The following is a 51891-nucleotide window of genomic DNA, read 5'->3' as shown; positions in this document are numbered from 1 at the left end:
ACCTTAAAATACAAAAAAGAAAACCCCGAAAAAAGCTGGGAACAGCCAAATTCGGGGTTTTTGTGTTATGTTTTTGTTAATTATTTTACTGATTATCAGTTAGTTAATAATTAAGCAAGAAGCCCTAATCAATCAGTAATCTCTTATGTGAATGATATACTTTTTCTAGTATTGTACGGATATACATAATTATAAATCTGATTATACGCTTTTTTGCCAGTAACTTCAATCCATTGGCTCAATCGGTTGTTAATGGTCAATATCCATAAGTATCCAATATCAATTTATATCGGAAGTTAGATAAATCGGAATTTTGTAATGTTATTGGCAAATTTCGTATATCCATAATTATAAATTAGCCATTCTTAATCACAAAGAGTGGCTTATTTATGAAATATGACATTTTCTTGGATATATTTTGAGAGAAAATCTGATCAAACCATGATTTCTTTTTGCTCATAGTAACTAATATATCACCTTTTGCTGTGATGAGATAATTTTCTAGACCAAGTCCAACTCCATCTCTATATGCTTTGAAAACATAATTGACTTTGTGATATTTTATAAAAGGTTTAATTTCCTCGACCATTGTCAAGTGCAAAAACTTTTCAATTGATTTTGCATTGGTGCTAACATGTAGAACATCTACTTCAGACTCAAAAAAACTAGCTAATTTGGTCACTTTCTGAATAGCAATTTTGTCCTCCTCTATATAATTAGTGGCGTAGACAATCTTTCGAGGAATTTTAAAATATACCTTTCTGGGGATTAACATTAAATCAATAGAAGTGTAGTCCATCAATTTGGAAGACCTTGTGCCTATAAAATTATTTTTAAAATCATTGACTCCTTCCGTCCCCATTATGATCAAGTCAGCCTTCTGGTCAATAGAATAAGCATGAATGGTCTCTACAATTTTTCCTTCCTTGATTGCCGCCGAGCAGGACCTTAATCCTTTTGAAAGACTCTCCTCTTTTACTGCCACAAGAAGGCTATGGAGCTTTTTTTCAATAAAACTCAATTGATCTATCTTCTGATCCTCCTTATTGGTCAATTTCCTGTAATCTTCCAAATTAGGAACATGCAAAAGGATCAAATCAGCATTGTACTTTTCGCCCAGTTTAGCAGCATATTCAATTGCATTCAAAGAACATTCAGAAAAATCAGTTGGACAAATAATCTTAAAATTGGTTTCCATTTTTATTGAGGTTAGTACCCTCTCGCTCTATCTATTTGATTGGTGAGAGGTTGTTGGTTTAGTATATTGTGGTAATTATTAACTATTTGTGGTACAGCGGCCTTTGGGTTTGTGACACTTGCGATATGAGGTGTGACTTGAATTTTATCATGCCTCCAGAAAGGATGCTGCTGAGGCAAAGGCTCTTCCAAAAAAACATCCAAAAGAGCTCCAGATAACTGCCCTTGATCTAAGGCGTCGATTAAATCAGCCTCAACTAGGTGCTTACCTCTTGCCACATTTATCAAATAGGTTCCTTTCTTGCATTTCAGAAAAAAATCTTTGTTCAAAAACTTTTCTGTATCAGGAGTCAATGGTAAAAGGCAAACGATCACATTAATTTGATCCAAAAAATCCTGTAATTGTCCTCCATGATAATAAGGATAAGAAAGCCCTTCTTTGACAGAATTACCATATCCAGCCACTTTCAAATCTAGCGCTTGTAGCTTTCTGATCAAATCACCTCCCAATTCTCCAACTCCTAAAACACCAATATGAATAGGTATCTCTGGTTGAGACATATCCCACTTCTGCTCAACTTGTTGTTTTTGGTATCTTGGCCATTGGCGGTGATAGTTAAGTACCCCCATGATCACGAAATTACTCATTGAAAATGTTAGTTTTGGATCGACAATTCTAGTAATAGGTAAATTATCAGAAATTGTATCATCGGCTAATATATGATCAACACCCGCTCCCATTGAGCATATTAGCTTGAGATTTGGGAACTTTGACAAAAGTCCTGTAGGATGATTCCACAATAAGGCTACTGACACATCCTCATATCTTTCAATATTTGGAAATACCTGAATATCTATATTGGGATCAATTTTTCTAATTTCGCTTTCCCAAACATCGGTACTCCTATTTGGAGAGATGATTACAATTCCCATTAGAATCTAGTTTTTTTAATATAGTGAACAATGATTAATTCCATTAAATTAGCAAATTCATCTCAGCTCAAAATATGTTTTCAAGAAACTTTGCTGATCAATTTTAGTGAACAAATTACCTACCAATAATTACATATCGGACTTCAATTTTTGAATAAGCACAATACGCTTTCGCATATTTCTTCTCAACAAACAAAATTTGAGCTACAGTAATAAATTAATAATTTACTTGTAATTATTTATGCAATATTGATCCATACATTGCGGTTATTAAGAAGAAAATTACTTCAAATTGCATAAATTGCTTTGTCAAATATACAAGAATTATCTCTCTTTAACAGGAAGAAGAGGTAAAGTTTGCGTATTAAATATAAGTAACTAAATAAATCAACAATAATATCATGACCAAATTGAATATTACAAGTAAAATATCTACTATCGTATGCTTTCTATTGTTTGTAGCAACTGTAAATGGCCAGCAAATTGATATGCCACAAGCTAGTCCAGCTGCATCAATCTCTCAGAAAATCGGTCTAACAGATGTCAAAATTGAATATAGCAGACCTAGCACCAAAGGAAGAAAAATCTTTGGAGAACTAGTTCCCTATGGACAAGTATGGAGAGCAGGGGCAAATGCGGCCACAGTAATCGATTTTTCAACTCCAGTGAAAATTGAAGGCAACAAAGTCCCAGCTGGAAGCTATGCTATATATGCAATCCCAGATAGAAATGAATGGACATTTATTTTATCAAAAAACACAAAGTTATGGGGTGCGGTAGGTTATAGCCAAGAGGATGATTTTCTAAGATTTAAAGTAAAAACAGCAAAAACAGGTCAAAAATATGAGACCATGGAGATCGGATTCACAGACATGACAGATACTGGTGCAAACATTGTCTTCAAATGGGAATCTGTAAAAGCTGGATTTAGAATAGAGACAGAAGTAGATGAGATAGTGATGGCTCAAATCAAAAAGCTGGTCATAGATCAAGAACCAACTAATCCAGGTCTATACTATCAAGCTGCCAACTACTATTTTACCAATAAAAAAGACATGTCAAAAGCGCTAGAGTGGATCAACAAATCAGTAGAATCTGATCCTAAATACTGGACTGCACATCTTAAAGCAAAGATTGAACTAGAGCTTGGGAAGAAGAAAGAGGCATTGGAAACTGCAAAAATGTCAATGGAAATGGCAAAAGAAGCAAAAAATCCAGATTATGTTGGCCTAAATGAGAGATTGATTAAATCGATCAAATAAAAACCAAGCATTGTTTCTCAGAACAAATTCATTTGAAATAAAATCGTCGACCGAAAAACATCGACGATTTTTTTTAGTTTTTGACCCAAAAGTATAGACCTCTTTCTAGGCCTATTTTAAAATTTATCTGGAAGGAAATTAAAATTGACTTTAAGAAGATCCGAAAATATCCCAGATCTGACCCTCTCAAGATTGAAGCAATAATTGATACTTTCACCAAAAAGGCAGATTAGATCCTCTCAGGCCAAGTTGTAAATGTATAAAGATCCTAAAGCAAGTGCTTCATTGACTAAAAATTCTTTCTATTAAGTGAACATAACTTATCATCATGGTTATTATTTTAAAATCTGATTATACGCTTTTTGTCAGTAACTTAAATTCATTGGCTCAACAGGTTGCTAATGGTCAATATCCATAAGTATTCAATATCAATTTATATCGGAAGTTAGATAAATCGGAATTTTGTAATGTCATTGGCAAAGTTCCGTACATCCATATTTTAAAAAACTCAAAAATAATTTAAAAGCAAATTCTACCCTATTTTTTATTACAATCGATTTCGAATCTTCTGTAGAATTGACATAGAAAGTATTTTTTCTAATTAAAGTGTTTAATTTTTAAGAATATCCTAATTTTGAGAACAAATCATTAATAAACTATTACAAAATGCCCAATAACACAAAATTCATCATCGATTTTGACAGTACGTTTACACAAGTAGAAGCTTTGGATGTTTTGGGGGAAATCAGCCTAAAAGAAGATCCAAAACGTGATGAAAAACTGAAAGCTATAAAAGATATTACTGATTTGGGAATGGAGGGAGTTCTAAACTTCAGAGAAAGTCTCGAAAGGCGACTAGATATCCTAGAAGCTAACAAATCTCAAATATCTGAATTGATAGAAGCTTTGAAGTCAAAAGTCTCAAAATCATTTCATAGAAACAAAGAGTTTTTAGAAGAAAATGCCAATGATATCATTATCATTTCGAATGGTTTCAAGGACTTTATCACGCCTATAGTTGGGCAATATGGAATCAAATCAGAAAATGTATATGCCAATGAGTTCATTTATGATGAATCTGGTAAAATTATTGATTTCAACAGAGACAACATTCTTTCCAAAAATGGCGGAAAACCTGAGACGATAAAATCTTTAAATTTGGAGGGTGATATATATGTGATAGGTGATGGATATACAGATTACGAAATAAAGGAGTCTGGATTAGCCAATAAATTCTACGCTTTTACAGAGAATGTAGCCAGGCCTAAAGTAACTTCAAAAGCTGACCACATCGCTCCTAGTTTGGATGAGATTCTATATGTAAACAAAATGAATAAAAAATTTTCCTACCCAAAAAGCCGTATCAATGTACTGCTGCTAGAAAATGTTCACCCAATTGGAGTGGAACTTATGCAGCAAGAAGGATATAATGTGGAAGTAATATCTTCTGCACTTTCAGAAGATGAACTTGCCGAAAAAATCAAGGATGTAAGTGTCCTAGGTATCAGGTCTAAGACAAACGTTACCAAAAAGGTATTGGATAATGCTAACAGGCTGATCTCCATAGGTGCCTTTTGTATAGGGACGAATCAAATTGACCTAGATACTTGTACAAAAAAAGGAATTGCGGTCTTCAATGCACCATTTAGCAATACCCGCTCTGTAGTCGAAATGGCAATAGCAGAAATCATATTCTTGATGCGTAATTTCCATGACAAATCTCTGGGTATGCATAAAGGGATATGGGACAAATCAGCCACAGGTAGTTTTGAAATCAGAGGTAAAAAACTCGGAATAATCGGATACGGAAATATCGGCGCACAACTTTCTGTTTTGGCAGAAAATATGGGCATGGATGTGTACTATTATGACGTGATCGAAAAGCTCGCTTTAGGAAATGCAACCAAAATTGATTCACTTGATGACTTATTGGCGCATTGCGATGTAATTTCTCTTCATGTAGACGGAAGAAAAGATAATAAGAACATACTTGACGAAGCAAAAATCTCAAAAATGAAAAAGGGATCATACCTTGTCAATTTGAGTAGAGGTCATGTAGTCGACATCCCTGCACTTAAAAGAGCATTGGATTCTGGACATTTGGCTGGTGCTGCTGTGGACGTATTTCCAGAAGAACCGAAAAACAATGATGAACCATTTGTTTCAGAATTAATTGGTTGCAAAAATGTGGTGCTTACTCCGCATATAGGGGGATCTACTTCAGAAGCGCAGGTAAACATCGCAAGATTTGTACCTGGTAAAATCATGGAGTATATCAATACAGGCAATACTTACAATTCTGTAAACTTCCCTAATATTCAATTGCCATTTTTGCAAAACGCACATAGATTGATTCATATCCATCAAAATGAACCTGGAGTCTTGGCAAAAATCAACCGGACACTGGCTGATTATGAAATCAACATAGTAGGGCAATATTTGAAAACCAACGAAAAGATTGGATATGTTATAACAGATATTGATAAAGCCTATTCTCCAGAAGTGATCGATAAAATGAAAGAAATCCCAGGCACCATTAGGTTTAGGGTATTGTATTAGGATGGCAGATTTCTTAAATGCAAGTTCTAGTATGAATACCTAGACGAAAAACTAATATTTCAAAGCGTTTGAGATCTCTTTCCAAATCAAAAAATCCATTCACGCAACTTCAAAAATCATAAAAAAAGGTGACTTTGAGAAAGTCACCTTTTTTATTTAAGATTAGCATTTTACTTTATATCAAATCTATCGAGGTTCATTACTTTGTCCCAAGCTTTGACAAAGTCTTTGACAAATTTTTCTTTGGCATCATCTTGTGCATATACCTCTGAGATAGCTCTAAGCTGAGAGTTTGATCCAAAAATCAAATCTACCCGAGTACCAGACCATCTTACTTCACCAGTCTTTCTATCATGCGCTTCAAACACATCCTCTTCTTTTCTGGAAGGTGCCCAAGCAACACTCATGTCGGTGATGTTCACAAAGAAGTCATTCGTCAACTTACCAGGCGTATGTGTCAAAACACCATGCTTACTTTGCTTATAATTTGCATCTAAAACTCGCATCCCTCCTACTAAAACCGCCATTTCTGGAGCACTTAAAGTGAGAAGCTGGGCTTTGTCTACAAGCATTTCCTCATCCGAAACGGTAAATTTTGTTCTTCTGTAATTTCTGAAACCATCAGCTTCCGGCTTAAGTGCTTCAAAAGAATCTGCATCAGTCTGATCCGCAGTAGCATCAGCCCTACCTGGTGTAAAAGGCACGGTGATAGCGAATCCTGCATCTCGTGCTGATTTCTCCACAGCTGCACATCCACCAAGCACAATCATATCTGCCATAGATACAGATTTACCATATGCCACTTTGACTTGCTCAAGGGTATCCAGAACCTTCTTAAGCTGATCTGGTTGATTGACTTCCCACCCTATCTGTGGCTCAAGCATGATCCTAGCACCATTGGCACCACCTCTTAGGTCAGACCCTCTGAAAGTCGAAGCTGAGGACCAAGCAGTGTAGACCAATTCTGAAATACTAAGACCTGATTCAAGAATTTTACCTTTCAGTGCTGACACATCTGCATCATTGATCAATTCATAGGCAATCGGAGGAATAGGATCTTGCCAAATCAAATCTTCCTCTGGAACTTCTGGACCAAGATACCTAGATTTAGGCCCCATATCTCTATGAGTAAGCTTAAACCAAGCCCTTGCAAATGCTTCTGCAAACTCCTTAGGGTTCTTATGAAAATGTTGCGAAATCTTCCTGTACTCAGGGTCTTCTCGCATGGCCATGTCGGCCGTTGACATCATGATTTTCACTTTGATACTGCTATCCTCAGCATCTGGTGCATGATCTTCAGGTTTAAGATTCTTTGCTTCCCAAATATGCGCACCTGCTGGACTTTTGCTCAATTCCCACTCATATCCAAACAGTACGTCGAAATAAGACATATCCCACTGGGTAGGTGTAGGTGTCCAAGCTCCCTCAAGACCAGAAGTAATGGTATCCCTTCCTTTTCCACTCTTGAAACTACTCTTCCATCCGAATCCCATTTGCTCAATCTCTGCACCTTCTGGCTCTACTCCTACTAGACTAGCATCACCTGCACCGTGAGTTTTCCCAAAAGTATGTCCACCAGCAGTCAAAGCTACCGTCTCATAATCATTCATCGCCATCCTGGCAAATGTCTCTCTAATATCTCTCGCAGATGCAAGCGGATCTGGATTTCCATCAGGGCCTTCAGGATTGACATAGATCAAGCCCATTTGAACAGCAGCCAAAGGATTTTCTAAGTCTCTTTCCCCAGAATACCTTTTGTTACCTAGCCATGTATCTTCTGCTCCCCAATAAATATCCTCCTCAGGCTGGAAGATATCCTTTCTACCACCTGCAAACCCAAATGTCTTCAGACCCATCGATTCTAATGAGACATTTCCCGTCAAAATAAATAAATCAGCCCAAGACAGTTTATTACCATATTTTTGTTTGATGGGCCAAAGTAATCTTCTTGCTTTGTCCAAATTACCATTGTCTGGCCAACTGTTCAAAGGAGCGAATCTTTGATTTCCAGTGGAGGCACCTCCTCTTCCATCACCTATCCTGTAAGTGCCTGCACTATGCCATGCCATTCTTATCATAAAAGGACCATAATGACCATAATCTGCTGGCCACCAATCCACTGAAGTTGTTAGCACTTTTTCAATATCTTGTTTTACCGCAGCCAGATCAAGCTGTTTGAAAGCCTCAGCATAATCAAAGTCTTCTCCTAATGGATTGGATTTCGGTGCATGTTGATGAAGTATACCGATATTAAGTTGATTGGGCCACCAATCCTTATTCATCGACCCATTTCCACCCAATCTTGTGTTTCCTCCATGCATTACAGGGCATTTTCCTCCGCTGTGATCTGGGTACTTGTTAGACTCACTATTGATATCTGCCATAATAAAATATGTTGTTAAGGGTTTAGTAAATTCTTCTAATTATTTATGCTAATGTAATCAAGTATTTTGACATGAAATATTAAAATCGATTGATAAAACCTATCGATAATTTACTCAATCTATCAATCCATTGGGAAACAAATTATACCTTGCATCGATTTCATGAACTGGATTAATAAAATGATCATAAGACCTAAAATTCGCAGACTTTTTAGGTTTTTATTGATTACCAATCAGTTATTAGAAATAATCGAGTGAAACCTGAAAGGTCTATTATCGCTATAAATCAGTCTGTTATAACATTCTCTTGCGGATTCTAGGTAAGAAATAAATGTAAATTTTATCGAAAGGCTGAACATTCGCCACTCATTAACACTTTTGACCCTATTACTGAAGTTGTGAGCATTTCAAATATCAAATCAAACTGCAATTATTTAAATATTAATTGCAGTTTATCAATTTCAGACGAAATAGGGTCTTAGCATTATTGAATATAATCTTTTAAATTTAAATTCTCTTTCATTGAAAGTAACATTATGAAAAAAATCTTGTTCATCTTTTTAGGTGTTTTCTTTATCCTTATAGTAGGATTACAAATTTTGAATTATCATTTTTCACCAAAGTATTCTGGTGAAATTGATCTGGAGAAATTAAACTCTGATACAGATATATTTTTTGATGATTTTGGCATACCTCATATATATGCACAAAATGCAGAGGATGCATATTTCTCCCTAGGTTACATCCATGCACAAGAAAGGCTCTTTCAAATGGAAATGATGCGTAGGGTGGGAACAGGTACATTAGCTGAGATTTTGGGGGAAGACTTGGTAGAAGTTGATAAATTTTTCAGAACACTAGGAATACCCAAGCATGCCAAATGGAGCGATGCAGTATGGGCCAATAATAAGAAATCTCCTTGGAAAGCAGCGACCAATGCTTACTTATCGGGAATTAACAGCTATATAGAAAATGGGAAATTACCCATAGAATATACTTTGCTAGGAACAAAGCCTCGACTATTTACAACTGAAGACATTCATGGCATTATTGGATACATGTCTTTTACATTTGCGATGGCTATGAAAACAGATCCCTTGGTCACAAAAATGGCACGTACGCTAACTCCAGCACATATGGAAGTCTTATCAATCCATACACTTCCTAGCCACCATGTCATCCCATTGAACTATCCCAAAAGAACAGATGAAAATGCAATCATGAGCGATAATCTCATGAGCATGTTGGACAAAATACCAGTACCACTATTGGAAGGAAGCAATGCCTGGGTGATCAGTCCTCAAAAAACTGCCTCTGGAGAAGTCCTCTTTCTCAACGACACCCACATTGGCTTTTCCCAACCATCTGTCTGGTTTGAAGCTCACATAGAATACCCTGGATACAGCTATTATGGCAATCACCTGGCAGGCGTACCATTTGGCCTAGTTGGACATACTAGAACGCATAGTTATGGATTGACGATGTTCGAAAATGACGATCAAGACTTCTATGAAGAGCAAGTAGACCCATTGAAGCCAAATCATACTATCTTTAATAATGGATACATTCCCATAAGAAATCGAACAGAAAAAATAGCTGTAAAAGGTCAATCTACCATAGAATTTGAAATAAATGAATCCTACCATGGGCCGATTATGAATGAAGTAATTCCAGAAATTGGAAAATTGACTTCAAATCCTGTAGCTTCTTGGTGGGTATATCTGCTAGAGCCCACAAAGGCTTTGGAAGCTACCTATAAGCTTGCTCATGCTGCTGATATTCATGAAGTCGAACACGCAGTAAGACTTATACACGCTCCAGGATTGAATGTAATGTATGGAGATAAAAAAGGCAACATCGCCTGGTGGGCAGCAGCAAAATTACCTAATAGACCAAAGCATGTGAATAGCAAGATATTTCTGAATGGAAGCACTGACAAAGATGAGCCCAAAGGGTGGCTACCTTTTGAAGAAAATCCAATGTCTATCAACCCAGCATCTGGCTTTGTGGCTACAGCAAACAATCAGCCCGACACACTTTCTAATGGAGTATTTTTTCCTGGGTATTACTATCCAGGAGACAGATGGGATAGAATTGCCAAAGTAATAAATTCTAGAAATGATTGGACTCAAGAAGATATAAAAAACCTTCAATTAGAGTCCATAAATGAAAAACACCCTATCAATGCCAAAAGCATGATTGATGCTGTAAACCCAAATCTTTTTGAAGGATTTGAAACCATCAAATTAGCTTTGAGCAAATGGAATGGAGATCATAAATTATCAAATACCGCACCCACTCTGTATTACAAATGGTTGTATCATACCTTGAAACTAATGATGTCAGATGAATTAGGAAATGAAGATTTTGAAAATTTTCTAAGTACATTTCTATATATCAGAAGTGTCCCGAACCTTATCAGTACCGAAAATTCTCCATGGTGGAACAATGTGAATACTAGTCAAGTAGAAAGCCGAAATGAAATCATCGAGAAAGCATTGACCATAAGTCTAAAAGAACTTAGTAATCAATTTGGAAGCAACTGCGAAGATTGGACTTGGGAAAAAGCTGTAGTCCTGGTACACGAGCATCCGCTAGGTGCTAAAAAGCCCTTAGATAGAATATTCAATGTAAAATCAAGTGCAGTTCCCGCAAATGAGGAGGCAGTAAATAAACTAGCTTTCAAACTGAATGGGAGTGGAATTTATCATGTAAAATCTGGTGCTGCAATGAGAATAATTATTGATTTTGCAAATGTAGAATCATCAGAGTCTATCATTCCAACAGGTCAAAGTGGAAATGTATTTAGTAAACACTACAAAGATCAATCTGAGATGTATGCAAATGGACAATATAGACCGCAACTTATGAATGAATCTTTTATAAAATCAAATTCCAAGAATCATCTTAAGCTAAGAGCTAAAATTAAAATCCAAGAGTCATCCAACACCACCAAATAAGCAAGCCATGAGTAATAAGGAATATGAAATCCAAAAAAATGAAGAGGAGTGGAAAAGTGAGTTAGACGAATTAAGTTATCACGTTTTGAGAAAAAAAGGTACTGAGAGACCAAATAGCGGTGCGTATTATTTGAATAAAGAAACAGGAATCTATGAATGCAAGGGATGTGGGAATCCAATTTTTCATTCCAAGGCAAAGTATGATTCAGGTTGTGGATGGCCAGCTTTTACTGAACCAGTGAATGAATATGCTATAGATGTTGAGATGGATTATTCCCATTTTATGATCAGAGAAGAAATCTTATGTGCCAAATGCGGTAGCCATCTGGGGCATAGATTTCCTGACGGACCAACTGACAAAGGTGGTATCAGGTATTGTATCAACTCTGTATCGATGGATTTTAAAAAGGAAGTTTAAAATGTTTCTTTTCTATAAAGGAGTTGCAAAACAAAAAGACCAGCAAAATTTCTGGTCTTTTTGTTTTAGTTTTCTAGCTGATTTAATCATTAGTGATTTTTATGCTGCCACTACTCGCTCTTCCTTTGATGACATGACTGCTACCGTTATTGATTTCAAGTCTTTTAGATGACTTATCCTCTCCTACTCTAACGGAGCCAGAATTTGCCACCAGATCATAGTCAAATAGTTTCAAGTCTGTAAGTGTTTGAATTTTTATACTTCCTGAACTGGATTTCAATTGGGTAAATTCGCTCAATCCTGATTCGGTAGCAGATACCCCGCCAGAGCTTACTGATAGATCCCCTATATACTTCACCTGATCAAGTTTAATCGATCCTGAGTTCACCTTAGCATTAACCAATCCTTCTACATCATCCAATCTGACACTTCCTGAGGAGGCCTTTACATCCACATTTCCTTTGATTTCATTCATCCTGATTGATCCAGAATTCACTTGCGCATTGACATCACCTACTGCGCTTTCAAGCTTGATACTTCCAGAGCTTGCCTTCAATAGGATATTATTGACTTCTAATGCCAAAGCTTTTATAGATCCTGAATTAACCTTGAGCTCAATCTCATCATGCTGAACATACTTTATATCAATCGCTCCCGAACTATTGAATACATTAAGCTTAATATTCTCTGGTCCTGAAAGATTTATGAATCCCTTCTTCTGTCCTCCAAAGGTGAAGAAGTTTATATTGGAAGACTCTCCTTTTACTTCCACTATCAGTTTAGAGCCTGATTGCCTATATTTTATCTCAATATCGCTACCTTCTGGCACTTCGGTATAGCCATCTAGTTCTACGATAGTGGCATTTTCATTTCCTTCATAACTGACCTCAAGAAATCTACCATTCACTTCTATTTCTTTTATGCCCTCAAAAGATTCTTCATAATACCTAGGGACACCCTCTTGATCCATTTCACAAGCCCAAGTAAAACTACCAATAAGGAATAATGCCAGAAATTGATTGAATTTAATTCCCATTTTGCTCTGGGTTTTGGTTTATATTATAACTAGCATTAGACATCATTGCCAAAGTCTCATGAGCTACTTTCACATTGAACTCATATGCCAAACTTTTGTAATTGATCAAATCGACAATGGTACCAATGAAACACAAACCAGCTGTAAGCAAATAAAGTATACCTAGACCAATTTGACCTATGATAAATCTATGCAAGCCAGCAAATCCGAAAAATCCTAGCAAACATAAAATTAGAATCATTTGATTGTCCTTTCTTCTTGCGCGATATACTTGCGCAAACATGTTTGCTTGATCCTCATCCATGTTTTTCAAAATACCTTGGATATAACCCAATTCCATACCTTCAAGCTCAGGAAGGTGTTTTAATACATTAGCCATTGTGTTGTGTTGTTTTAAAGTTTCTAATCAATTCATAAATTCTAAAGATAATCACTGCAAATGCAAACATCGCTAACGGATGCATAGACCATGATGCATGAAAATCGCCCTTGGATAACAAGCTCATTGATCTTCCTAATCCACAGCCTGGACACCATGTGAATCCTAGGCTATCCAATGGGCAAAGGCTGAAGTGATCACCACTGTAGGGGTCTATCCTCAAGATCCCAATCAGTGCGCCGATCCAAAAGATCAATTCAAAGGGCAATTTTCGAAATGTAGTGATAACCTTTCTCATTTGATGTCTAAAGTACGAAAAGGATGCCAATGCAAAAAATCGCTAATTTTACGCAAATTTAACAGTTTTTAAGATCAACACAGGTTATAATCGGACAAAAAGTGTACGATTATGAACGAATTAACGCAGGGATATTTAAAGAAACATCCTTCCCAAAATTGTTTCGTGTTTGAATTTGAAAATCCCGCCTAATGCGATGATAGCTGGGCTTCAATCCAGACTGCCTAAAGAAACTAAACTGCAGTATAAAATTATAGAGTGGTTTTGGGAATTCAGCGTACTGCTTGATGCCTAATGTAGATGACACTTTTTCCCCAACAAAATAAGCAATAATTGTCTCTGAAAGGTTTGCAAGACTACTATCAGGTATGGAAAATTTATAAAAATTGATCAATGAAGACACTAAAAAATGACCAGCTTCTGAAGATTTCAAATGTCTTTTTCTGATCAACTTTTCTAACTCATACGCTTCTTTAGCCGAGTCAGGCCAATATTGAGTTTCAATACCCATAAAGTGACCTACTATTTTCCAGTAATGTAAAACTGCCTCGAGTATTTTTTTACCTGGGAAAACCCCTAATTTTTCAAAACCTCTAATTACCAAAAGACTAAAAGCCAAATTGGTACCTAACATATCCTCCTGATTGATCGGAACGCCCCAATTCTGATCCCAATCTTTGGATTTCAATTTTATAAAATACCTACTATAAGCATGAATCAACCTTACTTTAGCTATTGTCCAAAGGCCGTCAGCATGCTGTAAAAAATTACCGGGCATAAATACATCCATTACAAATAATGTAGTCTCCGCAAGTCTCATCCCAATATCTTCAGTAATTCTGCGTGACCTGTATAGCACTTGAGCTCCATCAGCAAATGCATAGCAATAAGGTAAAGAATAAAAGCCTAGCATACTCAAGTAATAATTAGCATTTCGATCAAAAAAATCATGCGCAATTTTTACTTTTTCTACATTTATCCATGATGGTAAATCATTAAAAGATTCAAAATATAACTTTAGGTCTACCGGGAGCGTCTCGATTTGGGATACATCGGGAAACATATCCAATAAGTTTAGCTTTGAAACAAGTTCTGGTCTAGACAATAAAGTCAAAACAGCTGATTCAGCAAGCTCATCCCCTTGATTTCGGAGAGAGTTCAAATTATCTTGATTATAAAGTTTCAGCTTTTCCACTTCAATCTAACCTTAGTTTTGTAATTTAGTTTTTGAAAAATAAATGAATAATGATAAAATATGTTTTGCTTGGCATTGTACTCACTTTGCTGTCGAGAAATCATTTGAACGCTCAAGGGAACAGTGACTTGATTTCTATAGATGTAAAAAAATCAGGAAAAAAGATTGAATTGGGACAAGTCTCAAAAATCACCGATAGAAAAGGTTATGATAATCAGCCCAGCTTTATAAATGATACCCAGATGGCATTTTCTTCAGCTGATGATACTGGGAATTTTGATATTATCATTTATAATTTTAAGACAGGTAAATTCACCAACTTGACAAAGACCAACAATCAAAATGAATACTCTCCAAGACTTACAGATTGTGGCTTGTACGTATCTGCTGTGACTGTCGAAGAAAGTGGCAAGCAAAGGCTTTGGCTATATCCAACCAACTTTGGAGAACCTGAGTTACTCTATGATGACATAGAGCCAGTAGGCTATTATGATTGGTATGATAATAAAGCTGCAATGTTTGTATTGGGACAACCCAATACACTCATCTATCCCTATAGCAAAGACGATAAGCTGACTATAAGTGAAAATGTAGGTAGAACAATTCGCAGACAGCCTAAAACGAGTGTAATAAGCTATATTGATAAAAATGATGAGGTAGAAATTAAGGGTGAGCAGACCTTCAAAATCATTGGATTTGATATAAAGGGCAGATCCTATACCCACTTTGGTAATACGCTAGGTTCAAATGAAGACTTTGTCTGGCTAGACAAATATCATCTCATGAGTGCAAAAGGCAATACAATATATGTCAAAAAGCTTAACGAAGAAAACTGGACAAAAATTGGTGAAGTAGATATAACTGGTTACAAAAATGTATCTAGAATGGCTTATTCTAAAAAGTTAAAAAAGTTAATATTAGTGATGGATAGGATTGATTGAAGACTATAGGATCTTCTACCTATTTCTTAAAAAACGAAAAATCCTGCAAAAACCTATGATGTTTATGCAGGATTTTCTTATTTAAATATTTAGAAAACAAACTATTACTTTCTTGCAATTGCTGCTTTAGCTGCTTTCACGATGTTTTCAGCATTTAAACCATATTTTTCCATTAGCTCTGTAGGAGTTCCTGATTCGCCAAAGCTATCATTCACACCCACATATTCTAAAGGAGCTGGGTTATTTCTTATCAAAGTCTGAGCTATGCTATCTCCAAGGCCACCATTGAGTTGATGCTCTTCAGCAGACACTGCACAACCTGTTTTTTTCACAGATTCTAAAATTGCTTCTTCATCCAGAGGCTTGATTGTATGAATATTGATCACTTCTGCCGAGATACCTTCTTCTCTAAGCATGGCTTCTGCCACTACTGCTTCCCATACAAGATGTCCAGTGGCAAAGATTGTCACATCTTTACCTTCGATCATTTTCCAAGCTTTTCCAATCTCGAATTTCTGATCTGCTGGAGTAAATATAGGCCAGCTAGGACGTCCAAATCTCAAGTAAACAGGCCCTTCGTATTCAGCGATGGCCATAGTAGCTGCTTTTGTCTGATTATAATCACAAGGGTTGATCACAGTCATATGAGGGAGCATTTTCATCATCCCCACATCTTCTAGAATCTGGTGAGTAGCGCCATCTTCACCTAAGGTCAGGCCCGCATGAGAAGCACAAATCTTCACATTCTTGTCAGAATAAGCAACAGATTGTCTGATTTGATCATAAACTCTCCCTGTAGAGAAGTTTGCGAAAGTCCCAGTAAATGGAATCTTTCCGTTGATCGTCATACCTGCTGCTAAACCTATCATGTTGGCCTCAGCAATACCCACTTGGAAAAAACGCTCTGGAAACTCCTTTTGGAATGCACCCATTTTCAAAGAACCAATCAAATCCGCACAAAGTCCAACCACATTTGGGTTTTTGCGGCCAGCTTCAAGCAAACCATCTCCAAATCCAGATCTGGTATCTTTTTTCTCTGTATATGTAAATTTTAAATCTAATGTCTTGTCCATCTTTGTCTTTGATTAATAGTCTCCTAAAGTTTCTTCCAATTGACCCAAAGCATTGGCTAATTGCTCATCACTTGGGGCGATTCCATGCCATTTGTGTGTACCTACCATGAAATCCACTCCGAAGCCCATTTCTGTATGAAGTAAGTTCAATACGGGTTTGCCTTTACCTGTCAAGGCTTTCGCTTTTTCCAATCCTTCTAGTACTGCTGCCATGTCGTTGCCTTGCTTGGTCTCGATCACTTCCCAACCAAATGCCTCCCACTTTGCTTTCAGATCTTTTAGATCCATCACTTCTTTGGTAGGTCCATCGATTTGTTGTCTATTGAAATCAATGGTAGCGATCAAATTATCCACTTTGTGGTGAGCTGCATACATCGCTGCTTCCCATACTTGACCTTCTTGCTGCTCTCCATCTCCCATCAAGACATAAACAGTACGGTCATCACCATCGATTTTTTTTGCTTGAGCAGCTCCAGTGGCTACAGAAAGTCCTTGCCCCAAAGATCCTGAGGCTATTCTGATACCTGGCAAGCCTTCTTCAGTGGCAGGGTGTCCTTGGAGCCTACTATCAAGCTTTCTAAAAGTTGTCATCTCCTCTGGAGAGAAGTAGCCGCTTCTAGCCAACACGGCATACCATACAGGTGAAATGTGCCCATTTGATAGAAAGAATAGATCTTCATTGGCACCATCCATGTTAAACTTGTTGTCGTGCTTCATCTGATTGAAATACAGGGCTACGAAAAATTCCGTACATCCTAATGAAGCGCCTGGGTGACCTGACTGTACCGCATGTACCATGCGAAGGATGTCACGTCTTACTTGGCTTGAGATTTTTGTGAGTTGTTCTAAAGGTTGTTTTTCCATTGGTTTGGAATATTGTTATTTGAGAATTTGTTTCGTGTGTTCTTTGGTTTTGACTTTATCGATAATCTCCTCGATTTTGCCTTCTTCATCTATTACAAATGTAGTACGAGCAGTGCCCATATATTTTCTTCCATACATAGCTTTTTCTACCCAAGTACCATAGGCTTCATGCACAGACTTATCTTCGTCAGCAATCAACGAAAATGGTAAAGATTGCTTTTCTATAAATTTTTGGTGAGACTTTGCTGAATCAGAGCTGATTCCTAGCACTACATAGCCTGCTTTTTGCAATGCTTCATAGTTATCTCTCAAATCGCAAGCTTGCGCTGTACAACCCGGAGTATTATCTTTTGGATAAAAATACAAAATCACCTTTTTCCCTTTAAAATCAGAGAGTTTGATTGGATTACCATCTTGATCAATAGATTCAAAATTTGGTGCTAAATTTCCTACTTCTAGTGACATTTTCAAATTGTTTTAAGGTTAAGTTTATTGAATATTACCAGTCCAGGTGGATTCATTACCAGCCATGTCTCGCACTTTCAATAAAACCTCTCCTTTGAAAGGTTGTTTATTTAATTTTTCAGACCAAATTACAGCTTGTTTGTGCTCATATTTCATCAGCACCCATTCTCCATTCACAAAAGCTTCAAAATCTTTTACACCAGATTTATCATCACTTATTCTAAATCGAATTTCTTGCGCTGTAATCTTGACTGGATTGATGCGAGGAGGTTCCTCATCATAATCGAGTACAAAAGTACCAAAATTTCTGGTTTTAAACTTGATATCCTCTCCTTCCCAAGTACCTCCTACAAAAGATTTCCTTCCGTTACCCGCAACGGAATATACGTGAAGTTGATCTTTTTTTGAATTAGTTGTAGCTCCGTGTAGAATCACTTCTACAGCTTGCTGAAGATAATCTCCTGACGAATTGATCATTACAGAAAGTCCACTGGCTTCAGTCTTGGTTTGCAATCGTAAAAAGAGATCATCTAGAAGGGAATTTTCACTGAACCTTAAGCTAACATTTTCATTCCTGAAATTTAATTCTTTTCCAAAGGGAATCTTTTGAATCACATTGGGTTTGATCACCTCAGTGCATAGATCTATGCTGTCTGGGATAGCATAGTTCATATCCCAAACATACGTTCTTCTGCCTTTTTCGACATAGGCAGGAGCAATCTCCATATATTTGCTTCCCACATAGACTTTGGCTAAGTTACCTTCTTGTGACAACTTAGTGTCTACCACCAGCACTTCCCTTTCATATCTCAGTTTCGTCTTACTTTCATCAGAAACTGATGAACCAAACTGAACGACCGGCATCTCTCCCTCCACGAGTACTTCTAAAGCTCTTCGATTACCGAAAACATCGCTCATTTGAACAAGCAATTTCTTTGATTGACCTTCCATAGCCATCACCAAGCCTTCATTTATGGAATCCTTTTCATACAATCTCATAGGATTGTTTGGGTAAGGATAGAGTCTTGTAAATTTATTTTGGTAAGTATGTGTCAACAAAAATCGACCAATATTGAAATCTATATGGTCTACATTGATTTTATATATTAATCTATCATCTTCCCACAACTCATATTTGGGGATTCCAAAAATATTATGTACGTCATCCTTTTTGTCTACTGCATAGACCTCTAATCCTACTTTTCCTGTAATTTTCACAGGTTGGGGCAGTACATATTTCCCTCCTTCTAAAATGGGAGTAAACTCTTGTCTTTCAAAAACTCCGTTGACTCTGGATTCATAAGTCAATGGCTTTAGTGCCACTTTGTATAGGATAGGCGGAGTGTTATCCTTCACTTCTTTTGAGAAACCAAAAGTCAATGGATCAATTGCCCGATCTAAGCTATCTCTTATTTCAAAATGTAAATGAGGGCCACCCGAACTTCCTGTATTCCCTCCATTCCCGATCACTTCACCTCTCTTGACAATCAAATCTTCTGGAGAGGGAAATGCCTCGTGTTCATTTTCTCTAGCAGCGTACATTTGATTGTGCATCCATTGAGCAATTTTCGGACTGAATTTTTGCAAATGCGCATATACTGAGGATGAGCCATCATCATGTTTAATATAAAGCACATTCCCATAGCCAAAGGAGGACACTTTTAGCCTGTAGACATACCCATCGGCAATTGCCAAAATGGGCTCGCCGTCTACACCTCCAATTTTCACGTCTATACCACTATGAAAATGATTTGGACGTATTTCTGCAAAATTTCCTGATAAGTAGTTTCTCTGACCAGGCTTGACAGGAAATAAGTAGTCTTGAGCTTGTAGGCTAAAGCTAAAAAGACAAAGAATGATAAGGACTAGCTTATTTAACTTCAAAATCCAATAGCTTTTTGTCTTCAATAAATGCTTCAAGTCTATCACCAATGGATACTTTGCCTACTCCTGAAGGTGTTCCAGTAAATATAAGATCTCCCTTTTTTAAAGTAAAAAATTGTGAAACATAAGCAATAATTACCGAGAAATCGAACAACATCATCTTGGTACTTCCTTTTTGTCTTAGTTCCCCATTGATGTTTAGGTGGAAATTTATATCATTGAGTGCTTTGAATTCACCTACTGGAAGAAACTCCCCTACAGGAGCAGAACCATTAAATCCCTTTGCAATCTCCCATGGTAAGCCTTTTGCTTTACATTTGTCTTGAAGATCTCTGGCCGTAAAGTCTATACCTATTCCGATTTCATCAAAGTACCTATGAGCAAATTCAGGCTGGATATATTTACCTTCTTTGTTGATCTTTAACACCAATTCTACCTCATGATGAATATTTTTTGAAAAATCAGGATGATAAAAAGGCATGTTATTTTTCAACACTGCTGTGTCAGGCTTTAGAAAAACCACTGGTTCGGAAGGTCTCTCATTATTCAATTCCTCTATATGCTCTGTATAGTTCCTACCTATTGCTATTATTTTCATTTGTAATAATTTTCTAAGTTATTCATATTTCCTTACTTACATAAGCCGCAATGAGATGCTCGGCACATCGCTCTCCATCCATAGCAGCCGAGACAATTCCTCCTGCATATCCTGCACCCTCGGCACAAGGATATAATCGCTTGATAACAGGATGCTCATATGTTTCTTTGACTCTCGGAATTCTGACCGGAGATGAAGTTCTACTTTCTACACCGATCAACTGAGATTCATTGGTATAGTAGCCCTTCATTTTCTTTCCAAAAGCTTGGAATGCGTCAGCAAGTCGATTGGAGATAAATGGAGGCAATACATCATGCATATTGATAGATTTCAATCCTGGCTGATAAGAAGTATCTAGCAGAGAAGTACTGACTTTTCTATTGGCAAAATCGACCATACGCTGGGCGGGAGCAACTTGAGACTGACCGCCCAATAACCAAGCTTTCTTTTCTATTTCTGCTTGAAATTCCATAGCTGCGAGTGGACCATATTTTTGATAAGATGGTAAATCTTCTAACTCAACTGCAACTACAATTCCTGAGTTTGCAAACTGACTATCTCTCCTACTTGGACTCATCCCGTTCACCACCAATTCCCCTGGAGAAGTAGCTGCTGGCACTATAAATCCTCCTGGGCACATACAGAAAGAAAAGACTCCTCTTTGCTTCTGTTCAAAATAGGTCTGATGAACCAAAGCATAACTCGAAGCAGGTAAATAAGGTCCCCTATCTATTTCGCAATTGTATTGGATTTGATCAATTAAATTTTGACTGTGCTCTATTCTAACTCCAAGTGCAAAAGGCTTTGACTCAATCAATATCTTTTTTCGATGTAGCAATTGAAATATATCTCTTGCAGAATGTCCAGTAGCAAGTATCACCCCTACTCCATGTATCTTCTCTCCATCCTGAGTAATCACACCTTTCATTTCATTATTATCGAGAATAAAATCCACCACTTTGGTATCAAACAAGACTTCACCTCCTGCTTGAATGATAGATTCTCTTAGTTCAGTAACTATTTTGGGTAGCTTGTTGGTGCCAATATGTGGGTGTGCATCTACCAAAATCTGTTCTGTAGCTCCATGAGCTACAAAAATCTCCATGATTCTCCTAATATCACCCCTCTTCTTTGACCTAGTATAAAGCTTTCCATCTGAATATGTTCCAGCTCCTCCTTCACCAAAACAATAATTTGATTCTGGGTTGACAATATGTTCTTTGTTGATAGCTGCAAGGTCTCTTCTCCTTGACCTTACATCTTTCCCTCTTTCGATTAAGATGGGCTTCACTCCCAGTTCTATCGCTCTCAAAGCTGCAAAAAGACCCGCAGGCCCTGCACCAACAATGATGATAGGATCTGCAAGACTTACATCTTTATACGCTTTGGAAGTATGAAGAAGCGGGGTAGCTGGTTCATCAATAAAAGCCTCTACCGAGACATTCACCTTAACCTGTCTACCTCTAGCATCTATGGATCTTTTTACTTGTCTTGCTTCAAATTGCTGTTCTCGAAGATTCAGACCCAGTTTTTTCGCTACTACTTCTTGAAACACAACATCATCGTAAGCTTCTTTCGGACTGAGTTGTAAATTAATTTCTTTCTTCATGTAAGGTATTTATCCTTAAACAAGTTAAATTCTTGAATATCAACACAATATAATTAAAGAATCTTATCAACATGTATTCTCGTATTAGAGTATCAGTTGATAGATTCAACCTCTTTGTCATAAATTACTAAGGCGCTTTTGCCAATTCCATGAATCTCTGAGGGATTCTTCTAAGCTGTATTTTGCATTCCAACCTAGTACTTTATTGACTTTATCAGTATTTGCCCACACTTTTTCTATATCACCCGGTCTTCTTGGTCCTAATTCATATTTGAGTTTTCTTGCTGATACCTTTTCAAAAGCCTGTATTACCTCGAGTACAGTATTACCATTTCCAGTACCCACATTGAAAGTGTCGATAAAATTGTCTTCTTGATTATCTAGGTATTCTAAAGATTTAACGTGAGCATCTGCTAAATCCAAAACATGTATATAATCTCTCACGCATGTACCATCCTTGGTGTTGTAATCATCCCCAAATACTGTTAATTTTTCTCTCAAACCTGCTGCTGTTTGAGTCACAAAAGGAATCAAGTTAGCAGGTACTCCCAAAGGTAACTCGCCTATCTCTGAACTGGGATGTGCACCAATAGGATTAAAATACCTTAATGATACGATCTTGGCACCGGACTTACTTTTAACATGATCATGAAGTATGTCTTCACAGATTTTTTTTGTATTGCCATAAGGACTTTCAGCATCCTTTCTAGGTGTACTTTCCAATACAGGCAACTCATCTGGCTGACCATAAACTGTACAGGATGAAGAAAAGACTATATTTTTTACATCGAACTTTCTCATCGTTTCAAGCATCACTAGCAAGGAGCCGATATTGTTTGCATAATATTTCAAAGGAATTTGAGTGCTTTCTCCTACCGCTTTACTTGCAGCAAAATGTATTACACCAGAAATTTCGTTTTCGCTAAAAATTTTTTCAACTAATGCATGGTCACTGCAATCACCAATGTATGTTTTCACTTCTAGGTTCAAAATTTTTTTCAATCCTTCAAGTGCACTTTTTTCTGAATTCGAAAAATCGTCAATGATGATTGGTGTATAGCCAGACTCTACTAGTGCCACTGCTGTGTGAGAACCAATGTAGCCTGCACCCCCGGTGATTAAGATTTGCTTCATTTGAATGTTTTGGTTTAAAAGGTAATTGAATACAATATTAAAAATATCTGTAGATAAGTTCACAAGGATTTATAAAAACTATCTTACCAAAATGAAGCTTCCAGCAGTTTGTCCTGTTTTGGCCTCCCCATTCAGGATATAATTATAAGTCAATACAAATGTATATGATCCAATAGGTGCCGCATTGCCATTGATCTGACCATCCCACCCAGTATTATTTTTGTAGATCAACTCTCCCCATCTGCTATAGATCAAAAGATCATATGATATCTCACAATTAGAAACCCCTTCTAGTATTCCATCTCTTGGATCAAAGCCAGTTGGCATTCTTACTATAGGATCCGATTCTATCATTTGTCCTGTACCATATCCAATACAATCTCTACTATCGTATACAGTGACTTCATACTCCCCTCTAGAGATATCAAAAATTTGCTCGCCTTGGGAATTATCCCAGCTCCAAAAGTATCTAAATGGCCCCACTCCACCCAAAGGAAACGCACTAAGAATTCCATTGGATTCTCCTGGACATGCAAATTTTTCTACTCTCACATCTACAGCCAAAGGTTCTGGAGAGTCGATTGTGAAAGTTACTGGCAAGACACACCCCTCAGCATCCACTACTTCAAGCTCATACAACCTCCCTTCTAAGTCCCTAAGGACAAAAACATTATCTTCCTGCATCTGATGTGGGTGGTTTATGATATAAGGTAAACTCCCTCCCATTACAGTGAGGATGGCTTCACCATCACTTCTTCCATAACAACTTGTTTCAGTGAGGGAAATATCCATAACCTCCAATATATCAGGCTGTGTAACTTCAACATTTCTAATGATTCTTTCACACCCACTTTGATCCGTAACTTTTACCTCATAGATACCAGCAGCCAATCCTGTAGCCAACGTAGAATTAAAACTGCTATCATGATTCCACTCCAATTGATAAGGTCCTATACCTCCTTGAATCTGAATGGTAATTTCTCCAGAACTCTCTCCATAGCAAGTAACATGAACAATATCTTCTACACCTACTAAAAATAATTGACCTACATTCACTTCAAGGGCCTCTGAGATCCCCTCACAATCATCATTGATTAAGCTATATTCTCTATACCAAACAGATCCTTGAGAATTTTCTTCTATCCAATTGATCTGTACTTCAGGTCCAAGATTTGATCCGATAATTTCTCCATTTGTGGCAAACCATTCATACCCTCTACCATTAAGGGGATTTGATGCAGTGTAGGTGTGAGCAGTAATCCCATCAAAACAAATATCGTCTTCACCGAGAACTGTTCCTGAATCTATTTGATTATTTATCCTTACATCATATTCAATTTGATTTCCAGGACAGCCTTCTAAGTTATATGCTCTAGCAAAAAGTTTAGCAGCTGTATTTGCAGCACCCCACCTGACAATCGCTTTGTTGTCAATAGTTTCAATTATTTCTCCACCTTCTACTTCCCACTCCACTTTGGATATTTCTTTCTCTATCAGAAACTCATACTCAATTTCCTCAATATCAGGACATACGCTGATAGGTCCTGATATCTCACCCTCAAAACCCTCTACCCTTACTTCAAACCTTATTTCTTCCTGACCATCACAACTCTCAGGACTCAAAGAAGCAATTATCAATACTTCGTATACTCCCTCATTCAAAAAGGTGTGAGCTACTTCTTGACCTTCCACTTGATCTGAACCATCACCAAAATCCCAGACAAAATATTCAAACAATTCATTTTCTGGAACAATCTTCCACAATCCCTCATAGTCTAAACATGCCACTTGCTCCCCCTCGACCTCAAAGCCATAATCTGCACTCACTGCAAAATTTAAATTGTCCAAACTCGCCCCTACTGCATAGCCGTAAGACTCCATCTCTCCAAAGCCATATACATATCCAATAAAGCCATCTTCGTTCACCAAGTTATGAACCCCTTGATTGATATTTACTTGAGCATAGGAATAGTTTGGATTGTTTGGAAAAGCGGTAAATTGACCACCGATACCTTGTCCATCCAAGAAAGTCTTGCCTACAGAGCCAGACCCAACAATGATATTTACATAATGGGATGCAATAACAGGTAGATTTATGGCGTTAAAAGTAACTTGACGTAAGAGTTGCTGATTTGGGCTATAAGTTAGCATGAAGGGGTCTCCCATACCCGAATTGAACCCGGGGAGATTACAATCCATACTTTTAGCAAAACTTGTCACAGAAATCGGTTTGTTTGCCGTAATGGCTGCAGTCTCTGTATGTGAGAAATTCCTTGCAATAAATTGACCAGTTCCTATTGTTCCCGCTACGTTTCCATTGATTGTCACCACTGTGTTTGGCTCTGACGCGATGATTTTCAGCAATTCTCCTGATGTCCTTCCTGTAAATGGTACATGAAGAAACTCAGACCCCCATGTATTGATAGGGTAAGATTGCTGAAATAGGTGATCCCCTGCAAGTCCACAATTACCTATACAAGTATATTTATTCCCTTCAAAAACAGCAATATTTTTACAGTCATTTACATTTGCCCCTATTACTTTTACTCGTGTTCCTGTTAGGTCTTGATTTGCTTTCAACTGGTAAGATTGTCCCGAATTCAAGGTAATCTCGAAAGGTACTCCTTGGATTTGTCCTGAGGTAGTATTGGCTGTTGGGATGATTTCTACTCTCGTATTGTTTTCCACTGCCACAACAAGCATGGTAGACTCATAGCTGTCAATTACAGTCCCCAATAGGTTCGGATAATTGACATTTGTGATTCTCGTGTCACTTACTTCAAAATAGGATGTGATTATATAATCTTTGCCTAATGCATTTGCAGGTAATACTACTGTACCATCTGCACTTCTTATTCTCTCATTGAAAGCATAAACAGAAATTTTACCTGAAGATTGAATAAAAACTCCTTTTTGCTCAACTACGCCAGAGGTCCTATGCAAAATATCCACATTCGTTATACGATGAATAAATTGTTCACCAGAGCGGATATTAAAATTGACAGACCTTCCTGAATAGGAAATGACGCCCACTGCATCTTCTGAGGCAGTTATGACTATCATTCCAATATCTAAAGCATTTCCAGATCCATGATTTTCCATAAATCCGACCCAAAACTCTTTACCTACAGTACTTATCTGAGCATTACAAAAGTGGGTAAACGCTAGACAATGGAACATTAAAATAAGAATTATATACCTGTAGAATGCCATTGATTTAGCGTGATTATTTTATTTTAATTGAAAATATAAGGTTTTATGAGACATTTATCTAATCTTCTAATACAAAAAAATGAAATTGGCCTTAATCGGTAAAATTTTTCTTCAAAAAGAAAAAAATGTTAATTTTGATCATAAGAAAATATAAATTCAATAAAAGTCATTGTAGAAGCGTTGATTTTTAGAAGCTTTTATAGGATAAGAATTATTTAAAATTTAAAAATATCTATACGGTGCCCTATAAAGAAAGAGATATAGAGAAAAAGTATTTTTCAATAGGTGAGGTTGCTGCTATTTTTAAGGTAGCTCCTTCATTGATCAGGTATTGGGAAGGGGAGTTTGAAATGATCAACCCCAAAAAGGATAAAAAAGGCAACCGTAGATTTACAAAAGAGGATATTGAAAAAATCAGGTACATCTATCAATTGGTAAAAGTAAAAGGGTTTACTTTACAAGGTGCACAAGAAGCGATCAAAAAAGATCAATCGAAAGTTTTTGATAAAGTGCAGATGATAGACAAGCTACATCAAATAAAGAAATTTTTAGTAAATATCAGGGATACCATGCATGTCAAACCCGAGTGAAAATCTAAAGTATGAACTGGCATTAAGTCTGGTCCCAAAAATAGGCCCTGCTGTATTTAGAAGCATTCTTGCGCACGCAGGAAGTGCTAAAGGTTTTCTTGATATTACAAAAGGAAAAGCTTCAAAGATCAGTAGGATAAGTTCGTCTATCATTGAGATAAGAAAGCAGTTTGAGGACAACCTTCCTAAAGCTGATCAAATCATTAGTCAATGTATCAAAAAGGATATAGGAATCATTTCTTTCTCAAGTGATGATTATCCTCTGAGGTTAAAAAATATTGATGATTTTCCGCTTATAATGTTCAAAAAAGGCAAATGCGACCTCAATCCCACTCGAAGTGTAGGAATAGTGGGGACTAGAACTTGCACAGAATATGGAAAATCAGTCACCAGAAAGATCATTGAAGATCTAGCACCCTATAAACCTACCATTATCAGTGGTCTAGCATATGGTATAGATATCGAAGCTCATAGAGCAGCACTTCAGCTTGATTTGCCTACTATAGCTTTCATGGGGTCTTCAGTAGACAAAATCTATCCATCTGCTCATGCCAGTATTGCTAAAGAAATGTGTCATTCTGGCGGGCTAGCAAGTGAGTATTTGCCGGGATCTACGATGCACCCCAGTAACTTCCCTCAAAGAAACCGGCTTATTGCTGGACTATCTGATGCGATTGTGGTAGTAGAAGCTGCCATCAAAGGAGGTGCATTGATCACAGCTGAAATAGCTTATGGGTACAACAAAGAAGTGTTTGCAGTACCTGGCAACCTCCAATCTCCACATAGTGAAGGATGCAATAAATTGATCAGCAAAATGAAAGCAAGCATCTACACGGGGGTATCTGATATAGAGGAGGCACTCTCTTGGTCAAAAGAAGACCCACAGACAAGCAAATTCACTAAAGAAAAGGCCTGGTCACAACTGCCCAAAGAAGATCAACTTATACTGAATATATTAAAAGAAAAAGGAGAACTCGATATAGACCAACTGTCTCTTCAGACTGAACTAAACATCTCAGAATTAGCCTCCAAACTATTAAGTTTAGAATTTGAAGGATTGATCAGAGCAAAACCGGGCAAAAGGTATGGATTGGGATAAGAAAGTTGATGAAGCCTGTGTTTTACTTCAGCTTAAAATAAATTGTATTTTTTGATATGTACATTCACAAATATCCAAGTAAACAAAATTTCTTAGGGAGTTTTCAAGATTCAGATATTAATTGATATTAGATATTAAAGGATATTAATGCAGTAGTTTACTTTTGTTTGAATAAATACTTACTCTGGAGTAAATGTAGAAAATCACTTTTTCGGATTTTACTTTTTAGAAAACATTTGTGATAAAAGTAAAATAATCTCTAGTTTGAAAAATTCATCAAAAAAGGCTGTTACTTTTTCGTAACAGCCTTTTTTTCTTATAAAAGAAAATTGCTAAATAGCTTACCTTCTGCCCATCTTAGGCATGATGTTACCCAATGCCTTTTGTGCCCCTCCCATTTTATTCATTTGCTTCATTAGCTTTCGCATATCTCCAAATTGCTTCAAAAGATTGTTGACTTCAGTGATAGATCTACCACTTCCATTGGCCAATCTTTTTCTGCGGCTTCCATCAATAACATCGGGATTTTCACGCTCATATGGTGTCATACTTCTGATAATCGCTTCTATTGGTTTGAATGAATCATCATCAATATCCAATCCCTTCATGGCTTTGCCCATACCAGGAATCATCCCCATAAGATCTTTGATATTTCCCATCTTCTTGATCTGCTCAAGTTGAGAGAGAAAATCATCGAAATTGAACTGATTTTTACGGATTTTAGCGTTGATTCTTTTGGCTTCATCTTCATCAAATGTCTGCTGTGCTCGCTCCACCAATGAGATCACATCACCCATTCCGAGAATTCTCTGTGCCATCCTATCTGGGTGAAAAACATCCAAATTCTCCATTTTTTCTCCTGTGGAGATAAATTTAATTGGCTTGTTGACAACGTGACGAATAGAGATTGCAGCACCACCTCTTGTATCACCATCTAACTTAGTCAATACAACTCCATCAAAATTCAATCTTTCATCGAAAGTCTTTGCGGTGTTCACAGCGTCTTGTCCAGTCATGGAATCTACCACAAACAGGGTCTCTGAAGGATTTAGAGCCTTTTTCAAAGCCTCTATTTCTTTCATCATCTGCTCATCTACTGCAAGTCGACCAGCTGTATCGACGATTACAGTCTTTTTACCAGTCTTCTTAGCATAAGCTATCGCATTGTCAGCAATTTGAAGTGCATTTTTATTCTCTGGCTCTGCATACACCTCTACCCCTATCTGCTCTCCCAATACCTTCAATTGGTCTATCGCAGCGGGGCGATATATATCACATGCCACAAGCAATACTTGACGACCTTGTTTCTTAAGATAGCTAGCAAACTTGCCCGAAAAAGTCGTCTTACCTGATCCTTGCAAACCAGAAATCAAAACTACTGCTGGATCTCCTTTGATGTTGACATCTACTTTGGTCCCTCCCATCAATTTGGTCAACTCATCCTGCGTGATTTTGACCAACAATTGACCCGGTGATACTGATATCAGTACATCCTTACCAAGAGCTTCTTCCTTGATGGTGTCTGTGACTTCTTTTGCAACTTTATAGTTGACGTCAGCATCGATCAAAGCTCTTCTGATTTCCTTGACCGTAGTAGCTACGTTGATCTCCGTAATTTTCCCAGTACCCTTTAGGGTCTTAAAAGCTTTATCTAATTTTAAACTAAGATTATCAAACATGCTGTCTATTCTATTTTGTGCAAAAATAGGAATTTATTTGTGAAAAGGGTAGACAGTTCCAAGCTTTTGAATGTCAGAATAAAAAGAGCAGTCCAACTGATTGCTTTTCAGTATATCTACATTTTTAGCCCGAACAATGCTTTTATTTGTTTATTTTGCAGAGATTATCAGAAATGTAACAGAAAGAAATGTCAAACAACCTGAAAAAAAATATTCTGCCTCACCTGATCAGCATAGCTGTATTTTATCTCATCACCCTTTTTTATTTTTCTCCAGCAGTATTTGAAGGGAAAATTATCTTTCAGAACGACATCCTCCAATGGGAAGGTGGTGCAAAAGAAATCTTAGATCATCGTGCACAAACAGGGGAGGAAGCATTGTGGTCAAATAGCATGTTTGGTGGGATGCCTGCATATTTGGTGAGTTTTGAAATAGCTGGTGACATCACCAACTATATCCTCAAAGTTTTGACATTGGGACTTCCCCACCCTATCAATTCCATATTTTTCGGAATGGTGGCTATGTATATCCTTCTTTTGAGTTTCAAAGTTCGGCCTGAATTTTCGATCATTGGTGCCATTGCATTTGCTTTCAATTCTTTCCATATCATCAGCATAGATGCGGGACACAATGCCAAAATCTGGGCGATTTGTTTAATCCCACTTATTCTTGCAGGGATACACTTGGCATTTCACAACAAAAAACTATTAGGTCTTGGAATTTTCACCCTTGGACTTTTGCTACAGTTGAAATTCAATCATATTCAAATCACCTATTATACGGTGATCATCGTTGTAGTTTATTTGATAGCAGTGCTTTATCAATACATTAAAGCCAAAGCTTTACCAGATTTTGCAAAAGTTGCAGCTATTTTGGTCTTAGGAACTGTTATCGCAGTGGGTGGCAACATCAGTAGATTTTTAAGCGTCTATGAATACGGCCAATATTCGACAAGAGGACCTTCTAATTTGAATAACTCCACCGATGGAGCCAAGGGATTGGACAAAGAGTATGCTTTCAATTGGTCGCAAGGAAAGGGAGAAACTTTTACCCTCCTGATTCCATATTTCTATGGTGGTGGAAGCAGAGAAGCACTGGGTAAGGATTCAAATACTGAAAAAGCTCTAAGAGCAAATGGTGTTGACAATGCTCAAATCAGAGGATTTGTAGAAGGTGCGCCTACTTATTGGGGAGATCAGCCTGGTACAGGAGGACCTATCTATGGAGGAGCTATTATGATTTTTCTTTTTGTTCTAGGGCTGATTTATGCACCAAAACATTACAAGTATGCATTCTTGAGTCTAACTGTGATCTCATTAATTCTAGCATGGGGAAAAAACTTGGAATGGTTGAACTATGCAATATTTGATTACCTTCCTGGTTACAATAAATTCAGGGCTGTATCTATGGCATTGTGCATAGCCCTATTTTCTATTCCTTTGCTCGGAACGTTAGGATTAGAACAGCTTTTTACCAATCCATCAAATAATAAAACTATCAAAAATCTCCTCATTGCACTTGGTTGTACTGCTGGAGTGGCTTTACTCTTTGCCTTGGTTGCTGGTATTTTTGGATTTCGTTCACCTGCTGACACAAATCTTCCGGATTGGCTTATTGGATCCATTCAAGATGACCGTAAAGCTATGCTTAGGGGAAGTGCTTTCAAAAGTTTTATTTTCATCACCTTATCAGGTGCTTTGATTTGGGCAGCATTGAAAGAGAAACTTTCCATTCCTGTAGTGGGACTAGGAATATCTTTATTATTGACTTTGGACCTTTGGCTGATCAATAAGCGATATTTGAATGCCGATGCATTCGAATACAACCCATCGGCTCAATTCTTTTCACCAAGCCCAGCTGATAAGGTGATCCTCAAAGATCAAGGTTATTTCAGAGTTTTAAACTTAGGAAACCCGTTCAATGATGCCAGAACATCTTATTTCTTCAATAGCATTGGTGGATACCATGGTGCAAAAATGCGCAGGTATCAGGAACTGATTGAAAACGTTATCCATCCAGAAATGAGCCAATTTATTCAGAAAGCTCAAGAAGGCAACTTTGATTTTGAAAGTATTCCAGCACTAAACATGCTCAATACAAAATACATCATGGCTGGCCAATCTGAAAATGCTGTTTTTGAAAACCCAATGGCAAATGGCTATGCATGGATGCCACTCTCCATTAGGAATGTCTCCTCAAACAATGAGGAAATAAGCCTCATCAAAGAACTCAATACACTTGCTGAAGCAACAATCAATTCAGAAGAATTTGGAAGTATTACAGCGGGCGCTGGAGAAGTAAAACTAACACACCAAAGTCCAAACATTCTACGCTATGAAGTCGATGCCGATAAAGGCGGCTTGGTTGTATTTTCTGAAATTTACTACCCTGCTGGCTGGAAAGCGTATGTGAATGATCAGGAAACTGATATCGTCCGCACCAATTATCTATTGAGAGGAATTGAAGTTCCAACTGGAAACAGTAAGGTAGAAATGCGTTTTGAACCGGATAGTTATTACAAGACCAAGCCTATCAATGTTGCTGCTCAATATATTTGGCTTTTGATTTTCATAGGAGGCATTGCATTCGAATTCAAAAAGAAAAAATCATGAGCACCAGTAAAGAAAAAGTAGAAGGCTTCTATGATCAATTTGCAGAGAAGCAAGAAAAAACTGGTGTGAATTCACGACATCTGAGTATCATTCATAAACTGATAAAAGCTGGACTTCAATCACATCACAAAGTGCTCGAAGTTGGTTGCGGAATAGGTACAGTTAGTCAATTGATTGCCTCAAGGCTTAAGTCTGGCCATGTACTTTCTGTAGATATCAGCAAAATCAGCATAGAAAAAGCAAAAAAACTGTGGTCGACTCAAAAGAACCTCAGTTTTGAAGTATCAGACATGTCTGATTTTGAAAAGAATGGCAAGTCTTTCGACTTCTTTGTTTTTCCTGATGTTTTGGAACATATTCCTGTAGATCAGCATGAAAATTTATTTGCCAATATTGCGAAACATGCACATGAAAACTCAGTCATTTTCGTTCACATCCCCTCACCTAGGTTCCTAGAATGGATGATTAAAAATGAGCCTGAAAAACTTCAAGTTATAGATCAGCCACTAGATACTTCCAAGCTAATCGGTGTACTCCAACAATTCGGATTCTACTTGGAAGAAATGAAAACATACAGTGTTTTTTACGAAGAAAAAGATTACCAATATTTCATATTCAGAAAAAACAAAGCGATAGAAAAAACAACATTGAGGAAAAAAATGGATGTTTTTCTCGAAAGATTAGCCATCAAGTTGAGTGTTTGACAGAAAGAAAAACCCTAATGCTTTTATACATCTATCCAGTTGAAACTGCTTTCACCCAAAGAGATGTAGCAATGCTACATGAATCTTATAAGGTGAAATGTTTGAAATTCACTCAATCACCAGTTTTGCTTCCATTTTTTTTCCTTTTACAATTCTTTCAATTGTTGCTATTCTTACCATTTACCAACAAGTACTTGTGCTTTTTTGGGGGCTACCACAGCATATTACCTGTCTGGTTTGGCCAAAAGTTTGGAATCAAAACATATATCCAATCAGGTGGTACAGATGCTACCAATATGCCTGTTATACAATATGGAAACTTTAGAAAAAAATGGCTAAGAAAAGCCACGGTCTATAGTTTTCAAAACTGTACTAAGATACTCCCTGTAGCTGATTCTTTGGTTGGATATGATTATAAATATGATGAAAACATTCCCACGAAGCAAGGGCTTAAGAACCTTATTCCATCTCTTCAAACGCCAATTGAAGTGATTTATAATGGATTTGATCATGAATTCTGGAAGGACTTAGGCCAAGAAAGAACTTCAAATTCATTTATCACCATCGCCAAAGGAATATCCCATCCTACAAGGGCACTGATCAAAGGAATTGACCTGATTGAATTCCTAGCTGGGAGTTTTCCTGACTGCACATTCACCATCGTAGGTGATCAAAACTATCCTAGCAAATCAAAAAATATACACCTTATAGGAGAGCTAAATGCCGATTCTCTCAAATCAGAACTTAACAAACACCGATTTTACCTTCAGCTTTCCATGTCTGAAGGATTTCCAAATGCCTTGGCAGAGGCCATGCTTTGTGGTTGTATACCCATAGGATCGGCAGTGGGTGATATTCCCACAATCATTGGGAAAACAGGTCTCATACTACCCAAAAAAGATGTAAACTTGTTAAAATTTAAACTTAAGGATTTCTTGTCCATTGCCAATCAAAACCTGCTGAGATCATGTGCAAGAAACCGAATTGTTGACAATTTCACTTTTGAAAAAAGAAAACGAGCTTTACTAAAAGTATTGAGTGAATAATAAACAGCATCGACAATTTACATTTTGTCAATCCTAGCATACTGATGAAACAAATCGCCAAGCAAAGTATCCTTACCACACTTTCATCATACCTTGGGGTACTGATTGGCTATTTTAACGTACTCTGGCTACTTCCCTATGCGTTACAACCTGAGCAAATTGGGATTTTTCGCACCATACAAGACATGGGGCTACTATTCGTCCCCTTTGCGCAACTCGGTGTAGGCAATGGAATTACAAGGTTCTATCCAAAAGTAAAAGAAAATCAATTCTCTTTTTTCACTTTGAGTTTAGTGATCGCCATTATTGGCTTTGTGGTAGTGATGGCGATTTTCTTTCTATTCAAAGATTTGATCATAGATACATTTGCAAAAAACTCTCCTGAGGTCATTGATTTTCTGGCTGTTGTGATTTTGATCACCTTATTTGCAGTATTGAACAGTATCTTGGATTCTTTCTGTAGATCTTTTCTTAAGGTAGCTGTGCCTGCATTTTTCAGAGAAGTCGTACTTAGGTTATTAAGTGCTGTTTTGATACTTATCTATTTGATAAAATGGATTGATTTCAACCAAATGATGTGGGGCTTGGCAGGGATTTATTTTTTGGCATTGTTAGGTATGATTGTTTATATGATTCAGGAAAAAATTTTTCAGCTACGATTTAGATTCAAAGCATTCCCAAGTGGCTTATTGTCAGATTTCATGAAGTTCAGCTTGATTACCCTGCTTGCAACAACAGGCAGCATGTTGATCATGAAAATAGACAGCCTCATGGTTACTGCAATGATTGGGTTGGATGCCAATGCGATCTACACCATAGCTTTTTCGATTGCCGTGGTAATAGAAATGCCCCGGAGAGCCATTTCGCAAGTTGTGATGCCTATTGTATCAGAGCATTTTGAAAAAGGTGAAATTTCCAAAATAGACAAACTCTACAAAGAAGTCGCAGTTCATCAGCTACTACTTTGTTCATTTATTTTTTTCGCTATATGGATGAATATAGACAGCCTCTATCATTATGTCCCCAACAATGCAGTATATGAAATGGGAAAATGGGTAGTCCTTTGGATTGGCTTGGGAAAACTCACAGATGTCCTTTTTTCAATCAATAGCGAGATTATTGTCTTTTCGAAGCATTATGTATTCAACATCACCGCTACACTGATCATGAGTATTGCCGTTATTGTTTTGAACATGCTTTTGATACCTATTTTTGGAATCAATGGTGCCGCGATGGCTTCTTTTATGGCAATGATTATTTTTAATCTAGTCAAGTTTCTTTACATTCGACAGAGACTTCAGCTAAACCCTTTTTCAATCGATATTTTAAAAATTCTTGGATTAAGTGGGCTGTTATGGATCATGCATTATTTCAGTGCTGGATTGATGCCAAATGGCTTTTGGAGCATTGTTGTAAATATCCTTTTGCTTACAGCAATGTATGTAGGTGGGATTTTCTTACTTGATATTGCAAAACCAAATAGAGATCGGTTGATGAAAAAAATAAAAGAAGTCAGGTCTTAGAGTGTTACAAACCTCTTTATAGACAAGATTTGAGCTGCCTTAGAATCGCAAACTTCCACTGTTATCCTGCCTCCGAAGAGACGAGGTTCCGTCCCGATAGCTATCGGGAGGAATGAGGCCTGTTTTTGAAAGAGGCTTCACTCGGTATTTTTGTTAATTGTGAAGTTTGAACATGTCGGCGACCCGACTTCCTTGTGCAAATATACGCAAATATGTAAGGGGAGTTTAATTTCAGAGCATATCCTTTTCAGAAAACTAAAGGAATTTCCTCATTCCTCAGGAAAATAGTGCATAATTGTAATTTTCACCTTCTAATCAGCTAAAGTGAATTTAAATTTAGTAAATGCAAAAGATTTCGGATACTCTGGTTTAGGTCATGAAATCGAGCAAAGTGAATCCATTAAAAACGAAATAATATTTTTCAAACCTGGAGATTTCATCAATTAATTCGATAATTTTGCATGATCATATTTTCGTTTGTCATGTATCAAATCAAAAAACTCATAGTTTGCCTAGATCAAAGTGCTTTGGACGATACGCTAGTTCGTTTTGCCTCATTTGTTGCACAAGTAAATCAGACAAAAAAAATCTACTTTACCAACGTGATTAGGAACATGAATATTCCTAAAGAAGTATTGGAGGAATTCCCCAATTTGATTCAGAATATGGTGGATGAGCGCAAAGGAAAAATGAAAGATTTGGTAGCCAAACATTTTGGCAAACAAGACGGAATTGAGTTTTCATTTGTAGTCAAAGAAGGACAGCTTTCTAAGAAAATATTGAAACTAGCGCATGAAAAGTCGGCTGACATGATCATGGTAGGTAGAAAAGTACAATTGCCTGGCACAGGCGTGCTTTCTCAGAGGCTCGCTAGAAGAGCAAGCTGTAGCCTTTTGATTATCCCCGAACATGCAGTTCCTAAGATTGATAAACTTCTCGTTCCAAGTGATTTTTCGGATTATTCTAAAGATGCCATGGAAGAAGCTATCATGATTGCAGAAAAATATGGCGGCAAAGCTAAGATTTACTGTCAAAATGTATTTTCTATCCCGTCAGGGTACCATTTTACAGGAAAATCTTATGAAGAATTTGCATCTATCATGGAAATGCATGCAGAAATCAACTATAAAAAATTCATCAGAAAAATAGATGTCAAAGGAATCAATATCAAACCCTTGTACACAAAAGATGAAGACGATGATCCTGTGGAAGATATACTAAGTAAGGCATCTGAAATAAACGCCGACGGTATCATCATTGGCGCCAAAGGAAGAACAGCGGCCACTGCTCTTTTTATCGGTAGTTTGGCTGAGAGATTGATCCAAATGAATGATAGCATCCCACTTTTAGTCACAAGGCCTAAGGGAAAAAATGCTGGGATTTTGGATTATATTTTGGAGATTTGATAGTAGTCCCGATAGCTATCAGGATTAGATTTTGGGTTTTAGAATTATGGATAGAAATCGGAATTAGATTATAGATTTGATTGTCCATTTTTGACCTGCTAGGTTTATGATCAGATTGCAAATGTGCGAATTAATCACACTTTCCCAATACTTAGAAAAAAACCTAGCAGTTCTTATGAGTTTAAGTAAATGCATTTTTTTCTGATTATGCGCTTTTTTGCCAGTAACTTCAATTCATTGGCTCAACAGGTTGTTAATGGTCAATATCCATAAGTATCCAATATCAATTTATATCGGAAGTTAGATAAATCGGAATTTTGTAATGTTATTGGCAAAGTTCCGTATATCCATATTTTTTTTAATTGAGTGGAAATAGATTAATTTCATTTCAATTAATATCCATCTCACCAGGAATACAAAAACTATGTGCCTATGCGGCAAAAATTGACATCGTTATCATAACTACTTATTTCAAGCCCTATTTGAGTGAGTAATTACATTTTTTCACAAGCATTTTTAAACTTATTGGTAACTTGGCTGTCTAACTACCAATGATGTCACTTAGCGATCTCACCATCCTTAACATGATCAAAGACCCCAATCAACGTGAAAAGGGGTATCGAACATTGGTGGAAACCTACCAAAGACGAGTTTACAGCATCATTCGGAAGATGGTCATCATACATGAGGATGCAGATGATATCTTGCAAAACACCTTTATAAAAGCGTTTCGGAACATCAATTCTTTTCAAAGCAATTCCTCTCTTTATACTTGGTTATACAGGATTGCTGTTAACGAGAGTTTGAATTTTCTTGAAAAGAAAAAAAAGAAATATTTCTTTCCTGTAGAAAATCATGAAGAAACGATGAAGAGCTATATCGACCAATCACCCTTGATCGATGGAGATGAAATTCAGAGGATCTTGCAAAAGTCGTTGCTAAAGTTACCCGAGAAGCAAAGGTTGGTCTTCAATTTAAAATATTACGAAGACTTGAGTTATGAAGAAATCAGTAAAATCACAGATACATCTATAGGTGCACTCAAAGCAAGCTACCATCATGCAGTAAAAAAAATTGAAAGTGATTTGAAAACAGAATAAACCATTGAACAAATACTTTGTCTAAAGCAAATATGATAAATAACATTCCCAAAGAAAACATCTATAAGGTCCCTGAGTCTTACTTTGATAAACTCTCTGAAGATATACTAGCAAAAAACAAGGAGAGAAATACAAAGATGATATGGATGAGAAGCATGGCTGCTTCAGTGGCAATCCTAGTAAGTGTGGGTTTGTACGTATTCAATAACGGGGTAGCCAATCCAGAGACTTTTCAGGATAAGGTAAATAGTGATATCAATCTATACATCAATTCTGGCTATTGGTCAGCGGAGGACGCCCTATCCCTAACTGATAACCCAAATGACATATTGGATCAAATCATTGCTGAAGAGTGGAGCTCCTACTCCAATGCCGATTTGGAAGATGAATTTTGGTATTAAAACAAAACTAACATGAAAACAACAAGAAACCTATTGATCCTCATAATGCTATTCATTTCAAGCCTAGCAATAGCTCAAAGAGATCAAAACCAAGGATTTGATAAGGAAAAATTTGAGACTGCACGTGTTGCTTTCATTACCAATAGGCTAAACTTGACAACAGATCAGGCGGAGAAATTCTGGCCTGTATTCAATAAATTCAATGATGATAGAGAAATTATCATGACAAAATTGTCAGACATCAGCAAAGAATCCGAAGGAAATATTTCGGAAAGTGAAGCCAAAAACCTAATCAATAAAAGACTTGAATTGCAAGGAGAACTTTTAAAATTAGATCAAAAATTCATGTCAGAAATCACGAAAGTCATCACAAATAAACAGGCTTTGGCCTTGGGTGGAATTAGTCGAGACTTCGCTCGTCATATTTATAGAATGAATCAAAGGAGAAGGGACAATTAAAATAAAATTACAAAAGTACTTTCAGTTTACATTTTGTAAAAAAAGTAGATGTATTTACTACAATTAAGCCTTCCTTTGAAAACGGTAACTACTTACATTCAATTACCAAGTATCCAAAGAAAGGCTTTACCATTAATTAATTAATTAATTAATTAATGAATAGATACAGAATAGATATTCTGAAAAGAAAAAAGATATGGGCTGTTAGTTTGAAACAAAACCAATCAGATTACTTTCATTCAATCCACTTTATCCTTGTTTTTTCAACAAATCGCGAATTTCTTCAAGTAAGATTTCCGATTTTGGAGGAGTAACTGGAATTACTGGCACAGGTTCTTTTTTCTTTTTGGTCAAACTAATACCCTTAATTACCAAAAAAATCACAAATGCAATGATTAAGAAGTCAACCACATTTTGGATGAAGTTACCATAACTTAATACAACCTCTGACATTTCACGGCCTTCTTCTGTAACATACGCATCTCTCAGTACTACAGACAAATCTTTAAAATCAACACCGCCAATAAGAATGCCGATAGGAGGCATAATAATGTCATTCACAAAAGAAGAAACAATTCTTCCAAAAGCACCACCGATGATTACTGCGATAGCTAGATCAAGGACATTTCCCTTCATTGCAAATTCCTTGAATTCTTTTAACATTCCCATAGAATAAATTGAATTGGTTAATAAGTTTTAAATAATCTTTCAAAGATAATTTTTTTAAACATTTTTATTCGGAATGTTTGAAATATTTTAAAACATAAACAGCCCAATACTTGTATTACAAAGTCAAAAAAAAGAATTTTAACATAGCGGCAAAAAGTAAAAATGTATTCTTGCTAAATTTGAATTCCTTTTTACAAAATTTCATAACTTTGAAGCAAACCTATTAAATCACTTATGAAAATTGCATTAATTGCACATGATGGAAAAAAAGCCGACATGGTTCATTTTCTATCTGGATTCAAAGAAGAATTACATCAAACCGAAGTCAAGTTATTTGCCACAGGCACTACAGGATCGCATATCGAGCGAGCTGGCTTTGAAGTGACCAAGCTGCTTTCTGGTCCTCTAGGAGGTGATGCACAAATTGCTTCTATGGCAGCACAGAAAGAGTTAGATTTGGTGATATTTTTTAGAGACCCATTGGACAAACATCCTCACGAACCTGACGTACAGATGCTCATGAGAATCTGTGATGTGCACAACATCCCTTTGGCCACTAATCCAGCCGCTGCTGAAATGATTTTTAAATATTTGACAAATTCAAAAGAGACATGGAACCAAAAGCGATAAAAAAAATTGGAGTATTAACTTCTGGTGGAGACGCACCAGGAATGAATGCAGCTATTAGAGCTGTCGTGAGAGCTGGATTTTATTACAATCTTGAAATGTACGGTATCTATAGAGGGTACGAAGGCATGATCAATGATGAAATCAAAAAACTAGAAACGAAGAATATAGCACATGTTCTAGAAAGAGGTGGAACATTCTTAAAATCAGCTAGAAGTGCTGAATTTAGAACTGCTGAGGGAAGGCAGAAAGCTTATGATAATTTAAAAAAACATGGAATAGATGCCCTTGTAGTCATTGGGGGGGATGGTTCACTTACAGGTGCACATTTATTTTTCCAAGAATTTGGCATTCCTGCAATCGGACTACCTGGTACCATAGATAATGATCTTTCTGGTACAGACAGCACTATTGGATTTGATACAGCATGCAATACAGCCATCCAAGCAATCGATAAAATCAGAGACACTGCAACTTCTCATGACCGATTATTCTTTGTGGAGGTGATGGGCAGAGATGCTGGATTTATCGCCATCAATGCTGGTATCGGTAGTGCTGCGGCAGCTACTTTGATTCCTGAGAAAAAAATGCCCATCGAGAGATTAGTTGAAAGATTGAAAGCTAGAAAAAAGGCAATGAAACAATCCAACATTGTCATTGTAGCCGAAGGAGGCAAAAGTGGTGGTGCAGCAGAAATCGCAGAAAAAATCAAAAAACAACTTCCTTCCTATGATATCAAGGTCACTATCTTAGGTCATTTGCAAAGGGGAGGTTCTCCTTCTTCCTTTGACAGAGTACTAGCTAGTAAACTGGGAGTAGCTGCTGTTGAGGGTTTGATGCAAGGCAAATATGACGTCATGGCTGGTGTGATAAACAATAAGATTGTCTATACCCCTATTACGAAGGCAATTGTAGATGACAAAGAAGTGGATGAAGATGATTTCCGAATTGCCAAAATCCTTTCAACTTAATCTATCACGTCGAATAATAATCATCAAAATGTATATCCAATAAATATGTATCTCTCTAAAAAGGTATCAAGCAAATACTTAGATGCTTTTTGACCTTGATATGAAACTGGATGGATGAAAATTGTGATTGAACATAATTTGCAAATGTTGAAACCATTTCAAAATATCTTAAGAAATGTAACGAATTATCTTGCTCATTAAAAAAGAAAACCACTCGTTAGAAGTGGTTTTCTTTTTTTTAATACGATTGATTTATGGCGTATCTTTTTTATTGAATGGATAGAACAATCGCCAGATTTTTATATTAAAATGAACATCAGCTTTTAGACCTAAATTAATAATTCACACTATTTGAAGAATACTATTAGATCAATACCTACAAACCAATAATAGCCGATAGTGTATTAAATATCCAAATTCTCTGAATATTGAGAAAATTATCTGATTTGATAACTAGGAATATGCTGATGTACATAGAAACTAAAAAGGCAACGCAATTTTTTGTTTCTACACCTGTTTTGAACAAATCCAAAATTAATTTTTGGAAATAATCAGGGTAGAATAACCAGGCATCCTAATTTGTCCATTTTCGACATTACTAGATCCATAATTATAAATCAACTTATCAAATCCTTCGGGACTTTGCATTTTTAATTCTTGGTCACTTATGTTATGCAAAACCAAAAATCTCTCACCTTCATAATCACGGTAATATATCATCAACTCGTCAGGTGCATCTCCTTCATAAAGCTCCAAATTTCCTAAAGCTAAAACTTGTTGCGTATTTCTTAATTTGATAATTTCTTTATAATGATTGAAATAACTAGTACTCATTGATTTTTGAATGGCTAATGGAGTGACCATTTCATCAGTAGAATATTCAGGCTCTATCCATGTCGCTCTACCTTTGTCATTTGCTTTGATATCCCAAAGAAAAGGTTCTCGAATATGTTCATCTGGCTTTTTACCAAGCATACCTATCTCTTCACCATAGTACAAATAAGGAGCTCCAGGCATGGTCATCAGTATATTGATGGCTTGCTTATACTTCTTAGGATTTTGATCCAAAGAATTCAACAATCTCGGTTGATCGTGGTTAGAGGAGAATGTAGCGTCTATAAAATCATCGGTGATGTTTGCATAAAAATCTAAAACTTCCTTTTGTTTTTCTACAAGTAGTTTTCCATTCACTTTCTCATAAGCTTCCAGTAAGGTATAATGAAAATCAAAATTAAAAAGAGCTGGTAGGCCTGGCAAATAAGGGGCTACAACTTCTTTCATGTCGTAAACCTCGCCCACCAAGTAGACATCAGGTTTTATTTTGGTCATTTCAGCACGAAATTCTTTCCAAAAATCATGATTATCTTCTGGTCTATCATCTGGAAAAATATGCTTAGCAGCATCCAATCTAAAACCGTCAACACCTACTTCTTCAAGCCAAAACTTACCGATATCATAGATTTCCTTCCTCACTTTTGGGTTATCAAAATTCAAATCAGGCATTCCTCCATAGAAAAATCCATAATAAAAATCCTCCCCATGGCCAGGGTCATGCCATTGTCTGATATTATCACTATCCAAAGTGATTGTTTTCTTATTCAAAAATTCAGCTATGGTATCTTTTTGCGCCCAGACATAATAGTCCCTGTAGGGGTTATCCCTACCCTTTTGGGATTCTTGAAACCATGGATGCTCAGTGCTGGTATGATTGATAATCATATCAATCACAATCTTCAAATCTTTTTTATGAGCTTCTTTAATCATCTTTTTGAAATCATCCAATGTCCCATAATCTGTATGGATCTCTTTGTAATCTGTTACATCATATTTATGGTAACTTGGTGATGGCATGATAGGCATAAACCATATTGCGTTGGCACCCAATTCTTTGATATGATCAAGTTTCTTGGTAACCCCATTGATATCCCCGATTCCATCACCGTCAGAATCATAAAATGATTGAATAAAAATCTCATAAGTAATGCCAGAATGAGGCCAATGATTTTCCAAAGAGTTACTCTTTTCGGGTGTACACGAAAATGTAGTCATCAACAATATGAAAATTGAAATTCTGATAATATTATTCATTTTTAAAGCATTAATAAATCCAATTTTTTAACTATCAAAAAAACACTTTAAAAAAGAAAAGTCACCTCAAAGTGACTTTTCTTCTATTAAAGTAAAGAAAAATTAATTTCTATTTAATGCATTTAGCATGTCGAAGGCTACTTCTAATCTTTTTGTAAAGTTCTCCTCTCCTTTTCTCAACCATACACGCGGGTCATAGAACTTCTTATTTGGACTGTCCTCTCCGTTCGGATTACCTAATTGACTTTGAAGAAATCCCTCGTTTGATTTATAGAATTTCAAAATACCTTCCCAGAATGCCCACTGCATATCTGTATCGATATTCATTTTGATAGAACCATAGCTATTAGCTTCTCTGATCTCCTCTACAGATGATCCAGATCCTCCATGAAACACAAAGAAAAGTGGCTTTCCAGAGGTACCGTATTTCTGATTTATGAAATCTTGAGAATTTTTCAATATCTCAGGTCTCAATGATACGTTTCCAGGCTTGTACACACCATGAACATTTCCAAAAGCTGCTGCAATGGTAAACAAATCCCCCACTTGCTTCAAATTTTCATAAGCATAAGCCACTTCCTCGGGTTGCGTGTATAGTTTTGAGCTATCTACATCTGAGTTGTCTACACCATCTTCTTCACCTCCTGTTACACCTAACTCAATTTCTATTGCCATTTGAAGTTTATGAAATTCTTCGTAGTATTTTACGGAAGTTTCTATATTTTCTTCTAGAGGCTCCTCAGACAGATCTAGCATGTGTGAGCTATATAATGGTCTTTTGTAAGCTTCATAGTAAGCTTTTCCTTCGTCCAACATGCCGTCGATCCATGGTAAAAGCTTCTTGGCAGCGTGGTCAGTGTGAAGAATAACAGGGACACCATAAGCTTCGGCCATTTTGTGTACATGTAATGCTCCAGAGATAGCACCTGCAATGCTTGCTTGCTGCTTGTCATTTGCTAATCCTTTGCCTGCATAGAATTGTGCCCCTCCATTTGAAAATTGTATAATAACTGGAGAGTTTACTTTTTTTGCAGTTTCTAAAACACCGTTTATAGTACTCGTATTGATTACATTTACTGCTGGTAAAGCAAATTCGTTTTCTTTAGCATAAGACAATAGGTCTTTTAGCTCTTCACCATACTTAACTCCTGGTTTGAATTTCATCTTTTTGATTTAATGGTTTGTTTAATTTTTAATAAACCGTCTTCTAGAAACCTGACGGCCATTGTAAAGTTCAAAGATATAAATACCTGCCTTAAAATCTCTTATTTCAAGCTCTAAAATATTCGATAATGAATCATTCGTCCCTGAAACAAGCTCTCTACCAGTCATATCCACTACTCTATAATTGAAATCACCACCTTCTGTACCGGTTTGGATAAAAAGCCTATCATTGCTAGGGTTGGGATAAAGATTGAATTTAGTATTTTGTAATTCTTCAGGATTAATAGAGGTAATAATATCTTCTAGGATTTCACCCTCTGGCATTTCTAACTTTTTATTCGTGTACAATTGAAATTGATTTGGTCTCAAACTAGTATTAAAAACTCCAGAATTCACCGAAATTTCTTCGCCTGTAAAATAGTTATACCAAGTCCCATTACTAGGGAAGTTCATGGTCATGTTATTAGCAGCATTGGTACCGAAATTGCCATACAAAACTAATTGCATTTCGCTACCAATAGAAGTTATTGACTTCACAGATTCATTCAAGCTCAAATTCACTTCAATAGGTTCATTAAACAAATCATGTGATTGTTTCAATTCAATCATGGCTCTATAAAGGTTATAAAGTCGAGCTCTATGTGAATTATTTAGGTATTCCCACCTAGTGGGCTTTATTCCAAGTCGATCATTGTTTAGCTCTAAATCATACCCAAACTCTTCAAATTGCCAGATCATTTTAGGGCCAGGAATAGCAAAGAAAAAAGTGGCCATCAATTGATTTCTATTCACTGCATGATTAAGCTGTCTAAAGTCTATAGGTGACCTTCTTCCATGTGTAAGTGACTCCCACATAGTTCTCTCCTCATCATGGCTTTCCATGTAGCTCACTAAGTTATTTTGATTCCATCCTCTTGTTTGAAAATATCCCCAATCAAAATTCCTAGAATTTCCTTTAGCCATTTCTCTAAAGTCGTGATTTAAATTACCCCAAAACATTAGACCATAATTAGCGAGTTCTTGTTCTTCACTATTGTCAGCAAAATGCTCTAAAATCACATAAGCATCAGGAAAATCAGCTTTGATTTGATCATAAATATGTTTCCATATAGCGATCCTTGATTCATCTCTCTGACTCCAAAACCCTACATCATTCCCAGAATTAACTTGTGTAAATCCTTTGCTTAAGTCAAATCTATAGCCATCAAACTTATACTCTGATAACCAATAATGATTGACTGAATCTACAAATGCTTTTGTGTATGAACTTTCATGGTTGAAATCATATCCAACATTAAATGGGTGTTTAGCTTCTCTGTTGAACCATGGATTATCCAAAGTTGGAGCACCATAATCTCCATCATTATACAATCTTACCATGGGATTTTGACCAAAGGCATGATTCAATACCATGTCTAGTATAACAACAATATCTCGCTTGTGAGCCTCATCTATTAGTTGTTTTAGGTCATTTTTGGTGCCATAATACTTATCAGGAGCAAAGAAAAAAGTGGGATTATATCCCCATGAAAGATTTCCTTCAAATTCCTTAACAGGCATTAACTCTAAAGCATTGATACCAAGATCTTTAAGGTAATCTAGGCGGTCTATTACTGCTTGATAGGTTCTTCTATCATCAAAATCTCGAACTAAAAGTTCATAAACCACCAACTCCTCTGGCTTAGGCTTCTTGTATTCAGTATATTTCCAAAGGTAAGGATCTTGATTTGTTTGTAAGTAAGAAGCTTGAAAATTTGTCTTTCCATTAGGAAATGGTCTCAAATCCGGATATCTATTTTGATCTATGATCTCTTGATCATGAAATGGATCCGAAACCTTGTCAGCATAGGGATCACCAATCCTAAGATTTCCATCTACAAGGTATTGGAAGATATACTCTTTTTTGCTTTCTAAACCTGAAATTCTCAACCAAAATTTTTCTTTATCAGGAGTTTGGAACATTTGATAATCAGGGTGAATCTGCCAATCATTAAAATCCCCGATCACAAAAGCATTTTTTTTCAACGGAGCTTCTAGGACTAAAACAACCTCTGATTCGGATATGTAATTTATACCCTTTAATACTCCACTTGGTAATTGTGCTTGTGGACTTTGATCTACCACATTGATCAGCAGTTCCTTACTCACTTCTTGATTTTCAAGCTCAGCTTTTGCTGTGATCACAAATGAGCCAATATTATTTGCATTAAAAGTATAAGTCAATTGATCCGTCTGTAACTCTGATAAAACTATCTGTCCGTCTATTAATATACTTAAGTCCGCTATTTCAGAAGATCCAATACTAATCTCCTGATTTTCGCCTAATTCTAATAGCAATGAAGAAACATTAGGCTTAGTGATAAAAACATCAAACCCTTGGCTTAAATCAATAAAAAAATCGCCATTTGTTTCACTTTTTCCTTCTCTGCTACCATTTGCATTTCTAAAAACCATCCCTAGCCTGTAAATCGTTTGATTAGGACTAGTCTCAAATAATGTACTGGGATTTACTTCCCATTCCCAAATATTCTGCTCCCCTTCCACCCTCGTCATTCTTGCTTGAGGGTTAGAAGTTCCCCATTGAAAAGGCACTATGGCCCATGTTGTTGAGTTTTGACTTTCTATCACAGCTCCTATGTGAACATAAACCGCCTCAGCACCTATCAATCCTGTGGTACCCTTAGATGCATCATAGATGATTTTTATGTTCTGATCGGCTTTTGGGAAATTGGGCTGTGTGGTGATTTGAGCCATTATTTGACTTTGGAATGCAAACAATGCCAAGAAGACCAAAGTATTTGTAAATCTTAAAATCATTGAATTTTATAAATACAGTTTTGAAACATAGCAGAAAAGGAATCCTATAAAAAAATAAAAGTATCGGGTATGCCCGATACTTTTATTTTCTCTAGTCCATCAATTTAATTCTTTGTAAAAGAATACCTAATCTCCCATGGAGTCTTCATATCCAAAATGATGGTATAATTACCAGCCTCGGTGATATCTATATCTGAACCATCAAAAACGGCAATTCCAGCTTCAGAGCTTGCCCCATAGTTTTGTGCCCAAGTATTGTCTTCGGTTCTGAATTTAAACTTACCAACTACTAAATTAAGCGTAATTTTCAAAACGTTTTCATCCCTATCGAACAACATTGGAGTTTCAGTATTCCAACCACCAGGAGTAGCATCACCGATAATTCCCCATGTACCTACTTTTTCAAGCTCATATGTCAAATCATCCAAGTTTGCCTTTACTTTGTAAGTACCAAACCCAGCAGGAATACTTATATTTCCACCACCTGCTACCAATGAATTGGCGCTAGCACCAAGTCCATAGTCAGGAAATTCGTCCCACGCAGGACCTGTTATGAATTTAAACTCCCCAGTACCTGACAATACATGAACAAATCCTTCGTATACATCATTTGATTCCTCTGAGTAGATTATGGTATTATTGTTACCAGGATTCCATCCTTGATAATCACCTGGTATTCTAAGTGAAGGTAACTCAATTTGAGTAGGGTAAGGTGTAACCGAAATAGTGACCGCAGGTCCTACAACATTTGGTAAACCTTCTCTCGAGGGATCAGAAAGAACTCGAAATTCTAAGTTACCGGCTACCTCAGCATCAAGGCCTTTTGCAATTGCTCTTCTATTCAAATCACTCACTTTAACTTCTACGGTTGTCAAAGTATCAGTACCTACTGCAACAGGCGCTGCAAAATTATTTCCCACTGCATCAATTTGAATAGTATAGCTGACTTTCCCAGCCTCAACGCCAAAATTACCCGGGGCTACATTGAAAACGATGACTTCTTCTGCATTTTCACTTAACAATACCAAGCTGCTTGGTGGGCTTGCGATAGTTGCGCCTGTTTGCGTGATAACTTTAGGCTCATCAATGGTTTCACATGACCAAATCAAGGGCAATGCAAAAACAATAAATAATAATTTAGTAATAATTCTCATAAGTAGTTTGATTTTAGGTATAAATTGTCAAATTGATATATTATTTAATTGATATTTAAAATTCAGATAATACAAAGATTCTATTTTAGTGGGTAATTGATTTTTTTACAATCAGTTTTAACCATCAACTATATTATATAATCCTTCATTACTTAGCAAATATTTTTTTCTACAATCTTCTATAAATATTTATGCAATCGTCACCGCAAACGATTGCGATGTGGTTGATTTTACAAAAATAGTAACATGGGCATCACTTAATTTTAAAAATTATAATTGATATTTCTGAAACATAGCTTGCAAATATTCGATTTTAACTATCTTTAGAATATTAGAATAATATAATTTTCATGAAATTAGGGCAAGCCACAATTAAAGATATCGCAAAAGCACTCAATGTATCCACTTCCACGGTATCTAGAGCGCTAAAAGATTACCCAGGGATTAGCAATGAAACAAAAAAGAAAGTCAAAGACTTGGCTGAGCACCTCAACTATCGCCCCAATGCCGTAGCGCTCAGTCTGAGAAAAAGCAAATCAAATACCATTGGAGTGATTATCCCTGAGGTGGTACATTTCTTTTTTTCTACTGTGATCAGTGGAATTGAGGAAGTGGCCTTTGCCAACGGGTATAATGTAGTACTTTGTCAAACCAATGAGAGATTTTCTAGAGAGTTATCTAGTATAGAAACTATGCTTGATAATCAGATTGATGGCCTTCTCATAAGTTACTCGAAGGAGACCGAAGATTTCAATCACTTCAAAAAACTTCTAGATTTAAACTTTCCCATTGTCTTTTTTGATAGAGTACCGGAAATTCCAAATACTGTAAATGTCATAGTGAATGATTTTCAAGGTGCTTATGATGCGACTAAACACCTCATAGATCAAGGTTATAAGTATATCGCCCACCTAGCTGGCCCAAAAAACCTCACAATAAGTAAAAAAAGAATGGAAGGTTACCTAGCCGCTTTAACAGATCATAATCTATCAATTAATAATGACTGGATCTTTCATTGTCCTGAAGGAACAAAAGAGGAAAGCCTTGACATTATAAAATCGCTTTACCTTAAAGGAGGCATACTTCCTGATGGAATATTTGCCAGCAATGATATCGCTGCCGCTGGTGCTATGGTAGCATTAAAAGAACTTGGGTACCAAATTCCTTCAGATATTGGCATAGTAGGCTTCTCAAATTGGCAATTTTGTTCCATGATAGATCCTCCATTATCAACTATCGCGCAGCCAGGATTCAAAATGGGTGAAATAGCTACTACACTTCTATTGTCATGTATCTCGAACAAAAACAATTCTGATGCTAAAGGCGAAACAGTTGTTTTGGATACAGAATTGCTCATTCGACAATCCTCAGTCAAATAACATGTGAATTTTCTGATATTTTTTGGATTTTTTTATGCAAACGATTGAATAAGCCTTCATTTCTATTTCAATAGGGTTGTTCATTTATTCTAGTGATTTCAAAAGTGATCGATGCTCAATTGTATTTTTTTACTTTGAATATCATTTATATTTTTATGGACAAACAGTCTAGTAAACCAGCACCGACTGTTTATCAATTCTAGATAAAAAATAAAATGGAAAATTCTTCAAATCGATCTCAAAACGTACACATTGGGAACATAAGATCTATCGAATATGGAGTAAATGTAATTTCAGGAACCACTGATGTAGCAAATTTCAAAATCTCTGTTTTTTCTCCAGAGATCGTAAGAGTTCAAATAAATAGGCTAGATCGATTCTATCCTAATCCATATAGTGTAATCGTAGAAGAAGATAATGAGGTGAAAGTAACGCTGAAAAAGCTTGATCAACAAACCATCATCATCACTGAAAAGCTTGAAGTCCTAGTCAATCACTTCCCTTTTCACATAAAATATAAAGACAAATCTGGCCAGATTCTTAATGAAGATGACGAGGCATTTTCTGTTTCTTGGCTAGGAACAGAGGTTACCAATTACAAAAAATTACAAGCTCAGGAGAAGTTTATTGGCTTAGGAGAAAAGACTGGCAACTTAAATAGAGCTGGAGCTGCATATACCAATTGGAACACAGATTACTTTGCATATGGCGTAGGTGACGATCCTCTATACATGTCCATTCCCTTTTATATTGGGATATTAGAGAATCGGGCATATGGGATATTTTTTGATAATACTCATAAATCCATTTTCAATTTTGGCGCATCAAACAGGCGATTCATGTATTATGCAGCAGATGATGGGGATATGGATTATTATTTTATACATGATGAGACAGTCGAATCCATCATTTCATCTTATACATATCTCACAGGTAGAATGGAAATGCCTCCATTATGGACGCTTGGTTTCCAACAGTGTAGATATTCCTATTATCCCGAATCCGAAGTTTTGACGCTTGCAAATACCTTTAGGGATAAAAAAATGCCCGCAGATGTCATTTACTTGGATATTCATCATATGGAAAAATATAAGGTTTTCACCTTTGATGGAGAGAAGTTTCCTAATCCTGAGCAAATGATTCAAAAACTTAAAGCAAAGGGATTCAGGGTAGTAGTGATTATGGACCCAGGGATCAAAGTGGAGAAAGGATATGACCCATATGATGATGGAAAAGAAAAAGATCTTTTTGTGAAATTTCCTGATGGACAAGAATATGAAGGTCAGGTCTGGCCAGGATGGTGTACTTTTCCAGACTTCACTATGGAAAAAACAAGGAAATGGTGGGGAGAAAAAATGAAATTCTATAAAGATGCAGGAGTAGACGGGTATTGGACTGATATGAATGAGCCTGCTTCTTGGGGACAATTCACTCCGAATCTCATCAATTTTGACTATGAAGGTGAGCAAGTGAGCCATCGCAAAGCCAGAAACATTTATGGTATGCAAATGGCAAAAGCAGCTAAAGAAGGGGCTGAAATTCAAAATATTGAAGAAAGACCTTTTGTACTCACGAGATCTGGATTTTCTGGTGTACAGCGCTATGCAGCCGCTTGGACAGGAGACAATGTATCTAATGACGCTCACATGCTTGCAGGAATTAGATTAGTAAATAGCCTCGGTATCAGCGGAGTTTCCTTTGCTGGCTATGACATCGGGGGATTTGCAGGAGAAGCGAGCAAAGGTCTTTTTGCCAGATGGATAAGTATTGCTGCATTTGCTCCATTGTTTAGGGCACATTCTATGATTAATTCGAATGATGCAGAACCTTGGGCTTTTGGGGAGGAAGTGGAAGAAATAGCGCGTAATTACATGATGCTTAGGTATCAACTATTGCCAACCATCTATAGTGGCTTTTACAAAAGCTCTAAATTTGGCACGCCGATAGTCTCTAGTCTAGCGATATCCTATAGTTATGATGAGAAAATATATCAAGGCGCAT

40 protein-coding genes (1 of these 40 cut by a window edge) are annotated in these 51891 nt (G+C 36.7%); 19 read left to right on the top strand and 21 right to left on the bottom strand.

Annotation, left to right across the window (positions count from 1 at the left end; all coding sequences use genetic code 11):
- Window positions 1-355: 355 nt before the first annotated feature.
- Together MM214_RS08665 and MM214_RS08660 are read right to left on the bottom strand one after the other, a co-directional pair.
- The gene (locus tag MM214_RS08665) at window positions 356-1198 is read right to left on the bottom strand and encodes a universal stress protein (RefSeq protein WP_241294393.1); all 843 of its coding nucleotides are present in this window, start codon (window positions 1196-1198) and stop codon (window positions 356-358) included.
- 11 nt (window positions 1199-1209) lie between these two features.
- Complete coding sequence (locus tag MM214_RS08660) at window positions 1210-2130, bottom strand: 2-hydroxyacid dehydrogenase (protein WP_241294391.1); 921 nt, start codon at window positions 2128-2130, stop codon at window positions 1210-1212.
- A 401-nt stretch (window positions 2131-2531) separates the two neighbouring features.
- Between MM214_RS08660 and MM214_RS08655 the strand changes: the two genes are divergently transcribed.
- Complete coding sequence (locus MM214_RS08655; protein ID WP_241294389.1) at window positions 2532-3392, top strand: DUF2911 domain-containing protein; 861 nt, start codon at window positions 2532-2534, stop codon at window positions 3390-3392.
- A 666-nt stretch (window positions 3393-4058) separates the two neighbouring features.
- The gene (gene serA / locus MM214_RS08650; protein WP_241294387.1) at window positions 4059-5951 is read left to right on the top strand and encodes a phosphoglycerate dehydrogenase; all 1893 of its coding nucleotides are present in this window, start codon (window positions 4059-4061) and stop codon (window positions 5949-5951) included.
- Window positions 5952-6121: 170 nt separating this feature from the next.
- On the opposite strand, the gene katG is transcribed toward serA, so the two are convergent.
- Window positions 6122-8335, bottom strand: coding sequence for a catalase/peroxidase HPI (gene katG, locus MM214_RS08645; protein ID WP_262916602.1), 2214 nt, complete (start codon window positions 8333-8335; stop codon window positions 6122-6124).
- Between the two features lie 536 nt (window positions 8336-8871).
- Between katG and MM214_RS08640 the strand changes: the two genes are divergently transcribed.
- A complete protein-coding gene (locus tag MM214_RS08640) occupies window positions 8872-11295 on the top strand; it encodes a penicillin acylase family protein (protein WP_241294385.1) in 2424 nt (807 codons plus the stop codon).
- A gap of 7 nt (window positions 11296-11302) precedes the next feature.
- Window positions 11303-11713 (top strand): peptide-methionine (R)-S-oxide reductase MsrB, encoded by a 411-nt coding sequence (msrB, locus tag MM214_RS08635; protein WP_241294383.1) that lies wholly within the window; start codon window positions 11303-11305, stop codon window positions 11711-11713.
- An 82-nt stretch (window positions 11714-11795) separates the two neighbouring features.
- Here msrB and MM214_RS08630 read toward each other — a convergent pair whose 3' ends face one another.
- The 4 genes from MM214_RS08630 to MM214_RS08615 form a co-directional block, all read right to left on the bottom strand.
- Window positions 11796-12749: a DUF4097 family beta strand repeat-containing protein gene (locus MM214_RS08630; protein ID WP_241294381.1), complete on the bottom strand. Its 954-nt coding sequence runs from the start codon at window positions 12747-12749 to the stop codon at window positions 11796-11798.
- The gene (locus MM214_RS08625) at window positions 12739-13128 is read right to left on the bottom strand and encodes a TM2 domain-containing protein (RefSeq protein WP_241294379.1); all 390 of its coding nucleotides are present in this window, start codon (window positions 13126-13128) and stop codon (window positions 12739-12741) included. The genes MM214_RS08630 and MM214_RS08625 overlap by 11 nt, the downstream gene beginning before the upstream one ends.
- The gene (locus tag MM214_RS08620; RefSeq protein WP_241294378.1) at window positions 13121-13426 is read right to left on the bottom strand and encodes a DUF2752 domain-containing protein; all 306 of its coding nucleotides are present in this window, start codon (window positions 13424-13426) and stop codon (window positions 13121-13123) included. The genes MM214_RS08625 and MM214_RS08620 overlap by 8 nt, the downstream gene beginning before the upstream one ends.
- 109 nt (window positions 13427-13535) lie before the next feature.
- A complete protein-coding gene (locus MM214_RS08615) occupies window positions 13536-14621 on the bottom strand; it encodes an oxygenase MpaB family protein (protein WP_241294376.1) in 1086 nt (361 codons plus the stop codon).
- A gap of 50 nt (window positions 14622-14671) precedes the next feature.
- Here MM214_RS08615 and MM214_RS08610 point away from each other — a divergent pair, with 50 nt between their 5' ends.
- A complete protein-coding gene (locus MM214_RS08610; protein ID WP_241294374.1) occupies window positions 14672-15562 on the top strand; it encodes a TolB family protein in 891 nt (296 codons plus the stop codon).
- 104 nt (window positions 15563-15666) lie between these two features.
- Here the strand turns inward: MM214_RS08610 and MM214_RS08605 are convergent, their stop codons facing one another.
- The 8 genes from MM214_RS08605 to MM214_RS08570 all read right to left on the bottom strand — a co-directional run bounded on the left by MM214_RS08605 (window position 15667) and on the right by MM214_RS08570 (window position 26369).
- Complete coding sequence (locus tag MM214_RS08605; RefSeq protein ID WP_241294372.1) at window positions 15667-16635, bottom strand: transketolase family protein; 969 nt, start codon at window positions 16633-16635, stop codon at window positions 15667-15669.
- 12 nt (window positions 16636-16647) lie between these two features.
- Window positions 16648-17499, bottom strand: a complete 852-nt coding sequence (locus tag MM214_RS08600) for a transketolase (protein WP_241294370.1) — start codon at window positions 17497-17499, stop codon at window positions 16648-16650.
- Between the two features lie 15 nt (window positions 17500-17514).
- Window positions 17515-17964 (bottom strand): thioredoxin-dependent thiol peroxidase, encoded by a 450-nt coding sequence (gene bcp / locus MM214_RS08595; protein ID WP_241294368.1) that lies wholly within the window; start codon window positions 17962-17964, stop codon window positions 17515-17517.
- Window positions 17965-17988: 24 nt separating this feature from the next.
- The gene (locus tag MM214_RS08590; RefSeq protein WP_241294366.1) at window positions 17989-19848 is read right to left on the bottom strand and encodes a M23 family metallopeptidase; all 1860 of its coding nucleotides are present in this window, start codon (window positions 19846-19848) and stop codon (window positions 17989-17991) included.
- Entirely contained in the window at window positions 19835-20446 is a 612-nt protein-coding gene (locus MM214_RS08585) for a fumarylacetoacetate hydrolase family protein (protein ID WP_241294363.1), read from the bottom strand. The genes MM214_RS08590 and MM214_RS08585 overlap by 14 nt, the downstream gene beginning before the upstream one ends.
- A 22-nt stretch (window positions 20447-20468) precedes the next feature.
- The gene (locus MM214_RS08580) at window positions 20469-22055 is read right to left on the bottom strand and encodes an NAD(P)/FAD-dependent oxidoreductase (protein ID WP_241294360.1); all 1587 of its coding nucleotides are present in this window, start codon (window positions 22053-22055) and stop codon (window positions 20469-20471) included.
- 117 nt (window positions 22056-22172) lie between these two features.
- The gene (gene galE, locus MM214_RS08575; protein ID WP_241294358.1) at window positions 22173-23189 is read right to left on the bottom strand and encodes a UDP-glucose 4-epimerase GalE; all 1017 of its coding nucleotides are present in this window, start codon (window positions 23187-23189) and stop codon (window positions 22173-22175) included.
- Between the two features lie 78 nt (window positions 23190-23267).
- A complete protein-coding gene (locus tag MM214_RS08570; protein WP_241294356.1) occupies window positions 23268-26369 on the bottom strand; it encodes a PKD domain-containing protein in 3102 nt (1033 codons plus the stop codon).
- Between the two features lie 272 nt (window positions 26370-26641).
- Between MM214_RS08570 and MM214_RS08565 the strand changes: the two genes are divergently transcribed.
- Complete coding sequence (locus MM214_RS08565) at window positions 26642-26992, top strand: MerR family transcriptional regulator (RefSeq protein WP_241294354.1); 351 nt, start codon at window positions 26642-26644, stop codon at window positions 26990-26992.
- Window positions 26976-28091: a DNA-processing protein DprA gene (dprA, locus tag MM214_RS08560; RefSeq protein ID WP_241294352.1), complete on the top strand. Its 1116-nt coding sequence runs from the start codon at window positions 26976-26978 to the stop codon at window positions 28089-28091. The genes MM214_RS08565 and dprA overlap by 17 nt, the downstream gene beginning before the upstream one ends.
- Window positions 28092-28432: 341 nt before the next feature.
- Here the strand turns inward: dprA and ffh are convergent, their stop codons facing one another.
- Window positions 28433-29770: a signal recognition particle protein gene (ffh, locus tag MM214_RS08555; RefSeq protein WP_241294350.1), complete on the bottom strand. Its 1338-nt coding sequence runs from the start codon at window positions 29768-29770 to the stop codon at window positions 28433-28435.
- A gap of 188 nt (window positions 29771-29958) precedes the next feature.
- Here ffh and MM214_RS08550 point away from each other — a divergent pair, with 188 nt between their 5' ends.
- From MM214_RS08550 to MM214_RS08515, 8 genes are all read left to right on the top strand, one after another.
- On the top strand, window positions 29959-32382 hold the full coding sequence (locus MM214_RS08550) for a YfhO family protein (RefSeq protein ID WP_241294348.1): 2424 nt from the start codon (window positions 29959-29961) through the stop codon (window positions 32380-32382).
- Complete coding sequence (locus tag MM214_RS08545) at window positions 32379-33086, top strand: class I SAM-dependent methyltransferase (protein ID WP_241294347.1); 708 nt, start codon at window positions 32379-32381, stop codon at window positions 33084-33086. The genes MM214_RS08550 and MM214_RS08545 overlap by 4 nt, the downstream gene beginning before the upstream one ends.
- A gap of 17 nt (window positions 33087-33103) precedes the next feature.
- Complete coding sequence (locus MM214_RS08540; protein WP_241294346.1) at window positions 33104-34132, top strand: glycosyltransferase family 4 protein; 1029 nt, start codon at window positions 33104-33106, stop codon at window positions 34130-34132.
- A gap of 44 nt (window positions 34133-34176) precedes the next feature.
- Complete coding sequence (locus MM214_RS08535) at window positions 34177-35655, top strand: oligosaccharide flippase family protein (protein ID WP_241294345.1); 1479 nt, start codon at window positions 34177-34179, stop codon at window positions 35653-35655.
- Window positions 35656-36137: 482 nt separating this feature from the next.
- Window positions 36138-37061 (top strand): universal stress protein, encoded by a 924-nt coding sequence (locus MM214_RS08530; protein WP_241294344.1) that lies wholly within the window; start codon window positions 36138-36140, stop codon window positions 37059-37061.
- A gap of 551 nt (window positions 37062-37612) precedes the next feature.
- Entirely contained in the window at window positions 37613-38161 is a 549-nt protein-coding gene (locus tag MM214_RS08525) for an RNA polymerase sigma factor (protein WP_241294342.1), read from the top strand.
- Window positions 38162-38193: 32 nt separating this feature from the next.
- Window positions 38194-38562 carry a hypothetical protein gene (locus MM214_RS08520; RefSeq protein ID WP_241294341.1) on the top strand — a complete coding sequence of 123 codons (369 nt, stop codon included), beginning with the start codon at window positions 38194-38196 and terminating at the stop codon, window positions 38560-38562.
- Between the two features lie 12 nt (window positions 38563-38574).
- Window positions 38575-39021 (top strand): hypothetical protein, encoded by a 447-nt coding sequence (locus MM214_RS08515; protein ID WP_241294339.1) that lies wholly within the window; start codon window positions 38575-38577, stop codon window positions 39019-39021.
- Between the two features lie 249 nt (window positions 39022-39270).
- Here MM214_RS08515 and mscL read toward each other — a convergent pair whose 3' ends face one another.
- Window positions 39271-39690, bottom strand: coding sequence for a large-conductance mechanosensitive channel protein MscL (gene mscL, locus MM214_RS08510; RefSeq protein WP_241294337.1), 420 nt, complete (start codon window positions 39688-39690; stop codon window positions 39271-39273).
- A 234-nt stretch (window positions 39691-39924) separates the two neighbouring features.
- On the opposite strand from mscL, the gene MM214_RS08505 reads away from it, so the two are divergent.
- On the top strand, window positions 39925-40320 hold the full coding sequence (locus MM214_RS08505; protein WP_241294335.1) for a methylglyoxal synthase: 396 nt from the start codon (window positions 39925-39927) through the stop codon (window positions 40318-40320).
- Window positions 40302-41288 (top strand): 6-phosphofructokinase, encoded by a 987-nt coding sequence (gene pfkA, locus MM214_RS08500; protein ID WP_241294333.1) that lies wholly within the window; start codon window positions 40302-40304, stop codon window positions 41286-41288. The genes MM214_RS08505 and pfkA overlap by 19 nt, the downstream gene beginning before the upstream one ends.
- A 534-nt stretch (window positions 41289-41822) precedes the next feature.
- Here the strand turns inward: pfkA and MM214_RS08495 are convergent.
- The 4 genes from MM214_RS08495 to MM214_RS08480 all read right to left on the bottom strand — a co-directional run bounded on the left by MM214_RS08495 (window position 41823) and on the right by MM214_RS08480 (window position 48511).
- Window positions 41823-43337 carry an alpha-amylase family glycosyl hydrolase gene (locus MM214_RS08495; protein WP_376856713.1) on the bottom strand — a complete coding sequence of 505 codons (1515 nt, stop codon included), beginning with the start codon at window positions 43335-43337 and terminating at the stop codon, window positions 41823-41825.
- A 141-nt stretch (window positions 43338-43478) separates the two neighbouring features.
- Entirely contained in the window at window positions 43479-44540 is a 1062-nt protein-coding gene (gene fbaA / locus MM214_RS08490; protein WP_241294329.1) for a class II fructose-bisphosphate aldolase, read from the bottom strand.
- A gap of 21 nt (window positions 44541-44561) precedes the next feature.
- Window positions 44562-47357: an alpha-amylase family glycosyl hydrolase gene (locus tag MM214_RS08485; RefSeq protein WP_241294327.1), complete on the bottom strand. Its 2796-nt coding sequence runs from the start codon at window positions 47355-47357 to the stop codon at window positions 44562-44564.
- Window positions 47358-47461: 104 nt separating this feature from the next.
- Window positions 47462-48511 carry a SusE domain-containing protein gene (locus MM214_RS08480; RefSeq protein WP_241294325.1) on the bottom strand — a complete coding sequence of 350 codons (1050 nt, stop codon included), beginning with the start codon at window positions 48509-48511 and terminating at the stop codon, window positions 47462-47464.
- A gap of 350 nt (window positions 48512-48861) precedes the next feature.
- Here MM214_RS08480 and MM214_RS08475 point away from each other — a divergent pair, with 350 nt between their 5' ends.
- Both MM214_RS08475 and MM214_RS08470 read left to right on the top strand, forming a co-directional pair.
- Window positions 48862-49890: a LacI family DNA-binding transcriptional regulator gene (locus MM214_RS08475; RefSeq protein ID WP_241294323.1), complete on the top strand. Its 1029-nt coding sequence runs from the start codon at window positions 48862-48864 to the stop codon at window positions 49888-49890.
- A gap of 215 nt (window positions 49891-50105) precedes the next feature.
- Window positions 50106-51891: the 5' portion of a glycoside hydrolase family 31 protein gene (locus tag MM214_RS08470; RefSeq protein WP_241294322.1), read on the top strand. Its footprint extends 632 nt past the window's final position; the window shows 1786 of its 2418 coding nt (coding positions 1-1786); it begins with the start codon at window positions 50106-50108; its stop codon lies off the right edge, out of view.

Origin of the sequence: Belliella kenyensis, from assembly GCF_022549675.1 — a bacterium.
GTDB classification, from domain to species: domain Bacteria; phylum Bacteroidota; class Bacteroidia; order Cytophagales; family Cyclobacteriaceae; genus Belliella; species Belliella kenyensis.
Note: the sequence above shows the minus strand (reverse complement) of the source record. Positions and strands in the feature narration are given on the sequence as shown.

Excerpts from the sequence above, each read along its gene's own strand:
- dprA (WP_241294352.1), top strand. The coding sequence starts at position 26,976 with ATGTCAAACCCGAGTGAAAATCTAAAGTATGAACTGGCATTAAGTCTG.
- MM214_RS08665 (WP_241294393.1), bottom strand. The coding sequence starts at position 1,198 with ATGGAAACCAATTTTAAGATTATTTGTCCAACTGATTTTTCTGAATGT.
- mscL (WP_241294337.1), bottom strand. The coding sequence starts at position 39,690 with ATGGGAATGTTAAAAGAATTCAAGGAATTTGCAATGAAGGGAAATGTC.
- MM214_RS08600 (WP_241294370.1), bottom strand. The coding sequence starts at position 17,499 with ATGGAAAAACAACCTTTAGAACAACTCACAAAAATCTCAAGCCAAGTA.
- serA (WP_241294387.1), top strand. The coding sequence starts at position 4,059 with ATGCCCAATAACACAAAATTCATCATCGATTTTGACAGTACGTTTACA.
- MM214_RS08585 (WP_241294363.1), bottom strand. The coding sequence starts at position 20,446 with ATGAAAATAATAGCAATAGGTAGGAACTATACAGAGCATATAGAGGAA.
- bcp (WP_241294368.1), bottom strand. The coding sequence starts at position 17,964 with ATGTCACTAGAAGTAGGAAATTTAGCACCAAATTTTGAATCTATTGAT.
- MM214_RS08530 (WP_241294344.1), top strand. The coding sequence starts at position 36,138 with ATGTATCAAATCAAAAAACTCATAGTTTGCCTAGATCAAAGTGCTTTG.
- katG (WP_262916602.1), bottom strand. The coding sequence starts at position 8,335 with ATGGCAGATATCAATAGTGAGTCTAACAAGTACCCAGATCACAGCGGA.
- ffh (WP_241294350.1), bottom strand. The coding sequence starts at position 29,770 with ATGTTTGATAATCTTAGTTTAAAATTAGATAAAGCTTTTAAGACCCTA.
- MM214_RS08485 (WP_241294327.1), bottom strand. The coding sequence starts at position 47,357 with ATGATTTTAAGATTTACAAATACTTTGGTCTTCTTGGCATTGTTTGCA.
- MM214_RS08505 (WP_241294335.1), top strand. The coding sequence starts at position 39,925 with ATGAAAATTGCATTAATTGCACATGATGGAAAAAAAGCCGACATGGTT.
- MM214_RS08540 (WP_241294346.1), top strand. The coding sequence starts at position 33,104 with ATGCTTTTATACATCTATCCAGTTGAAACTGCTTTCACCCAAAGAGAT.
- MM214_RS08525 (WP_241294342.1), top strand. The coding sequence starts at position 37,613 with ATGATGTCACTTAGCGATCTCACCATCCTTAACATGATCAAAGACCCC.
- MM214_RS08520 (WP_241294341.1), top strand. The coding sequence starts at position 38,194 with ATGATAAATAACATTCCCAAAGAAAACATCTATAAGGTCCCTGAGTCT.
- fbaA (WP_241294329.1), bottom strand. The coding sequence starts at position 44,540 with ATGAAATTCAAACCAGGAGTTAAGTATGGTGAAGAGCTAAAAGACCTA.
- MM214_RS08495 (WP_376856713.1), bottom strand. The coding sequence starts at position 43,337 with ATGACTACATTTTCGTGTACACCCGAAAAGAGTAACTCTTTGGAAAAT.
- MM214_RS08515 (WP_241294339.1), top strand. The coding sequence starts at position 38,575 with ATGAAAACAACAAGAAACCTATTGATCCTCATAATGCTATTCATTTCA.
- msrB (WP_241294383.1), top strand. The coding sequence starts at position 11,303 with ATGAGTAATAAGGAATATGAAATCCAAAAAAATGAAGAGGAGTGGAAA.
- MM214_RS08545 (WP_241294347.1), top strand. The coding sequence starts at position 32,379 with ATGAGCACCAGTAAAGAAAAAGTAGAAGGCTTCTATGATCAATTTGCA.
- MM214_RS08640 (WP_241294385.1), top strand. The coding sequence starts at position 8,872 with ATGAAAAAAATCTTGTTCATCTTTTTAGGTGTTTTCTTTATCCTTATA.
- MM214_RS08480 (WP_241294325.1), bottom strand. The coding sequence starts at position 48,511 with ATGAGAATTATTACTAAATTATTATTTATTGTTTTTGCATTGCCCTTG.
- galE (WP_241294358.1), bottom strand. The coding sequence starts at position 23,189 with ATGAAGCAAATCTTAATCACCGGGGGTGCAGGCTACATTGGTTCTCAC.
- MM214_RS08660 (WP_241294391.1), bottom strand. The coding sequence starts at position 2,130 with ATGGGAATTGTAATCATCTCTCCAAATAGGAGTACCGATGTTTGGGAA.
- MM214_RS08655 (WP_241294389.1), top strand. The coding sequence starts at position 2,532 with ATGACCAAATTGAATATTACAAGTAAAATATCTACTATCGTATGCTTT.
- MM214_RS08535 (WP_241294345.1), top strand. The coding sequence starts at position 34,177 with ATGAAACAAATCGCCAAGCAAAGTATCCTTACCACACTTTCATCATAC.
- MM214_RS08550 (WP_241294348.1), top strand. The coding sequence starts at position 29,959 with ATGTCAAACAACCTGAAAAAAAATATTCTGCCTCACCTGATCAGCATA.
- MM214_RS08580 (WP_241294360.1), bottom strand. The coding sequence starts at position 22,055 with ATGAAGAAAGAAATTAATTTACAACTCAGTCCGAAAGAAGCTTACGAT.
- MM214_RS08605 (WP_241294372.1), bottom strand. The coding sequence starts at position 16,635 with ATGGACAAGACATTAGATTTAAAATTTACATATACAGAGAAAAAAGAT.
- MM214_RS08570 (WP_241294356.1), bottom strand. The coding sequence starts at position 26,369 with ATGTTCCATTGTCTAGCGTTTACCCACTTTTGTAATGCTCAGATAAGT.
- MM214_RS08475 (WP_241294323.1), top strand. The coding sequence starts at position 48,862 with ATGAAATTAGGGCAAGCCACAATTAAAGATATCGCAAAAGCACTCAAT.
- MM214_RS08625 (WP_241294379.1), bottom strand. The coding sequence starts at position 13,128 with ATGGCTAATGTATTAAAACACCTTCCTGAGCTTGAAGGTATGGAATTG.
- MM214_RS08620 (WP_241294378.1), bottom strand. The coding sequence starts at position 13,426 with ATGAGAAAGGTTATCACTACATTTCGAAAATTGCCCTTTGAATTGATC.
- MM214_RS08610 (WP_241294374.1), top strand. The coding sequence starts at position 14,672 with ATGATAAAATATGTTTTGCTTGGCATTGTACTCACTTTGCTGTCGAGA.
- MM214_RS08630 (WP_241294381.1), bottom strand. The coding sequence starts at position 12,749 with ATGGGAATTAAATTCAATCAATTTCTGGCATTATTCCTTATTGGTAGT.
- pfkA (WP_241294333.1), top strand. The coding sequence starts at position 40,302 with ATGGAACCAAAAGCGATAAAAAAAATTGGAGTATTAACTTCTGGTGGA.